This window comes from Anaeromassilibacillus sp. Marseille-P3371 (genome assembly GCF_900169665.1).
Taxonomy (GTDB): Bacteria; Bacillota; Clostridia; order Oscillospirales; family Acutalibacteraceae; genus Anaeromassilibacillus.
On the sequence record NZ_LT835157.1, the window covers coordinates 1,938,496 to 1,978,892 of the forward strand.

Consider the following 40,397-nt stretch of genomic DNA (forward strand, 5'->3'; position numbering starts at 1 on the left):
GGCAAACTTTCCTGTACCTGTGGTTAATGACGCAATTGCCGCATCCAGTTCCGGTATTCCCACGCTACCTTTTTCAATGAGCTTTGACAACTCTGCGGTAGATTTTCCCATATTGTCGGCCAAAGCTTGCGTTAGAGGGACGCCGGCCTCTGTCATTTGCCGCAATTCTTCGCCGGTGACTTTGCCTTTTGTCAACATTTGTCCATACGCAAGGGATATACGATTGAGCTTATCCACAGATCCCTGCGATAGATCGCCTAACTGGGTTAAAGTGGTAATAATGTCTTCCAGCTCCACACCATAGTTCATGAGTAATTGTGCGTTTTGGGTTACATCAGGCACTTCAAATGGGGTTCTAGCTGCAAAATCCTTTAAATCCTCCATGAGTGACTTTGCTTTATCCATATCACCCAACATGACCGCAAAAGAGGTCTCATATTGCTCAAATTGTGACAAACTACCGATTGTAGCCTCCAAGAAAGAGCGTGTCGCCCGCATTGCCAAAAGACTTTTCATCATGCGCATCATATTGGATAACCGTTGAGACATTGTGTTTAAAGCCCCTGCGGCGGTATTACTGGATGATGCAACCCGGTTTGTATTGTTTGCCTGCTGGTTTAACAATTGATTCACCGCAGACAATTGCGAACTTAAATTCTGTTCACGTGTACGAAATATTTCAATCCGTTGGTTAAGCTGTGCCTGCGTCCGTTCCAGCGACGCTTTTACCTGTTGGAGCCTTTGCACCTGCGTCGATTCCTGGCCATACTGTGCAATCGCTCTTTGTATGGCGGCGGTATTTCGTTCCCGTGCGGCGGTATTGTTTGCCATAACCTTTGCCGCCATTTCAAGCTGCTGTTTGGTCTGTTGTAACTCTTTCGATAGCGCTTTTTCTTTCGCCTGCAACGCCGCAGTACGTTGTACAGCGCCGTCAATACTGTTGTTATATTGCGACGTATCTCCAACAATCTGTATTACAGTACGCCCAACAATGTTATCGGCCATTTTTAAGTCTCGCCTCCAATCCCCGGGAAATCCTGCTGTAGGTCTGCTAGGGTCTGGTATTGTACATACTTTTTGCCCCCGACAACAATTTCTTTTCCCTTATACTTTTTACTGGGGCCATATTTGATCTTTATAAATCTGTCTATCCTCAACAAGATTTCCCTAGGGCTGGAAGTCCAAAAACTTTCAATGCTTTTTCCAAGCTCTCCTGTCCACATAACTTCAAGATCGCCCCAATCGCTGCTACCGCTGTTTCCACCATCTGTTCCCCCAGGCGATTCTCACCCTCCGGTGGAGCCATTTGTTCAAGCGCCATTTTATATAGCTCAGTCGATACCGCTGTAATAGTGTCCGGGTCAAACCATTCGCCGATCTCGTATAAGCTTGGTTTTAGGTTATCTATCTTATCAGAGTTAAATACCTCTGCATTTTCGGGGTAATTGCAAAGCATGAATGCTCGGATAAGATGCTTTTGGGTCTTTATGTCCCCTGCGCTGGTTGCCTTCTCAATCCCGTCGCAGGACCTTTCCAAATAATCGAGCGCGTTGAGATCAAGCCTCAATTTCATGGGTTTCCCCTGCACTGTGATCGTTTTATAAGATTGTCTCAATTCTTGTAAGTTCATATTTACCTCCAAAAGAGATTAGGCGGGATTTCTCCCGCCCTTGCTCATAATCACAGTTCATCGGCCACAATGCCTGCTGTTCCTTTGGTAAACCAGGTTGCTGATAATTTTGTATATTCGTCGTCATCGCTAGCAACGCTGAACAAAAATCCACCGCTGGATTTTCCTTCTGTATATGTTACCTCATAGTTTAATGGCACAACTGTTCCAACTAATTCCGCAGTCTGGAAATTGATGCTTTCATTTTCGGTCTCTGCATTTTCAGTCGGCGTTGCAAAAACTACTTTTGCAATCTTTTCCAATACCCATACGCTGTCAGTCAATTTGACCTTATGGGCACAGATATATTCCGGGGATACATCGTTTGACCCCTGCACTACAGCGCCTGCAGTATTCCGTTTCGCTCCAAGCACTCGTTCTTTTAATGCAGGAGAGATCGACGGGATAACATATGTAATCGTTCCGCCTTTGTTGGAGTTTACTGCTTTTTGCTTTTTGTTCGAGCTATAAAAGTTGCCCTCTGCAACTTCTGGCGCATATGCTTTCGATACAACACATTCGGACAAGTCGATCAGATTTTCGTCATCTGTGGTAAGCGCCTCTTTTGTATCGGATTGTACTGGAAATAAGATTAGCCCTTCAACGCCCAAAATTGGCGTTACAGCAACGTCAAGTGGTGTAGATGCCATAAATTCACTCTCCTAACTTAACTTTAAATTTAAATGTGATCCGTTTTATATAAGTACCTGTAGCAGCCTCGAAAGAATCATCGTATTGGCTTCTACGAGCATCGTATATAAGCGATAATGCGCTGCACAGATTACGCGCCGTTTCCTCTTTTTCTTCTTCCCGCAATGCTCGGACCTCGAAATAATAGGTAAACGTCAATCTGCGCGCCTTGTTAGAAATATAATCTTCTAATGTGGATGATAACAGATAAAAAATGGCGGCGGGGTATTTGGGCCTCGCTGGAAACCAACCGGTTTGTAAATCGATTGAGACTGCTTCTGCAACTCCGATAATGTCCGGGATAATGTCTATCTGATATGCATTTGGCGCAGATACCCATTCCCCGTTCGGACGCAAGTAAATCATTTCAGCACCTTCTTCAGTTCGCTCTGTACCACCTTCTCAATATTCCCGTTGTCGGTATTGTCAATCAATGCCGGGCGTAAATATGGTTGCGGAGGCTGGCCTAACCAATCCTGCCTATGCTGGACAGAGGGGTCTCCTCTTTGCCCAGTCCCAAACTCGACATACGGCGCATATTCCACATTCGTGCCTACCGTCGCCACGCAGTTATCCCCGTCATATCCTTTTGTGGTTGTAATGCTCGAACGAAGCCGCCCAGTATCTACCGGACACAGGCGTTTTGCATCACCCTCCACAAGCAAACCAGCTTTATGTATCCCCTGTTCTAGCGCAAATTGCACCTGGCTTTTACTGTTTTGCAATTGCCTCATGAGCCTTTCCAAATCATCCATCGGCGCTCCTCCCCGTGTCCTTTACTACAATCTGTAACGGACCATCCTTTGCAACAACATAATCGGCCCCAGACACAATTTGGTAGATTTCGTTATCCAAGATGATTTCATTGTCATCTTCCACTGTCCCCAAAAAGATCACAGTATACGCCTTTTCTGACGTTAGGCCAATCGCCTGACGTTTAATAGGATCAGAGTATGGATAAACCTCTGCAATCACATCGGTGTCTTTATGTAGCTGGATAGGGTGCCCAAAATCGTCCTTCTGTCCTTCCCCTGGAAGGTATTGTCTGATTGTGATTTTGCGGCTAATCTTCTGGCAAGGTCTCCACATGTTCTAGCCTCCTTCCGCCAACTGACGCTAAAGGATACGGCAACAGATGTTTTACCGCATTTGGAATATCATCGTAACCAATAGAAACTCCGCCACAGCCGTGAGAGGTTTCCCCCTCGCGGCCCATGCGGTTATAAAGCAATACTGCTATCGCACGTACAGCCCCGCTATAATCGGATGGATTATCTCTATGGGTAAGTCGCCTGAATGTCTCTTCTGCATCCTCATAAAGCAGTCCCAACAATTCATCGGGTACACCAGGAAGCTGGTTAGATAATTTTATGATCTCTTTTGCTTTATCCATTGGTAATCAGTTTTGCCATTGGAATCGATTTTGGGTTAAATTTGATTTCCCAATTCGATGTTGCAAACAATTGTGCATCCGTTGGCGATTCTGTCCATCCGCTAGATGGGACCTTAAAGCTGAACCCATTGGGATGTAGGGTTTCGCGGATACGGGTATACAAGGTATCCTGCCCGCCATTTTTTGCTGCACTGCGTTCCGTTTCAACCGGCTTGTCCAGTCTCCCCGGCGCTCTGCGCAAACATCCAGCCCCTAACAGATAGGTTGTATATTGTACAAGGTCTTTGTTTGCTCCTGAGCCTCCAACTGCCTTTGTGGGTACACTGTCGTCAATAATTACGGTATATCCATTTGTAGATGCAAGATTTAACGGGCGTTGGATTCCGTTGGCGTCGGTATACTTCCAAAATTCCAACAATTCCAAATTTTCCAATGTCTTTGCAACGTTGGAGTGCATAATCGCCATTGAAAACGACGTCTTATGATCTCCCATTGCTTGCGTTGCTAGATCGTTAAGATCGGTTGCTCCGATTACCCGCGCATCCGCTGTGGCAGACGATAGATCAAGAATATGAGTATCGTGCCATGTTTTAGCATTCCCACTCCCAGTGATTCCAAAAATTGCATCCAGAATACCGATCATAACCTTCTGCCGGTATTTAGCCCAATATTTTGATACCGATGCAGCGATATGTCCCATCGGGTCAGACCCGGACAATTCCGCGACAAAATCGCGGGCGGTAAATCCTTTTGCACGGCCATAGGCAATACCGGACTGATAACCGCCGCTGGTTTCCGTCGCAGTAATGTCGGTGGCGCCATCATAGTTCACCGGATCACCGTCGAGGACGTTGTAAAAAGGGATTGTGTACTGGTTCCCGCTGTTGCTCAACATGTTTGCAATTGTGGGGTCATCCACCACCGCACCGCTGTTGAGCATTGCTGTAAGTACCGGGTCTGGTTCCTCCTGCCACATTTGGTAAAAGATTTCTTCATCAAAGGGATAATTAAGATATGTTCCTGGCATAAACTATACTCCTTTTTTCATTAAATTTTTATATTCGTCTGGATGTTCATTTGCAAAGCTTACCCGTTCCATATAGGACATTTTTTTGTAACCGTCCATCGTAACGGGCGGGGTTCCTTTTCCTCCGCCCGCTGGGGTCCCGGCACCAGAAAGCGCATGCGAAATGCCAGCAGATACCGCACGATCATAAGCCGCTTTGATCTCTTTTATCCGTTCTGGTACGTCTTCCGCTTTAAGTTCCTTAAACGGCAGCATTTCCACAAGTTCTACCGGGACCTGCTTTTCAGCAGCGATTTTGGTTGCTTGATCTCTCAGTTCTCGCGCAGCTTCTCTAGCTTTGAGCTGTGCAATCTCTTCGTTTGCTTTTTTCAGCCGGTATTCTTGCCGTTCCTGCTCATTCATAGCCGCTAGTTTTTCCGCCTCTGTTGCTGTCTCGCTGGCAATTGTATGGGCCTTATTCAGCGCCTTTTCTACCGCTGTTTTTGTAGCTTGAGACACCCGCTTATCCAACCAAGATTGCAAATCCGTATCCGTCTTTAGGATTTCATCATAATTTTTGGGTGTGTTTTCGTTGTGAGGTTGGTTCTCTGTTCCTTTTTCGCCCGTTGACGGTGTACTTGATCCACCACCATCCCAGCGACGCATAATGCTTGTAAATTCATTTTTTTTGATCCGCATAATCTGCTCCTTTTGTTGCACCACTCTGTTCTCTGCCAGAGGATGCAGATTTTTAATTTAAAGTAGCTTTTTACGTCTTGCCAAGACGTGTGCATAACCCTGCACCGGGAGATATGGGATCACCTCCTTTCCGTTCTCCCATGATACCAACAGCCCCCATCGTGCCATGCTGCACACTCTCTTTTTATGCACTCTGGAAACATTACTTCTTGACCTTCGATTGCTGTCTGAGTAACCGGAAGACCGTTGTCATCGTATTTAAAGCCGATTTTTGTAACGATTTTGGTGTTTACCGCATAAGGACATTTCATCGGTTACCTCCTTAAAATAGATATAAAAATACCGCCCAGACTTACGACTGGGCGGTATCTCTATCAAGTTTTCCTTCGAGCGCTTTTTGGGCCAGCGTTGCCAACATCCGCTGAAAATCTCCTCCATAATCAAAACATGTCATTTCCGGGCTATCATCGTCATATGGTTGAGCACTCTGCGCAATTGTCTTTAACGCATCTTTTTCATTTTTTGTCATATCTGATGCCATAGGCCGTACCTCCTTTTAAGAGCGTTTCCATAAATTCTATGTAACTTTCGGGGGACTGTTTGTAATCTGTATACTTTTCCACCATAGAGTTGAGAAAGTGGATAAATTGTGCAGCGTTATAATCCTCTGTTTTTTCCACTTTATATGTTGTTCCATTATTTCCTATGACAACTGATACCATACAATTTGGGTCAGCTATAAATATTGCTATATCGTCTTCCGCAAAGGTATTGCCGCTTGGATGATTATGTATGGCAATAAACGCTTCCTTTGCACGTGGAGCCTTTACCGTCCCTGGTTTTTGGCCTTTCCATTTTCCTAATTCTTGCACATGCATATTATAAGCGGCCGCGGTTTCTGTTCCAGCGGGATCATTTATAATGTATCGCAATAAGTTTTGACACTCTTTTTGTAGCTGTTTACTCTGTTGCCTCGTTAATACGGCTGATTCCAACAGCGGAACACGCTGAATCGCTTGCTCTGTGATTGAGAGATATTGAGAGTTTACATCTGTCAGTATACTACTGCCATTGGTATTGTCAACGTATTGCCTTTTCCACTGCGCATAAGACATATTTTCGATATTTACAGATTTCCCATTTTTATCACGTGCAGCGCGCTTATTTAACCGCTCTAATCCAGGTACATCAATCACCGCCGCAGTTGTGCTCCGGCAAAAAGGGTGCATAGGAGGATAATTCACTCCTACAGTAGCATCCTTTCTGGGATACTTTTTCCCATCGTGTTCCCGGCATGTTTGGGAGGTCCGTCTATCCAAAGTAGCTATAAACTCGTATTGATCTACTTCGGCTTCCCTATAGCTTTCAAGCGCTCCTTGGTTGGATAAATAATTGACCTCTGTGCGGATAAGCCTCGTTGCGTTATACATACTTTGGGTATAGGTCCGTTCCATCAAGTCTTTCGACATTTCTTGGATAGATAGTCCGCTCAATACACCCTTTTTTAGTACCTGAGCAGCAATATTGGCTACTTTCCCGCAATTGTGCCAGATCGACGCAGAATAATTACGTCCATACCATTTGCTGGATAATAGCCGGTCAATTGTTTGAGCTGGTAAGAGAGCCACACCGAATCCAATCCCTATACCTTTTTGTATCTCATACATCGTGTGCAAATAAGATTGACTAACTGTATTCCTATAACATGCTGTTGATATACGCTTTTCAGCATCAGCTGCAACAGATAATTTTACGGCGATTTGTTGTTTGATATATTCCCAACGGGTAATCCGGTAACGATAGGCAGCTGCATTCAGCCGCATTAATATCTGCTTTTTAAACCGGTCATCTTGCATGGTTGCAAGCTCATCTTTTAATGCCTCATATTCAGCGTGTGCGATTTCTTGGTTAAGCCATTTAATCGCCTCTTCTTTTGGCATCCCCGCCCGGTAGGTATCAAAAATCTTTTTTATCTTCCGGTTTATCTCATTGCAAATTTCGCGATATATCGCATCTATTTGTGTAAGATATTTTGCCGTATTTCGTTCGGCTTCAAGTAGCACCTGTTCGGCGCGTTCTTCCCAATATTTCGCATTTTTCATTCATTTTCGTTTGTCTGCCCAAAATTTTGGCCTCCGTCAAATAGGGACCTCTGCCTCTCGACGGCCTCCACCTGCTCCAACTCGATCTGTTTGAGTTCCGCGTCTACATCTGTGATTCCGAATTTATTTGCCAAAAACGCTACCAGCGTCTTGCGGGAAAGCACCTCTTTTGCATAAGGCAAGTAGCTCATTATGTCGATCGGCAACGCATCGTCAAAGGTTACATCGACATCCTCCCAAACAAATCCACGTCCTAGTTTGGACATGTAGTTGTTCATGATTTCGAGGCGTCGGTCAAGCGATTTGCGGAACATTCTCCGCTTGATGTTTGCCAACCATTTGAGGCCCAATGTCTTATATTCCATAGCCACGCCCGAAGCATTCCCGACAAAGTTCTCATCCGTTAACTCTGGCACTAAAGAAAACTTGGAAATATCCGCTTTTAGGGCTTGTCTTAGCGTTTCTACACCGGTTTCATCAAGTTCTTTTTTTAGGTATTCGATTCTGCCTGCTGGGTCCAGATTATCCAAGATTCTGTATTTTTTTAAGAGCTTAACAAATTCCGGGGCTTGCGCCTCATCGTCTATTACGCTTGCTCCATAGACCGCCATAATTGCATCAATAAATTGATCTTTGTCGTCTATACGGTCAGACTGTAGCCGGTCATAGGCATCGATTAGCGTTAAAACGCGCTCATAGTCCCCCATTCTCTCATCATTGTTTTTGTACCTTACAATTGGCACCTGATCCGCTATCATATTCATACTGACGCTATAAAACAAAACTTAATCCCTCCAGACCTCTCTAAGCAACAGCAAAGTTATATTTATGCAGATGAGGCCGATATGCTCAATGTAGTGATGTTCGGAAAAACAGCAAGCCAGTGGAGAAAAGAAAACCCTGATTTGAAGGGAAACATGCGCGATTACGCAACCGTCGAGCAACTGTTGGTTTTAACTAACCTTGAAAACATTAATGCCCTTTATATTAATCAAGGCATCCCACAAGCACAAAGAATGAAACAGTTGCATGAAATCGCAGTGGAACAGATTGCCAAGATTACAGGAAGCAAAAGTGCAGAAGCATTAAACACTTTACACAGCAACCTTAAACTACCAAATGGGTAATAAAAAACGCCCTACCCTGCTGCAACAGAGTAAGGCAGATGACCATCAGCACCAGGCCAATGGTACGATATAGAACCGCATCCATATTGTACCTGTTTCGGCCTGGGAAATCAAGTCCCGGGCATTTTTATGCCCATTTTTAAGGAGGTACAACATGGCGAAAGCAAAAAAACTTCATAGCGGTAATTGGAGGACCCTTGTATATACTGGTAATGACCGCAACGGAAAAAGGCAGTACAAGTCCTTTACAGCGCCGACGAAAAAAGCAGCAGAATATGCAGCAGCAGAATATGTCCTTAACCGTAAGATGGACAACCAAGCAGAAAATTTGTCGTTTCAAAAGGCATCGGATCGCTATATAGAATCGAAATCTAATCTTTTATCCCCGTCTACTCTACGGGGATATAGAATTATGCAGCGCAATGCCTATCCCCTGCTTTTAGATCAGCCTCTTGGAAAATTGGCCGTAAACGATTTAATACAGCGGCAGATGAATGAAAATGCTGCAGTATATTCTGCTAAAAGCCTATTAAACCAATTTGGATTTATCACTGCTGTGATGAGATATTTTAAATACAATATCGATTCCAAAGGTATCACTCTAAAACCTCCAGAGGACCGTCCTATACTAGTCCCCACCAAAAGAGATGCAGAGCAGATTGTCAAACTTTTACAGCAGGCTCCAGAAATCGAATGCCAGGTTTTGCTCGCATTGACTTGTAGTCTGCGGCAAAGTGAGATTGCCGCAATAACCCCTTTCGATGTCAATGGTCGTGTTATCCGCGTACACGGCGCTCGAATACCTAATGAAAATAATAAACTGGTTTATAAGGAAACAAATAAATCAAAAGCCGGAACGCGAACTGTTATTATGCCGGATTATCTTGCAGCAAAAATGGTCCGTCGTTGTTTGGAGATCAAAGAAGGATGGTTATTCCATACCACACCAGGTCAAGTATTATACCGCTTCAAAAAACTTTTGAAAGCCAATAAAATGCCTTTGTATACCATTCATTCTCTGCGCCATTGTTTTGCCGCAATAATGCACGCTCAACATGTCCCCGACAAATACGTCATGGAAATGGGAGGATGGTCGAGTGATTATGTCTTAAAAAAGGTGTATCAATACACATTCGCAGAAGAGGCAGCAAAAGCGAAAAAAGAGGCTAACGATTATTTTGACGGGCTTTTGAAGAAGTGAATTCCGTGTTGCATTTCGTGTTGCATCTTGTTCGAAACCTCATGTTTTTTATCGATAAACCGCATATTTGGTTGTCGTATTTCGACATCGAAAGATAAAGAAAAACCGCATAAATACTGAACTTTCAGTATTTATGCGGTAATCGCCTCTGGCGGAGAAGGAGGGATTTGAACCCTCGCGCCGGTTACCCGACCTACTCCCTTAGCAGGGGAGCCCCTTCACCACTTGGGTACTTCTCCATGTAGGTGAAAATTTATAAAACTATGGACTTTGAGAGAATGTGGCGGAGAGGAAGAGATTCGAACTCTTGGCCCCTTGCGAGGTCACTGGTTTTCAAGACCAGCTCCTTAAACCACTCGGACACCTCTCCGAGTCTCGTTTGCAACGAGGATTATTATACTGTATTTCCGACGCTTTGTCAATGATTTTTTGCAAAGATTTTTAACATTTTTGTAAATTTAGGATAATTCTCTTCCGGTTATCCATGAGATAACAATCAAAAATAAACAAAAGCCTTTGCTACCCACTTAGGTGCAAAGGCTTTCAAAATTGGAGGCGTCACCCAGATTTGAACTGGGGAATCAGGGTTTTGCAGACCCATGCCTTACCACTTGGCTATGACGCCAAAAAATTGGAGCGAACGACGAGGCTCGAACTCGCTACCTCCACCTTGGCAAGGTGGCGCTCTACCAGATGAGCTACGTTCGCATAAATGGTGCCTCCGGACGGAATCGAACCATCGACACGGGGATTTTCAGTCCCCTGCTCTACCAACTGAGCTACAGAGGCAAATATGGCGACTCGGAACGGGATCGAACCGTCGACCTCTAGCGTGACAGGCTAGCGTTCTAACCAGCTGAACTACCGAGCCGGATATTGGTGGGGACAATAGGACTCGAACCTATGACCCCCTGCTTGTAAGGCAGGTGCTCTAACCAGCTGAGCTATACCCCCTTTTTGTTCGCTGCTGTTCATCAGCGACGTGTTATATAATACTATATGATCTATCAAAAGTCAATACCTTTTTTCAATTTTTTTCAAGTTTTTTTTGATCGTTTTTGGAGGTTCATTTTTAAGGGTAAAACTACCTTCCTTCCCTCAAATTGTATTCGTATAGATTGCTTCTTGACACTTCTTGTGCAAGTTCCTTACAACATAAGCAACAATAGGGAACTCCTCTGTTTTTCCGTATGTTCTTTGTCCTCTCAGCCTCTTTTCTTTCCTTGTGACATTCCTATCCATCCTCCTCTAAAAAGACGATATCCTCTCGAACCGCCATCCGATCCGCTTCAATACCTTCCCTTACAGATAGGACGATATTCGCTCAATACGCTCAAATAGATATCATATACTGGCTATTTCCTTTTCATTCACCCTTTTTGTAGGAGGGATACATCCACATGTCCTCCATCTGCATCCAGGGATCATCGAAGTACACCTGTAGTCTTCATCATCACGATCGTAATGGAGGCGGAGTCCCTCTTTCAATACGGACTTATAGATTCCATTCCCATCACGCTGGCAAAGGTTGGCGTGGGGCTATACACTTCTTTTCCCAGGAAAACAATTTTTCCCTTTCCGGCTTCAAAAAGTGATGAACCAAAATTCAGCTTACCTTTTGATGTAGTCCATTCTCCTTCCCTCAAGACATATGTATCCCTTGCTTCAGGTTATCATTATTTTTCCGGCTTTGATCTATTTGACCTATAAAACAGCTCATCTTACGCCTCAAAACCTAACAGGAAGCGTTCACCCCATACATAAGGCCCACCGTTGGAAAAATTGTTTTATACATACCACTGCCTCCAAAACCGTTTCTGCGTAAGGAGTGAAATCTCTTCACGCGTAGCATTTCTGTCCCTTGAGGATATAAAAACGTGCATGAAAGGCTTTGCCCCCATGCACGTTTTATCAGGCTCTAAAGAAATATGGCTTCTATTTGGGATTGAAAACGCCCCGCTCTACTGCAGATTGTAAGGTAAAATGCTTTTTGCAGCTTTCCAATCCGAGCCTGCTCTCCGGCAGGCCGTCCCTACTCTTATTCCATCCTCTCGAATCAGAAATACATCTCATTTATTTGCCACGCTGTCTGCCAACTGATTCAGCTCTTCTTGGGAGAAACGATATGCACGATTACAATACTGGCACTTCGCTTCCATAAAACCATCCTCCAACGCCAATGTGCGAATCTCCTCCGGACGGAGAGTTGCCAATGCGTTTGATACACGCTCCTTGCTGCAATTGCAGGCATATGCTACCGGGAATTCGTCTAAGATCTCCATTTCAAAACCTTGGAGAACTGTTTTACACATCTCTTCAATTGACATTCCCTTGGCAAGCATGGTCGTCACCGGCTCCAACACCGCGACATTCCTTTCCAATTGGCTGATGTCCGCATCGGTTGCTCCAGGGAGCACCTGCACCAACATGCCGCCAGCCAAAAGGAGTTTGTGATCGGCCTTATCGACCAACACCCCCAGAGCACAGACCGTGGGGATCTGCTCACTGACTGCATAATAGTTGGTAATATCCTCTGCAATCTCGCCAGAAACAATCTCTACCTGCCCAATGTAAGGCTGCCCAGAGCCAAAATCACGCAACACGCCGAACAGGCCGTCACGCCCCACTGCACCGCCGACATCGAGCTTTCCATTCGGCTTGAGGGGCAAATCCACCCCAGGATGTTCCACCCAACCACGGCAATTCCCGCGGCTATCTGCAATCGCCACAACCGACCCCAATGGCCCTCCACCGTTGATCTTCAAGGTCAACGAGGCGTCATCCTTTTTGAGCATGCCTCCCATGATCGAGGCGCCCGTCAGTAAGCGTCCAAGCGCCGCTGTCGCTACAGGGCTGGTATCATGTACCTGTTGAGCTGTCGCCACAAGAACCGTGGAATCTACTGCTGCAGCCATAATTGCCCCATTCGAGGTGATACATCTGATCATTCTATCCATACAATCGAAACCATCCTATTTCATTTTGCGTGCAGCATAGACCACACGTTCCTCTCGCTCGCCCGGCTCCTGTAAACTCAAGTCGCCAAAGCGGTAAACTTTGTCGAACCCCGCCTCTTCCAACATGTGGAGCAGTTGTTCCGGTGGATAGGCGCGTTCATAGAAGTGTTCGCCGCTTCTCCGATAGAGACTCCCCTCCCGGCCAAAAAAGTCGAGTTGAATGCCAACACGATCATTCTTCTCCTCATAGTGGTTCTGCCAAACACAGTAGACCTCATCCGTATCATAAAGAAATACATTGTCGGCTAACACATAGCGATGTTTGTACACAGTATTGACATCGAAGAGGAACCACCCGCCAGGGTTCAGGAACAAGGAGACCCGATCAAACGCGGCCTGTACATCCTTCTCTAACGTCAAATGATTGATGCTGTCAAGGGCACAGATCACCGTATCCACCGTGCCATAGAGGTCGAGTTTTTGCATTTTTTGACACAGAAACAACAGGTCCAGGCCGCTCTCAGCTGCTTTTTGCCTTGCAACGGAGAGCATGTCCGCGGACCCGTCGATCCCGTAAACATCGATTCCCCGTTCTGCCAGTGCAATCGTCAGGCTGCCAGTGCCGCAGGCAAGGTCAAGCGTCAGACCCGGCCTATGCCCCAGATGTTCCATCAGTGCGCATAAGTATTCCGCACGGCGGGCGTATTCGACGTTTTGTGTCAGACTGTCATAATATTGTGCAAAGGAAGCGTAGCTCATTTGTCCGCTTCCTTATGATCGCCATTTTTCTGATCTAGGCGGTCAAAGACCAGGGCGTACCCGTCACAGCCATAGTTGAGAGAGCGATTGACACGGCTGATAGTGGCTGTAGAGGCCCCTGTTTCCGCCACAATGTCGCTATAGACGCGCTTCGTGCTCAACATATGGGCCACCAGCAAGCGCTGCGACATCGCCTTGATCTCTGGAACGGTACAGAGATCCTCAAAGAAATTATAGCACTCATCTACCGTTTTTAGAGAAAGAATCGCCTCAAACAGAAAATCAACACTCTCATCTTTGATTTTAGAGTTCAAAAAAGTCACTTCCCTATCGTATTTTTAGCAATCTCACAAAGTAAACCGACAAAATCCTCATAAAAAGCCGTTCCATTTTAAAATTCAGACTTTCCTCTGCCCTTATGAAACCACTATTAGTAAGATAAGATTTTAGCATATAAAAGTCAAAAAGTAAAGAGGCAAGCAGCATACTCCCTAGGGAAGCAAGTGATCTTATAAAAATTTTATAAATTTTGCACAGTATTTGCACAAGCCAACTCAATTTGATGACGCATGTCCTCCACCCCTTCACCGTTCACAGCCGAAAAAGGGATCAACATGGTATCCGGCAGTTCTTCAAAAAGTGCGCAATAAGCATCCATCTGCTGGGTTCGCTGCGTCTTATTGAGTTTGTCGCTCTTTGTAGCCACCACTAGAAAGGGCAACCCTGCCTGGGCCAAAAACTCGATCATATGAAGGTCATCGCGGGTGGGCATGTGGCGAAAGTCCACAATTTGCACCACTAAACGGATGTTACGCCCCGCATTTAAGTATCCTTCCACCAGTTCTGCCCAGCGCAATTTCTCTGAAGCAGAAACCTTGGCATAACCGTACCCCGGCAAATCCACCAAGCGGCAATCCGGCAGGCGATAAAAGTTGACCGTTCCTGTCTTTCCCGGTTTTGCACTGACACGCGCCAGCGATTTGCGGTTCAGCAGTTTATTAATGAGCGAGCTTTTCCCCACGTTGGAGCGGCCGGAGAAGACAATCTCCGGCACGCTGGAAGGGGGAAGCTGCTCTACGCGGCCCGAGGCAGACTCAAACACGGCATTTTGGAAATTCATTTGGGATTCCCCTTTCAACTGGTTTGATACCCACCGCCATTACTGCGGAAGTTGCGGCGCTGTAGCGGCAGCTTGTCCCGCCGCAGTGGACAGGATTCCCGACGGGGCATGTGCAGATTCAGGCTTTGGCTCCGGCATGTATACCAACGCCGCCTCTAATACCTGGTCCACCTTCTGAACCGGCAGAAAATGAACGCTGTTCTTGACCACATCGTCCACCTCTGCGAGATCTGGAACATTGTCCGACGGGATTATCACGGTCTTAATACCCGCACGATAAGCCGCCATGGTTTTCTCTTTGAGGCCGCCGATCGGCAAAACACGGCCCAGCAGCGTGATTTCCCCGGTCATCGCCACATCATGGCGGATCGGGATATTGCATAGCGCCGAAGTGATCGCGGTAGCCATCGCAGTTCCAGCGGAGGGGCCGTCTTTGGGGATCGCCCCCTCCGGTGCGTGGATATGGATGTCGTATTTTGCATGGAAATCGTGATCAATCCCCAACAAGGACGCGCGTGTCCGGATACAACTAATCGCTGTGCGCGCCGATTCCTTCATCACATCGCCCAGAGAACCCGTCAGTTCGATCTTTCCAGTTCCCTCCATAACGGCAACTTCGATCGGCAACAATTCGCCGCCGACGCTTGTCCACGCCAATCCGTTGACCAGCCCTACCTCGTCCGTTTTATGCAGATCGTCATTTTTAAATTTGGCCGGGCCGAGCAGCCCCTCCAAATCCTTCGGGGCGATGGTGATCTTTGCCTCCCCATCCTCTACGAGTTTGACCGCGCACTTACGGCACAGGGCGGCAACCTGGCGTTCCAGATTGCGTACGCCGGCCTCTCTGGTATAGCCGTCGATCAGTGCATGTACAGCGGCGGACTGGATACGTACCTGCTTGTTGGGAATCCCATGCTTTTTCATCTGCTTGGGAATCAGATGCTTGGTCGCAATCTGGAATTTTTCCTCGTGGGTGTAGCTTCCCAGGGTAATCACATCCATGCGGTCTGCCAGCGGTTCTGGAATCGTGCTGTAATCATTCGCTGTTGTGATAAACATCACATCGCTCAGATCGAACGGCATGTCGATATAATGGTCGTAAAAGGTGGCATTTTGCTCGGAATCGAGCACTTCCAAAAGAGCAGAGGCCGGGTCTCCTCGGAAATCGTGGCTGAGTTTGTCGATCTCATCGAGCAAAAGCAGTGGATTTTTGGTGCCCGCCTGCTTGACGGCTGAAATAATGCGGCCGGCCATCGCTCCCACATACGTCTTGCGATGGCCAACGATGTCGGACTCATCCCGCACGCCGCCAAGGGACACCCGCACGTACTTCCGCCCGATGGCTTCAGCGATTGACCGCGCGATGGAGGTCTTGCCGACGCCCGGCGGGCCGACCAGACAGATGATCTGCCCCTTGATGTCTGGGGAAAGCTTTTTGACTGCCAACACTTCTAAAATGCGCTCTTTGACTTTCTTCAGGCCGTAGTGATCCCGGTCCAAGATCTTGCGGGCCTTTTCCAAGTCGATGTGCTCCTTGCTGACGGTATTCCATGGCAGATCCAAACAGGTTTCCAAATAGCCGACAATCACGCCCGCCTCATGGGAACCATACGGCAACTTAGCCAGCCGGTCACACTCCTTGAGGAGCTTTTTTTCTTGCAATTCCGGCAACTGCAGTTTAGCGATGCGGTCGCGGAACTCGTCCGCTTCCTCCTGCGGGTTGTCGTCTTCACCCAACTCGTAGGAGATTGCTTTCATCTGTTCGCGCAGAAAATATTCCCGTTGGTTTTGGTCGATCTGCTCCTTGGCCTTCTCGCTGATCTGGCTCTCGATCTCAAGCACCTGTACTTCACGCTGTAAGATCTCTACCAGCTTATTCAGGCGTTTAACCGGGGAGAGTTCTTCCAAAATACGCTGCTTCTGCTCATAATCGAACATGATGTTGGCTGCAATAAAGTCCGCCAGTTCCCCGCAGTCCTTCTTCTGCACCACGCCCACCACAATGTCCGGAGGCACACGGCTATAATTTTGCAGATACTGCTCGAATAACGTCTGCGTGAAGCGGATCAAGGCTTCGCTGCGCTGGGTTCTGCGATAGGCACGGGTCCGCACCGGCAAAATCTCTCCCACCAGGAATGGATCGCTTTCCTGTAGGCTGGCCAATTCCGCACGGTACAAGCCCTCCACAAATACTCGTACCCCATCCTCTGGATGGCGCACCACCTGCTTGATCTTTGCTACCACGCCGATACGGTACAGTCCCTGTAGCTTTGGCTCGTTGTCGCCGAGATCCTTTTGCGCCACCAGAAAGATCATCTGATTTTCGTCCATCGCCTTAGAGAGCGCCAGAATGGACTTCTTCCTGCCCACGTCGAATTGAAGCATCATCCCCGGGAACACCACCAGCCCGCGCAGGGCCAGCACCGGCAGCACCATATTTTCCTCTCGTTTATTTGCCAACTGTGTTGTACTCATGTGTGTATCCCTCCAAGTGCGCAAAAGCATCCCGAAAAATGCGGTTGCCTTTGGCGCTTATGAAGGCGTTGGTCTCCGGATATCGATGGCTCCGGAGCCACGCCTAGCAGAAATGGCTGCCGCAAGGCGGAGGGCTTCTCAGCCGCCCCGCTGCAACAGCCATCGTTTTTCGAATCGACTGCGCTAAACCGTCCCCGGCTGCGCATCATGCGGTATCTTTTCTACCGCGTTTTCTCGACGTTGTAATCTTGATCTTGACGGGCTTGCGGTCCGGATTATAAGTGAGCAGAGGCGGTTCGCCCTTTTCCACTGTCTCCGGTGTAATGGTCACTTGCTCCACTGTATAGTCCGAGGGAACCTCGTACATCAGCGGGGTTAGTATCTCCTCCATAATACTCCGCAACCCGCGTGCACCGGTTTTACGCTCAATCGTCTTGCGCGCAACCGCCCGCAGGGCCTCCGGCTGAAATTCCAAATTCACCTTGTCAAGCTGGAACAGCTTTTTATACTGGTTCAGCAGACTGTTCCGCGGCTCTGTGAGAATCCGCACCAACGAATCCTCGTCCAAGCCGTTCAACGCGGCAATGACCGGCAAACGGCCCACCAACTCGGGGATCAAGCCGAATTTTACCAAATCGTGCGGAATTACATCCTGCATCCATGCCGTGGTATCCAAGTCCTTTTTACTGCGCACTTCTGCGCCAAACCCCATCGAAGAGGAGGCAGTGCGCTTCTCCACGACCTTTTCCAAACCGTCAAAGGCTCCACCGCAGATGAACAGAATGTTGGAGGTATCGATCTGCAAGAACTCCTGCTGAGGATGCTTACGTCCGCCTTGTGGTGGTACATTGGAGACGGTCCCCTCCAAAATCTTCAACAACGCCTGCTGGACCCCCTCGCCACTCACATCGCGGGTGATCGAGGGATTTTCCGACTTGCGGGCGATCTTGTCGATCTCATCGATATAGATGATCCCGCGTTCAGCGCGTTCAATGTCATAATCTGCCGCCTGAATCAGGCGCAAAAGGATGTTTTCCACGTCCTCACCCACATAACCGGCCTCTGTCAGTGTGGTAGCATCCGCGATGGCAAACGGCACATCCAGAATCTTGGCCAGCGTCTGTGCGAGAAGCGTCTTTCCCACACCCGTAGGCCCCAACAAAAGCACATTGCTCTTGGTGAGTTCCACATCGTCTTTTCCATAATAAATGCGCTTATAATGGTTGTAAACCGCCACAGACAGCGCGATCTTGGCCTCGTCCTGCCCAATCACATATTCGTCAAGCTGTTTTTTGACTTCCTGCGGCTTTGGCAGCACGGCGGAGGTCTCGCTGTAACTGCTCTTGCGGGCGTTCAGGCTGTTTTCATCCTCCAAAATGGACATACACAGCTCGATACACTCATCGCAGATATAGACGCCGGGTCCGGCGATCAGCCGGCGCGCCTCGCTCTGCGGCTTCCCACAAAAGGAACAGCAAATGCCTCTCTCTTTGATGTCGTCGTTATTGGGCATTCGTATCACCAACCTATCTCATTCAAAAAAGGTTTTGTCTACATGGCAAGGGGTCAGCGGTGTTCAATGACCTTGTCGATCAAGCCATATTCCATCGCCTGTTCTGCGGTCATGAAATTGTCGCGTTCTGTATCCCGCTCAATGACTTCCAGCGGCTGGCCCGTGCGTTCCGCCAAAATTCGGTTCAAGCGCTTTTTGGTCTGTAGAATGTGGTTTGTGTGAATCTGGATATCCGTCGCCTGGCCTTGGGCGCCGCCGCTCGGCTGATGGATCATGATGTCACTGTTTGGCAGAGCAAGGCGCTTGCCTTTTGCACCGGCCGCCAGAAGAAACGCCCCCATACTGGCTGCCATGCCCATGCAGATGGTGGACACATCGCATTTGATATACTGCATTGTGTCGTAGATCGCCAGGCCAGCGGTCACCGATCCGCCGGGGCTGTTGATATATAGAGAAATATCCTTGCTTGGGTCCTGCCCCTCCAGATAGAGCAGCTGCGCGACCACCAGGCTGGAAGTGGTATCATTTACCTCTTCTGTCAACATGATGATGCGGTCATTGAGCAAGCGGGAAAAAATATCGTAGGAACGCTCGCCGCGGCTCGTCTGCTCCACCACATAGGGGACCAAGCTCATATCGGTATAGCTATTTCCAAAAATCATCCTAGAATCCTCGGTTCTCCACGCGAAAATCGATATAGGACTACCGCCGTGTTCCGCGTGGGAAGCACGGCGGCCTCTCCGGCAGAAAGGCTCACACCCCTTGATGACAAACACGTACAGAGCTTTGGCCGCTTTTCCGCCGGTTATACAAAAATTTTATTCTGCGTCCTTGGCCTCCTCTGCCTTTGCTTCCTCTGCCTCATCGGCTTCTGTCACAACGGCAGTATCGCGCACGATCTGGATGGCCTTCTCAACCGCAATATCCTTCACAAGCTCTTCCTTCGGAATGAAGGACTTCACCTTATCAACCTCGAGCTCGTAGTTTTTAGCAAGCTTCTCATACTCTGCTTCCAGATCAGCATCTGTTGGCTGAATGTTTTCAAGTCCAGCAATCTTCTCCAACGCAAGGCGAACCTTGACCTGGCGCTCTGCCTGCGGGCGGAAGGACTGACGCAGCCCATCCATATTCATACCCGTGTACTGCAGGTATGTATTCAGGTTCAAACCCTGAGACTGCAAACGATAGGCAAAATCGCGCACATCGTCGTTGATGCGGTTGGTATACATCGCCTCTGGAATCTCTGCCTGGACCAGCTCTACGAGCTTATCAATCAGCTGATTTTCCACACCGTCCTTCGCCTGTGCTTCCGCAGCATCTTCCAGCTTCTTGCGAACATCGGCCTTGTACTCATCGAGCGTATCAAAGTCGCTGACATCTTTCACAAAATCGTCGTCGACCTCCGGCAGTTCCTTCACCTTGATCTCATGCAGCTTGATCTTAAAGACCGCCTCTTTACCGGCGAGCTCTTTTGCCTGGTAATCCTCCGGGAACGTCACGTTCACGTCGAACTCTTCACCCGTGGTATGGCCGACCACCTGCTCTTCAAAGCCAGGGATAAACTGTCCAGAACCGAGTGTCAGGCTGAAGTTTTCCGCCTTACCGCCTTCAAATGCAACGCCGTCCACAAAACCCTCAAAATCGATCACTGCAATGTCATCGTTCTGTGCAGCGCGGTCCTCAACCGTCACCATACGGGAATTGCGGTCCTGTACCTTTGCAATTTCAGCGTCAACGGCCTCATCGGTCACAGCGACCTTGGCCTTCTTCGCCTCAATGCCCTTATAGCCTTCGATCTGTACCTCCGGCTTCGTGGTAATGGTAGCCTTGAATACCAGGCCATCCTTGCCGGCAGAAACGAGATCAAAATCAATTTTATCTTCAATCATGTCAAGCTTTGCTTCGTTGACAGCCGCTTCCAGCGCGTCCGGATAGAGCGCATTGATGGCATCCTCATAGAAGACCTCTGCCCCATAGTACTTTTCCACAAAAGCACGCGGAGCCTTGCCCTTGCGGAAACCGGGGATCATGATCTTCTTATTCTGTTTGCGATATGCTTGATCCACCGCTTTTTCAAAGGATGCGCCGTCGATTTCTACTTCCAGCTGGTAACGGTTGGTGTCAACCTTGTTGCTTGATTTCAGAGCCATTTTTATTCCTCCTGCAAAATTGCAAATTATCTTAGTTATTATAGCACAACAGTTCAGGATATTCCACCCATTGTAAAAATATTCAAAATTTATTCACGGCTACATGGAAGGCAGAACACAGACCATCCGAAAAACAGCCAAAGCCGGTAGATGGCCCTTCTCCTGCAGGCGTCTCCCAATGAGACATGAAAGGAGATATTTCTGCGAGAAACACAGAGCACCTTTGTGCATACACGGTTTCTTCGCTTTACAGATCCGTGGGACCTCTTTCAAGAAAGTCTACGCCCCTCGTACAAGCAATGGCATAAACCCTAAATGATCGCACGAAATCAACACCATCTTGATGCCGGCATACTCGCCGGTGATGGCGCGCCGCGCCGCCTGGCTGCCGTGGATATGCCCAAAATAACAGGTCTTGATTCCACGCTTGACCAGCGTGTCGAGGATTTCCCGGCATTCTGCACCATCATACACCGGCGGATAGTGCAAAAACACCACCGGTTCACCTCCCTGGCGAATTCCATCGTCGATAGAAGCGTTCAATCGTCCAACTTCGCGATTGACAATTTTGACATCCTCTTCACTCTCTGCGTTATAAAGCCATCCGCGCGTGCCGCAGAGTGCCATACCATCCGCGAGAACCGCCGAATTATGAATCACGCCGATGCTGTCAAAACCTTTTTCTGCTAGGAAAGTTTCGATCTTCTTGCGGGTAGACCACCAATAGTCGTGGTTTCCCTTCAAAAGCCATTTCCTGCCCGGGAGCGAGTGAATGAACGCAAAGTCCTTTTCTGTCTCCTCCAGCCGCATCGCCCAAGAGATGTCTCCAGCAATCACGACGGTATCTGTCTCTGAGACAACGGCACGCCAGTTCTTTTCCAGTTTTTTTACGTAACCCTGCCAACCTTCAAAGACATCCATTGGCTTATCCGTCCCCAAGGAAAGGTGCAGGTCCGCAATTGCAAATACCGCTATTGTAATCGTCCTTTCTATGGAAGGCCGCGAGGGCCTGCTGCTTGCTTTATCTGGAAATTCCCAATCCGCTGAGCACCATATCGCTCATATGATCTGGCGTACAACACTGTGTAAAGCGGACGGGTTTACCCTCCAAAGCAGAGATCGGCGCCGGTACCGGCGCGCCGGTGAGCGCTTCGAGGGTATGCACATTTTCCAGGTCGCTGCTGTCCCCTTTTTTCGAATCGATGGACAACAGAACGCTGGTTGCAAATTTGTATGGGTTTGCTGTAGATGCGACTACCGTGGGCGTCTTTTCATCCTGTGTCTCCGCCAGATAATGACGATACACCTGTACCGCTACCGCCGTGTGGGTATCGCACACATAGTGGGACATATGATAAACTTCAGCGATTGCCTCGCCTGTCTGCGTATCGTCGCAAAAACCTGCGTGGAAGATTTCATGCAGCTTCTGCAGGATCTCCGGCCCCACTTCATAACGCCCGGTTTCAGAGAGCTGTTTCATCCAACCTGCCACACGCGCGCTGTCCCGGTCGGTCAGATCGTACAGCAGGCGTTCCAGATTGCTGGATACCAAAATATCCATGGACGGCGAGATCGTTGTGAAGAACTGACGGTTGCGGTCATATACACCCGTACGCAGGAACTCCGTCAGTACATTGTTCGCATTGGAGGCGCAGATCAGCTTATGAACCGGCAGCCCCATTTTCTTTGCATAATAGGCAGCCAGGATATTGCCAAAGTTGCCCGTGGGAACCACGATATTGATTTCCTGACCCAGCTGTATCTTTCCTTCTTTCAGAAGATCGCTGTACGCAGAGAAATAGTAGACGATCTGCGGCAGCAAGCGTCCCCAATTGATCGAATTTGCGCTGGAGAACATCATACCGTTTTCCTCCAGCTTTTCCTTCATAATTGGATCGGTGAAGATACGCTTCACACCGGTTTGTGCATCGTCGAAATTCCCCTCAATGGCACATACCGCTACATTGCCGCCCTCCTGAGTGGTCATCTGCGTCTTTTGCATGGCGCTTACACCGTTTTGCGGATAAAATACCAGGATTTTCGTCCCCTCCACATCGCGGAAGCCCTCCAGCGCGGCCTTGCCGGTATCTCCGGAAGTCGCCACCAGAATCACCGCCGTCTTATCCGAGTGGATCTTTTTCAGCGATTTTGTCAACAGGTGCGGCAGAATTTGGAGCGCCATGTCCTTAAATGCACAGGTCGGCCCGTGCCACAATTCCAGCAAATAGACGGGAGCCGGGCAATTTGGCAGCTCCACCAGGGGCGCGGGATGCCCACCGGAAAATTTTTCTCCACCATAGGCCTTTTCCACACACTCACGGATTTCTTCTGCGGTAAAGTCTGTCAAAAAGTCGCCGAGAATCCGCTCTGCGCGCTGGAGATAGGTGCCATCTCTTAACTCCTCCAGCACGGAGGAGTCGTACTGCGGCAAATTTTCAGGCACAAAAAGGCCTCCATCCCCGCTGATTCCCTGCGCAATGGCCTGCGCCGCGGAGACCTGTTCGGCGCTGTTCCTTGTGCATTGATAGTTCATGTTGTTTCCTCCTTCTGTTTTCCGCCGTCCCAAAGCGCGATTGAAAGCCCCCAAGCAGACGCGGGAGCACTTGACGAATTTCAGCCGCGCTCTTGTCGCCGTTCTATTTTATAATAGAAATCTACAGTTGTCAAAGAGAAGTGAAAAAACGGTACGCATTGTCAAAAAAGATCGCCTGAACCAAGGTTTCTGGGTAATTATGGCGCAACAAACATTCTGCCAACGCTTCAACGGACTCCACACCCGTCATTCCATCCGGCAAATCCGTTCCGTCGAAGTCCCCACCGATGGCTACGGTGTTTTCGCCGCCCAATGCCAAAAAGTGTTCAATATGCCGCATGACGTCCTCGATGCCCGCTTGCCAGGAATCATCCAAGAACCGGCGCACAAAGGTCACGCCAACTACACCACCCCGGTCACGGATGGTGCAGAACTGCTCATCCGTCAGGTTCCGTAAACTCCCACAAAGCTTACGGGAGTCGGAGTGTGTGGCAAGGAACGGCCCCTTGATCTGCTCGGCCACATCCCAAAAAAGAGGTTCGCTCGCATGGGAAACATCCACGGCAATGCGGTTGCGCTCCAGTTCGCGCACCACCTCGCGCCCAAACGGCGTCAATCCTTTTGGGTGAACCACCTCTGCGCCATCTCCAATCTCACAGGAAGCGTTCCAGGTAAGGGTGACCGCTTTCACACCGCACGCTTTTAACCGGGCTACACGCTCTACCTTCCCACCGAGCGCCGCTCCACCCTCTACGGTAAAAAGTGCGCCGCATTTGCCGGACTGCTGTGCCTCCTGAAAATCCGATGCGCACCGGCAGATCTTCAACTTGTCGCTGTGTAGTTGCTCCTGCCGCAAAAGCTCGCGGTACACCGCCTCGTAGTAGCGGTATGCCTCTTCTCCGCGCAGTTCATCGGGAATCCAAACCGCAAAGCATTGAAACCACGGATGGTAGGCCGCCCCGCGTTTCAAGCAAAGGTGCAGGTCGTTGTCCCAAAGATCCTTGCCCTGTTTCCAGCACTCTGCGATGGTATCGCAATGCAGATCAAAATAGTTCATACCCGCCTCCATCAAATGCATCTTCGAGGTATTCAATCGCCAGCCCTTCCTCTCCGACTACAACGGCAGCTACATCAAAACGCGGTTGCAAACGGGATGGATGCTCCTGTAAATAACAAAGAGCCGTTTGGATGATCCGTCTCTGTTTAGCCGGTGTCACCGCTTCCAAAGGACCGGTCCCCGCATCCTGCGCACGGGTTTTAACCTCTATAAAAACAATATACGGACCATCCATAGCAATCATGTCAATCTCGCCGTAGCGGCTGTGATAGTTCTGTTCCAGAAGCTTCCACCCTTTCCCCCGCAGAAGGCCGGCGACCTGTTCTTCGCCATAGGCCCCGCGGTTCAAAAGGTCTCCCCCAAAATCTTCTTTAAAAAAGAACGCCGGTGGATAGGGCACGGACCATACTGTAAAAGGCATTCCCGGTGCAGTTTCGTTCCATATCCCTTATGCTTGGCAAATTGATATTCCGGATACAGCTTGTCCAATTCGAGCATCAAGCGGTCCCTGCTTACCTTTGCCAGGATAGAAGCGGCAGCAATGTTCGCAGAACAAGCATCCCCCTTGACAATCGTCTCCCCTGGAATGTCCAGCGGCGGCATCCGGTTGCCGTCGACCAAAACATAATCCGGACGAACCGAAAGCCCTTCGCAGGCACGGCGCATCGCCAAAAAAGTTGCCTGTAAAATATTGATCGTATCGATCTCCTGCTCGGTGGCAAACGCGATCGAGTAGCTCAATGCGGTCTTTTGGATCACATCAAAAAGCTGTTCCCGTTTCTTTTCCGTCAATTTCTTTGAGTCGTTTAGGCCTTCGATCTCTGCACCCACGGGCAAAAGAACAGCGGCAGCGAACACCGGGCCGGCCAGAGGGCCACGTCCCGCTTCGTCGATGCCGCATACCTGTACAAAGCCCCGCCGATGCGCCGCCGACTCGTATGCAAACCAGTCGATCTGTTCCATACGCACCTCATTTTCTCGCCGGGGCGGGGGCCGCCTCCAGCGTAATCCGCCCCATCTTCGCGCCACGGAATTCATCCAGCACGGCGATGGAGGCGCGTTCTGTATCGATCTCGCCACCAGAGATCAGCATTCCGCGCTTTTTGCCGATCCATTCCAGAATTTCATAACCCTTCATCCCAGAAAGGTCCATATCGCCCAGCTTATACCGCTGTTTAACCGCATCCGCATACTGGTCGCGCAAGACCTCCAGCAGGCGGGAAGCAAGATGTTCGGTATCCACCACCTCGTCCTTGACCGCCCCCGTAAAGGCCAAGCGTTCACCGACCTCCTTGTCCTCGAACTTTGGCCACAACACGCCGGGGGTATCCAAGAGTTCAAACCCCTTGGCAATGGAAAACCACTGATTGGAGCGCGTAACGCCTGGGCGATCCTCCACGTTTGCCTTTCCACCCTTGGAAAGGCGGTTAATCAGGGAACTTTTCCCCACATTGGGAATCCCCACCACCATCACACGAATTTGACGGCACACCATTCCCTTGGCCTCCCAAGCCGCAATGCGCTCTTTTAGGACTTCCTTAACCAATGGAATAAAACCATTCAGACCTCGGTTGGTCTTGCAGTCGATGGCAATCGCCGGGATTCCTTGCGACTGGAAATAAGCGATCCAGCGAGCCGTCTGCACGGGATCTGCCATATCGCACTTATTCATCAAAATAACGCGCGGTTTGTTTTGAATCAGCTTATCCAAGACCGGATTCCGGCTGCTGACCGGCACGCGCGCGTCGATGATCTCCGCCACTGCGTCCACCAACTTGAGGCTCTTTTCAATTTGCCGTTTGGTCCGCGTCATATGACCGGGGAACCACTGAATCGACTGTGCTTCGCTCATAAAATCCCTCCTGTCGGGCTTTCTTATAAAATCTTTCCAAAACGGCTAAAGGGAAATACAACGAGTTCCGCCTTTCCCAAAACATAGCGCTCGTCGATCATCCCCACAGAACTGTTGCGGCTGTCCTTAGAGACCGCACGATTGTCTCCCAGTACAAAGAGGTGCCCCTCTGGAACCGTCAACGGATATGTGTAGTCGGACGGCTGCGTCGTAATCCCATTCGCAATGTAGGCGCTTTCATCCAGCGCCTGTCCATCCACGTAGACCGTACCGGTCTCGAAATCGATATCGACCGTCTGATTCTCAAGGGCAATCACACGTTTGATAATGGGCTCTTGCAGCTTCGCAGTGTGGGTAATCACCACCACATCACCGGGCTGTGGACGGTAAAAATAACTGGTCAACAAAACGCGGTCGTTATCTTGTAACGTCGGCAGCATCGATGGCCCGCTCACATTGACAATACGAAATAACAGCGTGAATAGAAGCACCACTACGATCAGCGAAGAGGACAGAGCCTCCAACCACTCGTAGCAGTGCGTCACCAACCGTGTCGCCGGCGATGCAATATGGCGTGGGCCGCCAGAATATCCCAATTCCTCCCGATCATTCAACAGGGACCAGAGCTCCTTTTTTCATTATGCTACCCATCCGAACGCAGAAAACGGCTGATAGATCATCTGCACTTTTCCAATGATGCAGCGCTGGTCGATCATACCGACTTCAGAGTCACGGCTGTCCTTGGAAACAATGCGGTTATCGCCCAGTACAAACACATGCCCTTCCGGCACCGTCTGTGGAAATTCCACATCGTACTGATCCCGCGTGATTCCATTCTGAATGTACGCACTTTCGTCAAGCTGCTGGCCATCCACATAAACATAGCCGTTATCAAAGTCAATGTCCACGGTCTGTCCTTCTGTAGCAATGATACGCTTGACAATCACCTCGTCGAGCGCTGTACCAGAACCATCTACAACAACAATATCCCCCGCCTGCGGAGTGTAACCTATACAGGATACCCACACTTTATATTGATCCATCAGCGTGGGTTCCATCGACGGCCCGGAAACTGTAATGCTGCGGATGACAAATGTAAAGAACACCATAATAAGGATCAAGGCGGGGATGATCGCCTCCATCCATTCGTAGCAACCTTTGACCGCTTTTCCCTGCAGAGGGCCCTCGTCCCCGGCGCGCTCCTCCTCTGGGAAGGATAAATTTTGCCGCTCCAAAGCCAATCACCTGCTTTCTCAACTCTACGGGCCGCAACACGCCCGCGCGATAAAGAAAAAAGGGACATCATCTGTCCCTTTTCCAATCCAATGCTTATCTGATTTGTTCCTTGACCTTCGCAGCCTTGCCGACTCTGTCGCGCAGGAAATACAACTTCGCGCGGCGCACACGGCCCTTGCGAACAATCTTGATGCCCTTGACGTTGGGGGAATGCAGCGGGAAAACTCTCTCCACGCCGACGCCATAGGAAACACGGCGAACGGTAAATGTCTCGGAGATACCGGAACCCTTGCGTGCAATCACTGTGCCCTCAAAGACCTGGATTCTCTCGCGGTCACCTTCACGAATGTTTACGTCGATGCGGATGGTATCGCCCACCTCAAACTGGGGAATTTCCGCCTTCACGGAATCCTGAGCAATCAATTTCAATGCGTCCATGTTAGATCCTCCTAAATTTTTCAGACATTCATGCCACGAGAACCATGGCAGAGGACTGTCCGCTTCAATGTCACGGAATCATCCGGGCACTGAACCCCACCGAAAGAGTGCGGCGGTTTCCAAATGCTTATATAGCATACCACAATCCGCCAAAAGGTGCAAGGATTTTTTCAATTTTCTTGCAGCCTCTCTATGTTTTTCCCATTGGATTGCAAAGCAATATGCCTCTTTTTTCTACACAGATATGAGCCCGTCCGGCTTCCCTCACTGGAACTCATGGAACTGTCCATCGTAGAGGTTGGTACGGCGGATCTGTGCATACAATTCCAACCCCAACTCCCGCTGGATTGCCTCCAGCAGCAGATGCGGATTGATATTCATTTCACTGCCCGCGGGAAGCACCGCGCGAATCTCCACCTTTCCCTCGATGGGCAGTACCTCTACGCGGTCCAAGTAGGGCCGGATATCAAAATCGACAAAGCCGCTTTTTGTATGCTTGGGGACCACAAGCGATTCGCGACGGAACAACCCGGTCACTTCCTTAGCCAATGTATCGGCGTCCCTTCCCTCGGGATCTATCAACATCACAAAGGATGCGTACGCGATCTTTCCCGGCTTCATCACCGGTTCTGTCACAGCAAGCACCGGCAAATCGTTCGGCAATGCCTCATTCAGCCGCACAACCAATTCTTCATTGGACGGGCCGTCGTCCTCCAATTTGATGTCGACGCTCTCGCGCTCGCCCGCCACGCCAAGGGACAGCGGCAGAGCAAAGGTCAAAAACGCCCGAGGATTAAAGCCCTGTGTATACCACAGTGGAATCTTAGCCCGGTGAATGGCGCGCGACATACAGCGTGTCAGGTCCAAGTGGGAGATAAACCGTGCGGTGCCGATCTTTTGAAACCAAATTCTAACGGTCCTCATAGCAGATTCCTCCCTTAAAACAGGCTGCACCGCAAGCCGAACACGCTTCGCGGCAATTCGGCGTCGTGGTATCGGCATATGCCCGCTGGCACTCTCGAATCAAAAATTCTTTGCGGATCCCATAGTCCAGATGATCCCAGGGCAGCACTTCATCAAAGCTCCTGCGCCGGTTTGCATAAAAAGCTGGATCGACCCCACAGGACTCAAAGGCTTCCAACCAGCGGGGAAGGGAGAAATAATCGTTCCAGCCGTCAAATTTGCACCCCATCCGATGCGCTTCTTCCAACACAGCGCAGAGCCGCCGGTCTCCGCGCGCAAAGACCGCCTCTAAAAAGCTGGTATCTGCGTCGTGATAGTTACAAGTGATCTTCCGCGTAGTGACCGAATGCAGCAGATGGCGCTGCTTTTCATGCAGCAGCGGGATCGGGTCCTGTGGTTCCCACTGAAAGGGTGTAAAGGGTTTCGGAACAAAAGAGGACGCGCTCAATGTCACCGACACCCCGCGCCCCTTCGGCTTGTTGGGATTGGAATAGTAGGCGTTGACCACCTTCTGCCCCAACTCCGCGATCCCCGCCACATCGTCCAACGTCTCAGTTGGCAGGCCGATCATAAAATAAAGCTTGATGGTATTCCAACCTCCGGAGAACGCCATGTTGACGGTCTTCATCAGCTCTTCCTCTTTGACATTTTTGTTGATTACATCACGCAGGCGCTGCGTACCGGCCTCTGGCGCAAAGGTAAGGCCGCTTTTGCGCACGGATTTGATTTTGGTCATCAGCTCATTGGAAAAGCCATCCACACGCAACGACGGCAGGGATACGCTGGTCTTTTCATCCCGCGCCCAGCTCAAAAGCTGCTCCAAGAGCGCATCGATCTTTGTATAGTCGCTGGTACTCAGGGATGAAAGTGAGATCTCGTTGTATCCGGTATTGTCACAAAGCGTATGGCACTGCCGGTCCACAACCTCCACAGACTTTTCCCGCACCGGACGATAGATAAAACCGGCCTGACAGAACCGGCATCCTCGAATACAGCCCCGGAATACTTCCCCCACAGTCCGGTCATGGACAATTTCAATATAAGGTACGACAAATTTGTCCGGGAAATAGGAATGATCCATGTCGAGCATCAGGCGCTTTTTCACCGTGGCGGGAATCCCCGGCTCCGGTGTTATGGCAGCTATGGTGTGGTCCTCATTGTAGGCGACCGTGTACAGGGATGGCACGTACACCCCCTCGATCTGGGCTGCCGCCCGCAGGAATTCCTCTTTGGAGCGCCCTTCCTTTTTGTAAGCGCGGTACAAGTCGATCACTTCCAGATCGACTTCTTCTCCCTCGCCGAGGAAGAACAGATCGACAAAATCGGCCAATGGTTCCGGGTTGCAGGCGCAGGGCCCCCCCGCCACAACGAGCGGCGACAGCCCCTTCCGGTCCGCGCTCCGCAGCGGAATATTCGCCAAATCCAGCATGTTCAGGACATTGCTGTAACTCAATTCGTATTGGAGCGTAAACCCGAGCATATCAAAGTCGTGGATGCTGTCTCCGCTCTCTAGGGCAAAGAGCTCCATCCCGCTTTTGCGCATCTGCTCCTCCATATCCACCCAAGGGGCAAACACGCGCTCACACCAGATATACTCCCGCTCGTTGAGCAATCCATACAGAATCTTCATGCCCAGATGGGACATCCCGACCTCGTATGTATCTGGAAAGCAAAACGCAAAACGAACATCCACCGCACGCTTGTCCTTTACAACGCTGTTTAGCTCGCCGCCGGTATATCTTCCCGGCTTCTGCACCTTCATCAATAATTTTTCAAGCTCTGGATTCATTCCATTTTCTCCCGTTCTATCGCATTTACAACTATATCGCAATCTCGAATTTTTATTATACTGTACTTCTGCTTGCAATGCAATGTTTAATCCGCTGCGCACCGGCCGTATCCGCAAGGAAGCTGAGAGTTCAACCTCAATCGGCAAGAAGGGCGTTCCTCCGCCAAATGTGCGACAGGAACGCCCTTCTTGTTTGGACCTTCAAAAGATCCTCTATTCGCTCTTCCTTAGTTTAAACTGATTTTAAAGTTCATGCGGGAAAAAGTCAAGCGTTTATTTGCTTTTTTTCTGCAAAACGCGAAGTTTCCACCCGACAGCCTCTTTTCGCCTGGTAACAAAATCGGCACAAATCCCTTTCTAACGGGTCAAATCCTCGTGCTGGACGGCGGTCATATTGTACAAAAGGGAACCCATGAGGAGCTCTTCCCAGCGGTCCGGCCTATATACGGATTTCCTCCATGCTCATAAAGAGGCAATTGGATGGAAACTGGCATAAGAACCTTTTAACTTCCTGTTCTTTTTTGATTGTAAAAGGCCCCGGATATTCTTTTCTCCGGAGCCTTTTACAGCCTTCTTATTCTTTCGCGCAACTGACCGGCGTGTAACCTGCCTCCTGCACAGCGTCCATCAATACCTGATCGGACACTTCCTTCGAGAGGGAAACGGTCGCCTGTTTCTTTTCCAGGTCAACCACTGCCTCTTGTACGCCGTCCACGCCTTCCAAAGCCTTTTGCACATGCATCTGGCAATGTGCGCACATCATACCGTCTACAATCAATACTTTTTTCATCAAAATCGTTCCTTTCTGTTCTACCGGGCCCTGTTCCGCAGGAACCGGAGTTTCTTTTATCTCTGGCAAAGCCGCCAGATCTTCCGCGCTGTGCTGCTCCTTCCCCTTCTGCTTAAAGAAACGGAGCCGCAGAGCGTTGGTAACCACACAGACCGAACTCAAACTCATGGCCGCTGAGCCAATCATCGGGCTTAGACGCAGGCCGAACGCCGGGAATAAGACGCCGGCTGCAACTGGAATCCCCAAAATATTGTAAAAAAACGCCCAAAACAGGTTCATATGGATATTCCGAACCACCGCCCGGCTCAGATCAATCGCCGTGGCCACATCCTCTAAGGAATCCTTCATCAGCACTACATCGGCTGATTCAATGGCAATATCCGTTCCAGCGCCGATTGCGATGCCAATATCAGCGCGTGTCAACGCCGGAGCGTCGTTGATACCATCGCCAACCATAGCGACCTTATGCCCTTGTTCCTGCAAAGCGCGAATATTGGCCTCCTTTTCGGTGGGAAGTACGTCTGAAATGGCTTTTTCTATTCCGAGTTCCCGGCGAATCGCTTCTGCCGTCACACGATTGTCTCCGGTCAACATAACGACATGCAGCCCCATCTTTGAGAACTGCTGAATTGCAGCACGGCTGGATGCACGGATGGTATCTGCCACAGCGAAAATTCCCACGATCGTCCCGTCTCTTGCAAAAAGGAGCGGGGTTTTCCCCTCCTCTGCCAGTTTTTTCACTGCATCCCGAACTTTTTGGGCACGGACATCCGCTGCCAAGAGGTGGCTTTCTTCCATAAATGCCGTGTTTCCTGCAAGATAGGCATGCCCGCGGACCGTTGCCTTGACTCCACGTCCAGCCTGTGCTTCAAAGGTCTCTGCTTTTGGGATGGATATTCCCGCTTGTTTGGCATATTCCACAATTGCCTGCGCCAAAGGATGTTCGCTACCGGTCTCGACCGCTGCTGCCTCCTCCAACAAAGTCTGTTCCGTTATATGGGAATCTATGACAACCACATCGGTGACCGACGGGTGTCCGGAGGTGATGGTTCCTGTTTTGTCCAGCACGATTGTATCCACCGCATGAAGATTTTCCAGGCTTTCCGCAGATTTAATCAAAATTCCCATCTCAGCAGCCTTTCCAGTCCCGACCATGATGGCAACCGGCGTAGCTAACCCCAATGCGCAGGGGCAGGAGATCACCAAGACAGAAATAGCATTTGATAGCGCAAATTCAAAATTCTGACCCATGAGGAGCCAGACAATGGCCGTTACTATGGCAATTCCAATCACGGTTGGCACAAATACACCACTGACCTTATCCGCCAGACGCGCAATCGGCGCCTTGGAATTCCCCGCCTCATCAACTAGGCGGATTATCTGCGATAATGTCGTGTCCTCTCCCACCTTGGACGCTTGAAAGCGAAAGGTTCCATTCTTGTTGATGGTTGCTGAGATCACCGGATCGCCGGGATTTTTCTCAACTGGAATACTCTCTCCCGTGATCGCCGCTTGATCCACATAGCCATGCCCCTCGGTCACAACCCCATCTACAGGAATCCCTTCACCCGGCCGGATAACTACGATGTCTCCCGCGATGACCTGTTCCGCAGGGATCGTCTGTTCCACGCCGCCGCGGATAACCACAGCATTTTTGGGCGCAAGATCCACCAGTTTTCCAAGCGCATCCGAGGTCTTGGACTTGGATTTTGCTTCCAAATATTTTCCAACTGTCACCAAGGTTAAAATCATCGCGGCAGATTCGAAATACAGCGCATGCGCGTATTCATGTACTACTGCCATATCCCCATGACCAAAACCATAGGCCATACGGAACATGGCAAAAATACCGTAGACAAGGGACGCCCCTGAACCAATCGCTACCAAAGAATCCATATTGGGGGCTCTGTGGAACAGTGACTTCAGCCCATTCTGGAAAAAATGCCGGTTGATAAAAAGAATCGGAATGGTAATCAACAACTGTGTCAGAGCCGAAATTAGGGCATTGTCCATTCCAACAAAAATGCTGGGAACCGGCAGATACATCATCGGTCCCATCGCAATATACATCAATGGAATCAACAAAACAATCGAAGACACCAACCGGCGCTTCATGCTTTTTCGATTCTCCTCCGCCCGGTCTTTCCTGGCCTGCCATTCACTCCGGAAGCTGTTATCTTTTGCGCCTGCCTGCTCTGGCAACGCCGCACCATAACCGATCTTTTGAACAGCCGAAATGATCTCATTCGGTTCTAGCTGGGCTTCGTCGTAGGTGACAGTCATCTGGTTTGCCAGCAAACTGACATTCACATCCTCGACGCCTTCCAGTTTTTGCACACACCGGGTCACGTTTGCCTGGCAAGCAGCACAGGTCATACCGGTGACGGTATATTTTTCTGTTTTCACAGGTTCTTCCTCCCTTCACTATTTCAGCTTTTTGATTAATTCCAACGCTTCATCCACCACCTGTGTATTGCCCTTGCGAATTTCTTCTACCACACAGGTTTCCAGATGATCTTGCAAAACAAGATAACCAAACGCCTGAAGAGCACTTTCAACTGCTGCAACCTGTACCAGAATATCACCGCAGTAACGGTTATCCTCTAGCATCTTTCCAATTCCATTGAGCTGCCCAATCATTCGTTTTAGACGGTTTTGCAGTTGGCGTAATTCCATATCCCCACGAGGCGTTGCTTTATAATGACAACCACATTCCATCGTTTCGCTGGGTGGTTGCAAAGAACCTTGTTGACAGTCCATGGAAATCTCCCCTTTCAAATACCCCCTACAGGTATTTTGAATTTACCTCTATTATAATACCCCCTTAGGGTATTTTCAAGCCCTTTTTGAAGATTTTTCTTTCATTTGGATTCGCACCATCCTTCCTGTTAAAACGAACTAAGCTCTCATACGCATCCTTTTGCGAAAAAGATCGATCCGCATAGGAATGCAATCTCTTGCGTTTTCCACCAAAATCCGCTATGCTATCCTTTGGTTAGCAAAAACAAACTCAATTGCAAAAGCGCGTTAGTTCTTTATGTTCCTGTGTGCTGGAAAGGAAACCACTATGGATTTTTCTCTCAACTGTTCCCCTGGGGAACAGAAACATTTTTTGATTCCTGTCCCCGACGCGGATGCTATCGAAGCAGTGATTGTACAGGGGGCTTTCCCCGGAAAAACGCTTGTCGTTACAGCTGGGGTCCACGGCTGTGAATACGTCGGCATTCAAGCTGTACAAGAAATCCTTCAAGAACTCCGGCCCCAGGAACTTTTCGGCCGCGTTCTGCTCGTTCCCCTTGTTAACGCAGCGGGATTTTATGCCGGAACAGACTTGGTTCCCGCAGACAGAAACAATCTGAACCGCTGTTTTCCGGGTTCTGCTCAGGGGGGCGTCACCCAGCGAATGGCTTATGCTTTGGAACAGGTTCTCTATAAGGAAGCGGACTTTCTACTCGATCTGCACGGCGGTGGAAGCGGTGAGTCTATGACTCCTCTGGTGTTCTTTCCGGTTGGAGCCGGCAAAAAAATAGAAAGAGAGGCCCGCCGTGCTGCTTCCTGTCTTTCGCTGTCTTATCGGGTTCCATCTGTTGCCAAAAACGGCCTCTACAGCTACGCGGCGCAGCAACAGATTCCTTCCCTCTTGGTGGAACGCGGCGGCGGGGGAATCTGGCATTCGGATGAAGTGGCGGCTTGTAAACAGAACATCTATGAGCTTATGGGGTTCCTGGGAATAGGTCCTGCCTCTCCGATAACCTCCCCCTCCGTCGAACTGGAACAGGTATGTTATGAAGAAGCGCCGGAAGATGGATTTTGGTATTGTTACAAAACGCCTGATTCTCCATGCCGCCGCGGAGAGCTGCTGGGAAAATTGGTAGACCGGTATGGTAAAACCATCGACTACCGCGCAAACTTTGATGGCGTTGTCCTATATTTTACCCATTCCCTTGGGGTCCAAAAGGGTGGCGCATTGATCGCCTATGGAAAACCATACCATGTATAATCGATTCCTTTCCCCAGACAAAGGCAGTTGCTCTTGGGTTTACGACAAAAAAGCCAAATGACCCATCAAAATATCATCATTTTCTGTTGTCCTCCTGCACAGCAGAGCGAGAAGGATTCGAAATCTTTCTACTGACCTATATTTTCTATAAAAAGTTTTCCCGATTTCTAATTATCTTTTCGAATCTTCGCAATGGCCGGAACTGCTTGGAATATCAAGCAGTTCCGGCATTTTGCGTTTCGGAAGACACCCCGCATAACCCGGCATTTCAGAGCCTCACTTGGCGTTCAAAAGTAGCAAAAAACGTAGCAGAAGTGGTGTACTGTTAAGCCGCCCGTTTGTCCAAGCAGCCTTCGCAGAAGCGAATGCCACACGGGCGTAAAATCTACATATTTCTCGCTTCTATGGCCGCACCTTTTTTCAACAAGGGTCATGAAAAACGGATTGGAGGCAAAAAAGGGCCGCCCAACCCCAGATTTACAGGGCCAGGCGGCACTATGCAAAAGTCCATTGACCATATAGATTATTTCTCTTGTAGGAGATCCAATAACTGGCGGATATTTTTCTTTCCAAACGACACCTGCGTGTCATTAACAACCAGGCAAGGCACACTCATCACCTGATAACGGTCCTTTAACTCCGAAAAATGGTTAAGGTCATATACTTCAGCAGTCACCTGAGGGTGTAAAGAGGCGATTCTTTGAGCCGCAGTGACCAGTTCTGGACACATTGTGCAGGAAAGGGAGACCAAAACTTTCATAGAAACCGGTTGAGAGATTGCTTGGATTTCTTCCTTGGTCTCCGGATCTAGCGCCTGTCCTGGACCAGCAGCATTGTACAATCCCAAAACAAACGAGGTAAACTCATGGCCTCCAGGCACTCCATGGAATGCCAATCCAGTTTCTGTTCCATCCGCTTTGCAGACACGGACACAGGGGCGCTCTTGCGCAGTATCCGCCTGCCGGTCTGTTTTCACAGAAAGCTTGTCCGTCAACGCTGCCATGGCCGTCATATATTGCTCCAGTTCTTTTGAAACTAGACGCTCATCCAGATAGAGTTTCAAGAGCAGCGGTTGGGCCATCTTTGAAAACACAGCATCCAACTGTACTCGAATCTCTTCAGAAAACAGGCCTTCGTCCTTTGCAGGTCCTTTTTTCTCCGGCTCTGCCTTCGAAACTCTTGTCACCGGAGGAACTGGATGCAGGTCCGTCTTTCGCTGCATTGCTGCCACATACTTTTCCAACTCCGTTGCGGCAAGAGCTCCATCACCTGCTGCAGTGACAACTTGACGCAGGCTTTTGATGCATACATCTCCCGCCGCATAGAGGCCATCCACATTGGTCTTTTGTTGTGAATCGGTGACCACATATCCCTGCTCATTCAGTTCGGCTATCCCCTTAACCAGACTTGTGGAGGGTTCGTACCCGGCGAATACAAATACGCCAAAGGTCTCCCCTTCCGGGGACCGGTACTCTGTTACCTCTCCCGTTTTGGAATTACGATAGCGAAGAATCCGCAGAGAGGCGTCTCCGGATACTAATTCCACCTGTGTGTTTGTCAGGACCGTAATTTTTTCATTGCTTCTCGCCGCATCTGCCGTCGCTTTGGCGCAGGTAAAATCTTCCTCACGGATCAGGATTGTGACATGCCGCGCATATTTCGTAAGAAAAACGCTCTCTTCAGCAGCGGCAAATCCGCCCCCCACTACAAAGACTTCTTTTCCCGTGAAAAATTCTCCGTCACACGTCGCACAGTAAGCCACACCATGCCCGCGGAATTCCTCTTCACCCGCAAACCCAACCATGCGGGGATGTGCGCCAGTGGCCAAGAGAACTCCAAAACACTTCTGTGCTCCGCGGTTTGTCTGGACGGTTTTGACATCGCCATCCAATTCCAAACGCTCTACCTCAGCCAATAAAAACTCTGCTCCAAAGCTTTGCGCTTGCTTACGCATCGTCTCTGTGAGCTCTGTTCCACTGGTGCGTGCCACGCCGGGGTAATTGACCACCTCGGAAGTGATGGTAATCTGCCCACCAAAACGTTCCTTTTCAATCACCAACACACGGTATCGGGCGCGGGCCAAATACAGAGCGGCCGTCAATCCAGCAGGACCGCCGCCAATGACAACAACGTCATACAGATTGTCTATATTCATCTCTGCCATAATTTACAGTTGCCCCACCAAATCCAGGCTCGGCTTGAGTGTTTCTGCACCAGGTTGCCACTTTGCCGGACAAACCTCGTCTCCATGTTCCGCGACAAACTGACTCGCCTGTACACGGCGGAACAGCTCGTCCGCATTACGGCCAACATTGCCCGCAATCACTTCATACGCTACAATCTTTCCCTCTGGATTTACAATAAAGCTACCGCGTTCTGCAACGCCATCTGCATCAATATATACTTCAAAATCCTTTGCCAAAGCATGCGTCGGATCGGCCAACATAGGATACTGAATCTTCTTGATACGGTCAGAGGCATCGTGCCAAGCCTTGTGTACAAAATGGGTATCACAGGAGACCGAGTATATTTCACAGCCCACAGCTTTAAACTCCTCATATTTGTTCGCCAAATCTTCCAGTTCCGTAGGGCAAACAAAGGTAAAATCTGCAGGATAGAAGAAAAAGACGCTCCACTTCCCGAGAATATCTTGTTTTGTCACCGTATGAAATGCATTATTTTGGTACGCTTGCACCGAAAAGTCGCTGACTTCCTTTTGGATCATGGACATATAAAAGCCTCCTTTATGATTTATTGTTTTAGAGTTAGCAATCGCTAACCTTATAGAACATTATACGTATTTTTGGAATATTTGTCAAGATCTATACCGCGATATATAAACCTATACACAAAAATTTTCTACTAGAGCGTATAGCGGGTTAGTCGTTCTGTTACAGCCTGTGGACAGCAACTGCGTTATTCATTGCAGCGCCATCCACAGGATACCACAAAATCATCGTAAATTAGTTAAGCCGCAAAAACGGTGCTTCTTAAGTAAAAGCAACAGCATCAGATAACATCCCACCAGTAACAGCGAGAAATTATAACGCGAACGGAGCAGCAACAGGAATCCAGCCACCGCTAGCGGAAGTAATGTACAGATCGAAATAACCGTCACCAGACGTTCAGCAGTTTCCTCCTGCAACCGCAAGCAGAGTATGGCGTGTAATGCTTGCCCTCCATCGAGTGGGTCCACTGGCATAAGATTCATGGAGCCGATCAAAAGATTGGCCGCCGCAAATTTCCCTGTACCAGCACCTGCCAACAAGCATCCTCCCAAAGTCATCAGATTTGCACAGGGTCCAGCGAGGTCTACCGCTGCCTCTCTCAAATAACCGCGTGGTTCTCCCTGGCGTACAATTTCTGCCCCAAAAGGAGTCAGTCGGATTGCCTTAGGTGGACACCTGACTGCTAACAGGACAGCCAGGTGTCCACCCTCGTGCAGAGCTGCAGCTACAATTCCTGGAATAGCCATTCCGTTGGTATCCAACAATAGAAAAAAAGCAAGCACCGCCACAAAAAGAAAGCTAATTGTTACGCGACATCCTCCAATTGAAAAGGTCATGTACTCTCCGTTTCGGAGATCTCATTGCTCTCCACTTCCGATGATTCCGGTGCAGAGGATGCCTTCGGCATAAATTCCAACACCTTGGTTCGGAATTGATCCGCCTGCTCCTCTGCTACAATCGAATTGTTAATATTTTTAACATACCAATCTCGCACATTGGTATATAGTTCCCCACCAAATACCTTCAGCACCAATGCCGCCACAACTAATCCTCCACATACAGACACCTGTACGACGGTCAATAGCCAAGAACTGGCACGTTTCGCTTTTTTCTTCGGTGATTCTTCCAAGGAATCGTATAGCCCTCGCTCTTCCGATGTCTGTCCAACATCGTGTAGATCCCTTTGATATTCTTCATCATAATAAAATTCATCCATTCTCCCATCCCCCTGTTTTTGATTGCCTGTACACTTATATGCGGACAGGGATCAAAAAAGAACATAGGCCATTTATCCCCCTGTTTACGTGTTAATCTTCTGCATAATAGGTACTCCTCCAACACGTTAAGATATATCAAGATGAACGCTCTATCCCCTAATACTATAGAATGATCCGTCTGCTTGGACGGGACAAATAGTAAAAACTCCACTATTTAAAAGGAAAGTTTTATTTTCTGTGATTTATTAGCAATCTTGTTGTCGATATGTAGATCGTAGCCGTGCGACGAGAACACAATGCTGTCGCTGGGGTAACGATCCACGACGCAGAGCTTGTCCAGCTCCGCCTGGGACAAGTCGCTAAAGAAGGCTTCACGCTCTCTTTGGCGTTTCATGTTCCGCAGGTAGGCCCTGGCCTCGTTTCGCAATACCTTCTTGCAAAAAGCATCGAACCGGCATTGCTCGCCATAGTCGCGGGGGTTAGATTCCATCAGTTTCACCCCTTTTCTATGGGGGATCAGGTAGTTCTCTCCCTTTCTGCTACTACCAATTCTGTGAGAGCGTGTTCTGCCCGCTAAACGCCTCCTTTTGAAGAAAATTTGGGAAAAGCAACGGCCAGCCATCCCGACCGCAGGAAACGACAAAAAGCGCCCGGCAGGTCACAGACCCACCGGGCGCAACAGTAAGCGATATGAAGTTTATTTACATGGTATAGTTCCTACTTATGGCTGAACCTCTCTGCCGAATGGAACGGGCTTTTTTGAGCGGTTAGCCCTTGTCAGATCAGGCGGGGATAGTATCCGGCGCAGCATAGCGGCATCCTCCTTCTATGCCGCCGTGGAAGCTGCCAGGACAAAGAAAAAACGGCGGCTCGAATCGAACCGCCGTGAAGAAAGTGCTTTTGCGCGCAGAAAGCCGACTGCCCCGTGGCGG

The 40,397-nt window shown here is 49.4% G+C and carries 41 protein-coding genes and 7 tRNA genes (1 of these 48 running past the window's edge); 3 read left to right on the plus strand and 45 right to left on the minus strand.

The window, feature by feature from the left end; translation table 11 throughout:
• The 12 genes from B9Y59_RS07790 to B9Y59_RS07850 all read right to left on the minus strand — a co-directional run.
• On the minus strand, positions 1–1,005 hold the 5' end (the start) of the coding sequence (locus B9Y59_RS07790; RefSeq protein ID WP_085532784.1) for a tape measure protein. Its footprint begins 3,000 nt before the window's first position; 1,005 of the gene's 4,005 nt are visible here — the first part of the coding sequence; it begins with the start codon at positions 1,003–1,005; its stop codon lies off the left edge, out of view.
• A 148-nt stretch (positions 1,006–1,153) separates the two neighbouring features.
• The gene (locus B9Y59_RS07795) at positions 1,154–1,630 is read right to left on the minus strand and encodes a hypothetical protein (RefSeq protein WP_085532786.1); all 477 of its coding nucleotides are present in this window, start codon (positions 1,628–1,630) and stop codon (positions 1,154–1,156) included.
• Positions 1,631–1,680: 50 nt separating this feature from the next.
• Positions 1,681–2,319: a major tail protein gene (locus B9Y59_RS07800; protein WP_085532788.1), complete on the minus strand. Its 639-nt coding sequence runs from the start codon at positions 2,317–2,319 to the stop codon at positions 1,681–1,683.
• 4 nt (positions 2,320–2,323) lie between these two features.
• Positions 2,324–2,725, minus strand: a complete 402-nt coding sequence (locus tag B9Y59_RS07805; protein WP_085532790.1) for a hypothetical protein — start codon at positions 2,723–2,725, stop codon at positions 2,324–2,326.
• Positions 2,722–3,114: an HK97-gp10 family putative phage morphogenesis protein gene (locus B9Y59_RS07810; protein ID WP_085532792.1), complete on the minus strand. Its 393-nt coding sequence runs from the start codon at positions 3,112–3,114 to the stop codon at positions 2,722–2,724. The genes B9Y59_RS07805 and B9Y59_RS07810 overlap by 4 nt, the downstream gene beginning before the upstream one ends.
• The gene (locus tag B9Y59_RS07815; protein ID WP_085532794.1) at positions 3,107–3,448 is read right to left on the minus strand and encodes a hypothetical protein; all 342 of its coding nucleotides are present in this window, start codon (positions 3,446–3,448) and stop codon (positions 3,107–3,109) included. Before B9Y59_RS07815 ends, B9Y59_RS07810 begins: the two co-directional genes overlap by 8 nt.
• The gene (locus tag B9Y59_RS15250; RefSeq protein ID WP_143255269.1) at positions 3,423–3,752 is read right to left on the minus strand and encodes a phage head-tail connector protein; all 330 of its coding nucleotides are present in this window, start codon (positions 3,750–3,752) and stop codon (positions 3,423–3,425) included. Before B9Y59_RS15250 ends, B9Y59_RS07815 begins: the two co-directional genes overlap by 26 nt.
• Positions 3,745–4,779: a coat protein gene (locus tag B9Y59_RS07825; protein ID WP_085532798.1), complete on the minus strand. Its 1,035-nt coding sequence runs from the start codon at positions 4,777–4,779 to the stop codon at positions 3,745–3,747. The genes B9Y59_RS15250 and B9Y59_RS07825 overlap by 8 nt, the downstream gene beginning before the upstream one ends.
• A gap of 3 nt (positions 4,780–4,782) precedes the next feature.
• Positions 4,783–5,457 (minus strand): DUF4355 domain-containing protein, encoded by a 675-nt coding sequence (locus tag B9Y59_RS07830; protein ID WP_085532800.1) that lies wholly within the window; start codon positions 5,455–5,457, stop codon positions 4,783–4,785.
• Between the two features lie 352 nt (positions 5,458–5,809).
• Positions 5,810–5,998, minus strand: coding sequence for a hypothetical protein (locus B9Y59_RS07840; protein ID WP_085532804.1), 189 nt, complete (start codon positions 5,996–5,998; stop codon positions 5,810–5,812).
• Positions 5,973–7,559 carry a minor capsid protein gene (locus B9Y59_RS07845; RefSeq protein WP_085532806.1) on the minus strand — a complete coding sequence of 529 codons (1,587 nt, stop codon included), beginning with the start codon at positions 7,557–7,559 and terminating at the stop codon, positions 5,973–5,975. The genes B9Y59_RS07840 and B9Y59_RS07845 overlap by 26 nt, the downstream gene beginning before the upstream one ends.
• Entirely contained in the window at positions 7,556–8,341 is a 786-nt protein-coding gene (locus B9Y59_RS07850) for a phage portal protein (RefSeq protein WP_085532808.1), read from the minus strand. The genes B9Y59_RS07845 and B9Y59_RS07850 overlap by 4 nt, the downstream gene beginning before the upstream one ends.
• Before the next feature lie 63 nt (positions 8,342–8,404).
• Between B9Y59_RS07850 and B9Y59_RS07855 the strand changes: the two genes are divergently transcribed.
• A complete protein-coding gene (locus B9Y59_RS07855; protein WP_198945603.1) occupies positions 8,405–8,686 on the plus strand; it encodes a hypothetical protein in 282 nt (93 codons plus the stop codon).
• 154 nt (positions 8,687–8,840) lie between these two features.
• Entirely contained in the window at positions 8,841–9,887 is a 1,047-nt protein-coding gene (locus B9Y59_RS07860) for a site-specific integrase (protein WP_085532810.1), read from the plus strand.
• 149 nt (positions 9,888–10,036) lie between these two features.
• Here the strand turns inward: B9Y59_RS07860 and B9Y59_RS07865 are convergent.
• The 28 genes from B9Y59_RS07865 to B9Y59_RS08000 all read right to left on the minus strand — a co-directional run bounded on the left by B9Y59_RS07865 (position 10,037) and on the right by B9Y59_RS08000 (position 34,279).
• Positions 10,037–10,126, minus strand: a tRNA-Ser gene (locus tag B9Y59_RS07865).
• Between the two features lie 42 nt (positions 10,127–10,168).
• A tRNA-Ser gene (locus tag B9Y59_RS07870) sits at positions 10,169–10,257 on the minus strand.
• A 180-nt stretch (positions 10,258–10,437) separates the two neighbouring features.
• Positions 10,438–10,512, minus strand: a tRNA-Cys gene (locus tag B9Y59_RS07875).
• Positions 10,513–10,519: 7 nt separating this feature from the next.
• A tRNA-Gly gene (locus B9Y59_RS07880) sits at positions 10,520–10,595 on the minus strand.
• A 5-nt stretch (positions 10,596–10,600) separates the two neighbouring features.
• Positions 10,601–10,676, minus strand: a tRNA-Phe gene (locus B9Y59_RS07885).
• A 5-nt stretch (positions 10,677–10,681) separates the two neighbouring features.
• Positions 10,682–10,758: transfer RNA gene (locus tag B9Y59_RS07890), tRNA-Asp, on the minus strand.
• A gap of 6 nt (positions 10,759–10,764) precedes the next feature.
• Positions 10,765–10,841 (minus strand) — tRNA-Val (locus B9Y59_RS07895).
• 1,115 nt (positions 10,842–11,956) lie between these two features.
• Positions 11,957–12,844: an Hsp33 family molecular chaperone HslO gene (gene hslO, locus B9Y59_RS07900; RefSeq protein ID WP_054323340.1), complete on the minus strand. Its 888-nt coding sequence runs from the start codon at positions 12,842–12,844 to the stop codon at positions 11,957–11,959.
• 15 nt (positions 12,845–12,859) lie between these two features.
• A complete protein-coding gene (locus B9Y59_RS07905) occupies positions 12,860–13,603 on the minus strand; it encodes a class I SAM-dependent DNA methyltransferase (protein ID WP_085532812.1) in 744 nt (247 codons plus the stop codon).
• Complete coding sequence (locus tag B9Y59_RS07910; RefSeq protein ID WP_054323342.1) at positions 13,600–13,917, minus strand: YerC/YecD family TrpR-related protein; 318 nt, start codon at positions 13,915–13,917, stop codon at positions 13,600–13,602. The genes B9Y59_RS07905 and B9Y59_RS07910 overlap by 4 nt, the downstream gene beginning before the upstream one ends.
• 206 nt (positions 13,918–14,123) lie before the next feature.
• Complete coding sequence (gene yihA / locus B9Y59_RS07915) at positions 14,124–14,723, minus strand: ribosome biogenesis GTP-binding protein YihA/YsxC (RefSeq protein ID WP_085532814.1); 600 nt, start codon at positions 14,721–14,723, stop codon at positions 14,124–14,126.
• Between the two features lie 39 nt (positions 14,724–14,762).
• Positions 14,763–17,198: an endopeptidase La gene (gene lon, locus B9Y59_RS07920; protein ID WP_085532816.1), complete on the minus strand. Its 2,436-nt coding sequence runs from the start codon at positions 17,196–17,198 to the stop codon at positions 14,763–14,765.
• 205 nt (positions 17,199–17,403) lie between these two features.
• A complete protein-coding gene (gene clpX / locus B9Y59_RS07925) occupies positions 17,404–18,711 on the minus strand; it encodes an ATP-dependent Clp protease ATP-binding subunit ClpX (RefSeq protein WP_054323344.1) in 1,308 nt (435 codons plus the stop codon).
• Between the two features lie 53 nt (positions 18,712–18,764).
• Complete coding sequence (gene clpP, locus B9Y59_RS07930) at positions 18,765–19,346, minus strand: ATP-dependent Clp endopeptidase proteolytic subunit ClpP (protein ID WP_054323447.1); 582 nt, start codon at positions 19,344–19,346, stop codon at positions 18,765–18,767.
• 183 nt (positions 19,347–19,529) lie between these two features.
• Positions 19,530–20,861: a trigger factor gene (tig, locus tag B9Y59_RS07935; RefSeq protein WP_085532818.1), complete on the minus strand. Its 1,332-nt coding sequence runs from the start codon at positions 20,859–20,861 to the stop codon at positions 19,530–19,532.
• Positions 20,862–21,140: 279 nt separating this feature from the next.
• Positions 21,141–21,836, minus strand: coding sequence for a metallophosphoesterase (locus tag B9Y59_RS07940; RefSeq protein WP_085532820.1), 696 nt, complete (start codon positions 21,834–21,836; stop codon positions 21,141–21,143).
• Between the two features lie 46 nt (positions 21,837–21,882).
• Positions 21,883–23,394 (minus strand): threonine synthase, encoded by a 1,512-nt coding sequence (gene thrC, locus B9Y59_RS07945; protein ID WP_054323347.1) that lies wholly within the window; start codon positions 23,392–23,394, stop codon positions 21,883–21,885.
• A gap of 130 nt (positions 23,395–23,524) precedes the next feature.
• A complete protein-coding gene (locus B9Y59_RS07950; RefSeq protein ID WP_158088980.1) occupies positions 23,525–24,451 on the minus strand; it encodes a dipeptidase in 927 nt (308 codons plus the stop codon).
• On the minus strand, positions 24,438–24,800 hold the full coding sequence (locus B9Y59_RS07955) for a YraN family protein (protein WP_242967272.1): 363 nt from the start codon (positions 24,798–24,800) through the stop codon (positions 24,438–24,440). Before B9Y59_RS07955 ends, B9Y59_RS07950 begins: the two co-directional genes overlap by 14 nt.
• Positions 24,797–25,414 (minus strand): ribonuclease HII, encoded by a 618-nt coding sequence (locus B9Y59_RS07960; RefSeq protein WP_054323448.1) that lies wholly within the window; start codon positions 25,412–25,414, stop codon positions 24,797–24,799. Before B9Y59_RS07960 ends, B9Y59_RS07955 begins: the two co-directional genes overlap by 4 nt.
• Before the next feature lie 7 nt (positions 25,415–25,421).
• Entirely contained in the window at positions 25,422–26,303 is an 882-nt protein-coding gene (ylqF, locus tag B9Y59_RS07965) for a ribosome biogenesis GTPase YlqF (protein WP_054323351.1), read from the minus strand.
• A gap of 23 nt (positions 26,304–26,326) precedes the next feature.
• Positions 26,327–26,917 carry a signal peptidase I gene (gene lepB / locus B9Y59_RS07970; protein ID WP_242967273.1) on the minus strand — a complete coding sequence of 197 codons (591 nt, stop codon included), beginning with the start codon at positions 26,915–26,917 and terminating at the stop codon, positions 26,327–26,329.
• Positions 26,918–26,941: 24 nt separating this feature from the next.
• Positions 26,942–27,538 (minus strand): signal peptidase I, encoded by a 597-nt coding sequence (gene lepB / locus B9Y59_RS07975; RefSeq protein WP_242967274.1) that lies wholly within the window; start codon positions 27,536–27,538, stop codon positions 26,942–26,944.
• Positions 27,539–27,632: 94 nt separating this feature from the next.
• A complete protein-coding gene (gene rplS, locus B9Y59_RS07980; RefSeq protein WP_054323352.1) occupies positions 27,633–27,977 on the minus strand; it encodes a 50S ribosomal protein L19 in 345 nt (114 codons plus the stop codon).
• Positions 27,978–28,241: 264 nt separating this feature from the next.
• On the minus strand, positions 28,242–28,901 hold the full coding sequence (locus tag B9Y59_RS07985) for a TIGR03936 family radical SAM-associated protein (RefSeq protein WP_158088981.1): 660 nt from the start codon (positions 28,899–28,901) through the stop codon (positions 28,242–28,244).
• Entirely contained in the window at positions 28,888–30,729 is a 1,842-nt protein-coding gene (locus tag B9Y59_RS07990) for a TIGR03960 family B12-binding radical SAM protein (protein WP_085534570.1), read from the minus strand. Before B9Y59_RS07990 ends, B9Y59_RS07985 begins: the two co-directional genes overlap by 14 nt.
• Before the next feature lie 574 nt (positions 30,730–31,303).
• On the minus strand, positions 31,304–33,925 hold the full coding sequence (locus B9Y59_RS07995) for a heavy metal translocating P-type ATPase (protein WP_256366515.1): 2,622 nt from the start codon (positions 33,923–33,925) through the stop codon (positions 31,304–31,306).
• 18 nt (positions 33,926–33,943) lie between these two features.
• Complete coding sequence (locus B9Y59_RS08000) at positions 33,944–34,279, minus strand: metal-sensing transcriptional repressor (protein ID WP_198945604.1); 336 nt, start codon at positions 34,277–34,279, stop codon at positions 33,944–33,946.
• A gap of 307 nt (positions 34,280–34,586) precedes the next feature.
• Between B9Y59_RS08000 and B9Y59_RS08005 the strand changes: the two genes are divergently transcribed.
• Positions 34,587–35,519, plus strand: coding sequence for a M14 family metallopeptidase (locus tag B9Y59_RS08005; protein WP_085532828.1), 933 nt, complete (start codon positions 34,587–34,589; stop codon positions 35,517–35,519).
• Between the two features lie 523 nt (positions 35,520–36,042).
• Here the strand turns inward: B9Y59_RS08005 and B9Y59_RS08015 are convergent.
• The 5 genes from B9Y59_RS08015 to B9Y59_RS08035 all read right to left on the minus strand — a co-directional run bounded on the left by B9Y59_RS08015 (position 36,043) and on the right by B9Y59_RS08035 (position 39,955).
• The gene (locus tag B9Y59_RS08015) at positions 36,043–37,683 is read right to left on the minus strand and encodes an FAD-dependent oxidoreductase (RefSeq protein WP_085532830.1); all 1,641 of its coding nucleotides are present in this window, start codon (positions 37,681–37,683) and stop codon (positions 36,043–36,045) included.
• Positions 37,684–37,686: 3 nt separating this feature from the next.
• On the minus strand, positions 37,687–38,250 hold the full coding sequence (gene ahpC, locus B9Y59_RS08020) for an alkyl hydroperoxide reductase subunit C (RefSeq protein WP_085532832.1): 564 nt from the start codon (positions 38,248–38,250) through the stop codon (positions 37,687–37,689).
• A 222-nt stretch (positions 38,251–38,472) separates the two neighbouring features.
• Positions 38,473–38,994 carry a site-2 protease family protein gene (locus B9Y59_RS08025; RefSeq protein WP_143255271.1) on the minus strand — a complete coding sequence of 174 codons (522 nt, stop codon included), beginning with the start codon at positions 38,992–38,994 and terminating at the stop codon, positions 38,473–38,475.
• 86 nt (positions 38,995–39,080) lie between these two features.
• The gene (locus B9Y59_RS08030; protein WP_085532836.1) at positions 39,081–39,464 is read right to left on the minus strand and encodes a hypothetical protein; all 384 of its coding nucleotides are present in this window, start codon (positions 39,462–39,464) and stop codon (positions 39,081–39,083) included.
• A 215-nt stretch (positions 39,465–39,679) separates the two neighbouring features.
• The gene (locus B9Y59_RS08035) at positions 39,680–39,955 is read right to left on the minus strand and encodes a hypothetical protein (protein WP_242967275.1); all 276 of its coding nucleotides are present in this window, start codon (positions 39,953–39,955) and stop codon (positions 39,680–39,682) included.
• Positions 39,956–40,397: the final 442 nt, after the last annotated feature.

Coding starts and splice junctions, on each gene's coding strand:
- B9Y59_RS07795 (WP_085532786.1), bottom strand. CDS start 1,630: ATGAACTTACAAGAATTGAGACAATCTTATAAAACGATCACAGTGCAG.
- B9Y59_RS07800 (WP_085532788.1), bottom strand. CDS start 2,319: ATGGCATCTACACCACTTGACGTTGCTGTAACGCCAATTTTGGGCGTT.
- B9Y59_RS07805 (WP_085532790.1), bottom strand. CDS start 2,725: ATGATTTACTTGCGTCCGAACGGGGAATGGGTATCTGCGCCAAATGCA.
- B9Y59_RS07810 (WP_085532792.1), bottom strand. CDS start 3,114: ATGGATGATTTGGAAAGGCTCATGAGGCAATTGCAAAACAGTAAAAGC.
- B9Y59_RS07815 (WP_085532794.1), bottom strand. CDS start 3,448: ATGTGGAGACCTTGCCAGAAGATTAGCCGCAAAATCACAATCAGACAA.
- B9Y59_RS15250 (WP_143255269.1), bottom strand. CDS start 3,752: ATGGATAAAGCAAAAGAGATCATAAAATTATCTAACCAGCTTCCTGGT.
- B9Y59_RS07825 (WP_085532798.1), bottom strand. CDS start 4,779: ATGCCAGGAACATATCTTAATTATCCCTTTGATGAAGAAATCTTTTAC.
- B9Y59_RS07830 (WP_085532800.1), bottom strand. CDS start 5,457: ATGCGGATCAAAAAAAATGAATTTACAAGCATTATGCGTCGCTGGGAT.
- B9Y59_RS07840 (WP_085532804.1), bottom strand. CDS start 5,998: ATGGCATCAGATATGACAAAAAATGAAAAAGATGCGTTAAAGACAATT.
- B9Y59_RS07845 (WP_085532806.1), bottom strand. CDS start 7,559: ATGAAAAATGCGAAATATTGGGAAGAACGCGCCGAACAGGTGCTACTT.
- B9Y59_RS07855 (WP_198945603.1), top strand. CDS start 8,405: ATGCTCAATGTAGTGATGTTCGGAAAAACAGCAAGCCAGTGGAGAAAA.
- B9Y59_RS07860 (WP_085532810.1), top strand. CDS start 8,841: ATGGCGAAAGCAAAAAAACTTCATAGCGGTAATTGGAGGACCCTTGTA.
- hslO (WP_054323340.1), bottom strand. CDS start 12,844: ATGGATAGAATGATCAGATGTATCACCTCGAATGGGGCAATTATGGCT.
- B9Y59_RS07905 (WP_085532812.1), bottom strand. CDS start 13,603: ATGAGCTACGCTTCCTTTGCACAATATTATGACAGTCTGACACAAAAC.
- yihA (WP_085532814.1), bottom strand. CDS start 14,723: ATGAATTTCCAAAATGCCGTGTTTGAGTCTGCCTCGGGCCGCGTAGAG.
- lon (WP_085532816.1), bottom strand. CDS start 17,198: ATGAGTACAACACAGTTGGCAAATAAACGAGAGGAAAATATGGTGCTG.
- clpX (WP_054323344.1), bottom strand. CDS start 18,711: ATGCCCAATAACGACGACATCAAAGAGAGAGGCATTTGCTGTTCCTTT.
- clpP (WP_054323447.1), bottom strand. CDS start 19,346: ATGAGCTTGGTCCCCTATGTGGTGGAGCAGACGAGCCGCGGCGAGCGT.
- tig (WP_085532818.1), bottom strand. CDS start 20,861: ATGGCTCTGAAATCAAGCAACAAGGTTGACACCAACCGTTACCAGCTG.
- thrC (WP_054323347.1), bottom strand. CDS start 23,394: ATGAACTATCAATGCACAAGGAACAGCGCCGAACAGGTCTCCGCGGCG.
- B9Y59_RS07950 (WP_158088980.1), bottom strand. CDS start 24,451: ATGAACTATTTTGATCTGCATTGCGATACCATCGCAGAGTGCTGGAAA.
- B9Y59_RS07960 (WP_054323448.1), bottom strand. CDS start 25,414: ATGGAACAGATCGACTGGTTTGCATACGAGTCGGCGGCGCATCGGCGG.
- ylqF (WP_054323351.1), bottom strand. CDS start 26,303: ATGAGCGAAGCACAGTCGATTCAGTGGTTCCCCGGTCATATGACGCGG.
- rplS (WP_054323352.1), bottom strand. CDS start 27,977: ATGGACGCATTGAAATTGATTGCTCAGGATTCCGTGAAGGCGGAAATT.
- B9Y59_RS07985 (WP_158088981.1), bottom strand. CDS start 28,901: ATGAGGACCGTTAGAATTTGGTTTCAAAAGATCGGCACCGCACGGTTT.
- B9Y59_RS07990 (WP_085534570.1), bottom strand. CDS start 30,729: ATGAATCCAGAGCTTGAAAAATTATTGATGAAGGTGCAGAAGCCGGGA.
- B9Y59_RS08000 (WP_198945604.1), bottom strand. CDS start 34,279: ATGGACTGTCAACAAGGTTCTTTGCAACCACCCAGCGAAACGATGGAA.
- B9Y59_RS08005 (WP_085532828.1), top strand. CDS start 34,587: ATGGATTTTTCTCTCAACTGTTCCCCTGGGGAACAGAAACATTTTTTG.
- B9Y59_RS08015 (WP_085532830.1), bottom strand. CDS start 37,683: ATGGCAGAGATGAATATAGACAATCTGTATGACGTTGTTGTCATTGGC.
- ahpC (WP_085532832.1), bottom strand. CDS start 38,250: ATGTCCATGATCCAAAAGGAAGTCAGCGACTTTTCGGTGCAAGCGTAC.
- B9Y59_RS08025 (WP_143255271.1), bottom strand. CDS start 38,994: ATGGCTATTCCAGGAATTGTAGCTGCAGCTCTGCACGAGGGTGGACAC.
- B9Y59_RS08030 (WP_085532836.1), bottom strand. CDS start 39,464: ATGGATGAATTTTATTATGATGAAGAATATCAAAGGGATCTACACGAT.
- B9Y59_RS08035 (WP_242967275.1), bottom strand. CDS start 39,955: ATGGAATCTAACCCCCGCGACTATGGCGAGCAATGCCGGTTCGATGCT.